Source organism: Mycobacterium xenopi (genome assembly GCF_009936235.1).
Classification (GTDB): domain Bacteria; phylum Actinomycetota; class Actinomycetes; order Mycobacteriales; family Mycobacteriaceae; genus Mycobacterium; species Mycobacterium xenopi.
In genome coordinates, this window is sequence record NZ_AP022314.1 from 747,929 (window position 1) to 804,083 (window position 56,155).

The following is a 56,155-nucleotide window of genomic DNA, read 5'->3' on the forward strand; positions in this document are numbered from 1 at the left end:
AGCGCGACCGCCTCGCCACCCTGCGCGTGGATCGTGCCGGCGATCTCTTCGCATTTCTCGACACGCCGGGCGCCCAGCGCGACAGGGAACCCGCGAGCCGCAAGCTCGACGGCTGTGGCCGCCCCGATGCCTGACGAAGCGCCAGCCACAATGGCCGGGCGCCGCGCCGGATGTGGTTGGAAGCGAGGCATTTAGGCGACCTCCACGCTGATTGGCAGGCAGGCGAACCCGCGCACGTTGCTGGAATGCACCCGTACTGCGTTGTCTTCGTCCACCGCGTACCCGCGGATACGGTTCAGCAGCTCGCTCAGGGCCACGCGGCCTTCCATCCGCGCCAAATGTGCTCCCAAACAGAAATGCGCGCCGCTGCCGAAACTGACCAATTTTGACCCGATCTCGCGTCCGATGCAGTAGTCGTCGGCGTCGGGAAAAACCCGGTCGTCGCGGTTAGCCGAGCCCGGCAGCAACAACAGCACGTCGCCTTCGGGCACCGTGGTGCCGTACATCGTAAGGTCGTGTGCGACAGTGCGGGCCAGAATCTGGCTGGAGGTGTCGTACCGCAGCGTTTCCTCCACCCACGCCGGTATCAAGGAGTGGTCGGCGACAACCCGGGCCAACTGGTCGGGATTGCGCGCCGCCCAGTAAACAGCGTTGCCGAGCAGCTTGGTGGTGGTCTCGTTGCCGGCGATCACCATCAGGAACAAAAACGCCAGGATCTCCTCGTCGGTAAGCCGGTCGCCGTCGATCTCGGCCTGCAGCAGCGCTGAAGTCAGGTTGTCAGCAGGGGTCTTCTTGAATTCGCCGATGAGCTCGGTGTAGTAGGCCATCAAATCGATCGACGCCTGCACGGCGGTCTGGGGCACGTCGGCCAGGCCGTCCTCGCGGTGCAGCACCCCGTCGGCCAGCGCACGGATCCGCGGCCGGTCCGGCTCAGGTACGCCCATCAGTTCGGAGATCACGTCCATCGGGAGCTTGCCGGCGAATTCGGCGATGAAGTCGAAACTTTCCGACTGCAAGGCCGCGTCGAGATGGATTCGGGCCAGTTGCTGAACCCGCGGCTCGAGCTCACGAATCCGGCGGGGGGTAAATCCCTTCGACACCAAGGTGCGCAGCCGCAGATGGCCCGGGTCGTCCATGGCCAGAAACGACATCACCTTGTGGGCGTCGGGGCTGCGGGAAACCGGATCCAGCGAGACGCCGTAGGCGTTGGACAGCGCGGTGCTGTTGCGGAAGCCTTGCAGCACGTCGTGATGACGCGACAACGCCCAAAACTTCAGCTCGTCGTTGCGGTACAGCGGAGCCTCGTCACGCAGCCGCCGGTAGTAGGGGTACGGATCTTCGTGAAAGTCGTAGTCGTAGGGGTCGAGCACCAGTCCCGGCGTCTCTACGGTCATGAGCGGTCTTCTCCAGTCGGGGCCCCGGGCAAGATCAGGCCGACTACGTAGGCGAGCCGGTCGGCGATCTGGTGGTAGGTGAAAGCGCCGCTGCCGGCCTGCACCAGCGCGCCGAAGAAAGCCATCTCGAGTGCGGCCACGGTACGCGGGTCGGCGTCGGGTCCGATTGCCGATGTGATCCGGCGGTGAATCTCCGCGCCGATCCGGTCGCGCACCTTGCGGACCGCCGGGTCAGCGCCACCGCCGAGCAGCGCCGTCGTGCACGCCGCGGCGACCTCGGGCTCGTCGGCAACGACCAGTGCCAGGTGCCGCAGCGCCTTGTCGACCCGGATCGCCATCGGCTCGTTGACGTCGGTGAAGTACGGCACCTGCCGGACCAAGTCCAGATACACCTCTGCGATCAGATGGTTCTTCGAGGAGAAGTAGGTGTACGCGGTCGCCGGGGCCACCTTGGCCCGGGCGGCCACGGCGCGCACCGTCAGATCCGCGTAGGACTTTTCCCGCAGCGTCTCCATGCCGGCGGCCAGCACCTTGCGGAAGGTCTCTTCCTGGCGGCGGTTGCGCGGCACCTCGCCGGGTTGGCCATCGGGCTGCGAAGTGAGCGTGACCACTGCATCGCTGGACACATGTCCAAGCTATCTGATAGGCATCGACGGAATCAAGTATTTGAGCCATAAACCCTGGAAGACAGGGATAGCCACGGGACTGACCCCTAGCGGGCCTTGCACCGTCACCGCCTGTGCAGCTATGGTTCGACTGGATGATTTCGGACAACTGTCCATTACTTGGCGGGGAGCGCGCGATGGCGTTGTTGGCGGACGGTGTAAGTGCCCTACTCATCGACGGCAAATTGGGTGCCGGCAGCGCGGGCACGTTCCCCACGCTCAATCCGGCGACCGAGGAAGTGCTGGGCGCCGCCGCCGACGCCAACGCCGAGGACATGAGCCGCGCCATCGACGCCGCGCGGCGGGCCTTCGACGACACCGACTGGTCTCGAGACACCGAACTTCGGGTGCGCTGCCTGCGTCAGCTGCGCGACGCGATGCGCGCGCATGTCGAGGAGTTGCGCGAGATCACCATCGCCGAGGTCGGCGCGCCGCGGATGCTCACAGCCAGCGCCCAGCTGGAAGGGCCGATCGACGACCTGGCGTTCTCCGCAGATACCGCCGAGTCATACCAATGGAATCAGGACCTCGGCGAGGCTGCTCCGCTGGGCATCCCGACCCGGCGCACGATCGCGCGCGAAGCCGTCGGGGTGGTCGGCGCGATCACTCCGTGGAACTTTCCGCACCAGATCAACCTGGCCAAGCTGGGCCCGGCGCTGGCGGCGGGCAACACGGTCGTGTTGAAACCCGCGCCGGACACGCCGTGGTGCGCAGGCGCGCTCGCCGAAATCATTGTCGAGCACACCGACTTTCCGCCCGGCGTGGTCAACATCGTCACCTCCAGCGATCACAGTCTGGGTGCGCTGTTGGCCAAAGACCCTCGGGTGGACATGATTTCGTTCACTGGCTCGACCGCCACCGGCCGCAGCGTGATGACCGACGCGGCCGCCAACATCAAGAAGGTGTTCTTAGAGCTCGGTGGCAAGTCGGCGTTCGTAGTGCTCGACGACGCCGATTTGGCGGGCGCGTGCTCGGTGTCTGCGTTCGCGGCGTCCATGCATGCCGGGCAGGGCTGCGCGATCACCACCCGGCTGGTGGTGCCGCGGGCCCGGTACGACGAGGCGGTGGGTATTGCGGCCGCCACCATGGGGTCGATCAAACCCGGCGACCCCAACGATCCTGCCACCGTGTGCGGGCCGCTGATCTCGGCGCGGCAGCGTGATCGCGTGCAGGGGTATCTGGATTTGGCCGTGGCCGAAGGCGGTTCGTTCGCCTGCGGCGGTGGTCGACCAGCGGACAAGACGAGCGGATTTTTCATCGAGCCGACCGTGATCGCCGGACTCACCAACGACGCGCGGACCGCGCGCGAGGAGATCTTCGGCCCGGTGCTTACGGTGATCGCCCACGACGGCGACGACGATGCGGTACGTATCGCCAACGACTCGCCATATGGCTTGTCCGGCACCGTCTATAGCGCCGATCCGGGACGCGCGGCGGAGGTGGCGGCGCGGCTGCGGGTCGGCACCGTCAACGTCAACGGCGGCGTGTGGTACTCCGCGGACGCGCCGTTCGGCGGCTACAAGCAATCCGGCATCGGCCGCGAGATGGGGCTGGCCGGTTTCGAGGAGTACCTGGAGACGAAACTTATTGCGACAGCGGTTTGAGTCGCGAGTGGCCAGAAGCGTGCGACAAGTCGCCACCCGGCGGAGAGGAAGAAGTATGGAAGGCAAAGTGGCGATTGTCACCGGCGCGGCGCAGGGCATCGGGCAGGCCTATGCCCAGGCCCTGGCCCGCGAAGGGGCCTCGGTGGTGGTCGCCGACATCAACGCCGACGCCGCCGAGGCCGCGGCCAAACAGATCGTCGCCGACGGCGGCAAGGCGATCCACGTGCCGGTCGACGTCTCGGATCCGGATTCGGCCAAGGCGATGGCCGACGCCACGGTCACCGAGTTCGGCGGCATCGACTACCTGGTCAACAACGCCGCCATCTACGGCGGCATGAAACTCGACCTGCTGCTTACCGTTCCGCTCGACTACTACAAGAAGTTCATGAGCGTCAACCTCGACGGGGCGCTGATCTGCACCCGGGCGGTGTACAAGCAGATGGCCAAACGCGGCGGCGGCGCGATCGTCAACCAATCGTCGACCGCGGCGTGGCTGTACTCCAACTTCTACGGCTTGGCCAAAGTCGGCATCAACGGGTTGACCCAGCAACTGTCCCGCGAGCTCGGCGGTATGAACATCCGTATCAACGCGATCGCGCCCGGGCCGATCGACACGGAGGCCACGAAAACGGTCACGCCCGGCGAGATCGTCAAAGACATGGTTAAGCAGATTCCGTTGTCGCGCATGGGGACACCCGACGATCTGGTCGGCATGTGCCTGTTCCTGTTGTCGGATGCGGCGTCGTGGATCACCGGTCAGATCTTCAACGTCGACGGCGGGCAGATCATCCGGTCATGACTCAACAGGTGAAGCTCGGCTACATCGGGTTGGGGAACATGGGGGCCCCGATGGCCAGACGTCTGGTCGACTGGCCCGGCGGCTTGATCGTGTTCGACATCCGTACCGAGGCGATGACCCCCTTGGCCGAAGCCGGTGCCACGCTGGCCGACAGCATCGCCGACGTTGCCGCGGCCGACATCGTCAGCGTCACTGTGCTCGACGACGAGCAGGTGCGCGAGGTGGTCGACGAGCTGGCCCAGCGGGTCAAACCCGGTACAGTCATTGCGATCCACTCGACGATTAGCGACACCACGGCGGTCGAACTGGCGCAGCAGCTCGAACCACAAGGCATTCACGTCGTCGACGCGCCCGTCAGCGGTGGCGGCGGTGCTGCCGAGAAAGGCGAGTTGGCCACCATGGTGGGCGCCGAGCGCGACGTCTACGAGCGGGTCAAGCCCGCGTTCAAACAGTGGGCGTCGTTGGTCATCCACGCTGGCCCACCCGGGGCGGGAACCCGGATGAAGCTGGCCCGCAACATGTTGACGTTCACCTCCTATGCTGCGGCGTGTGAGGCTATGAAGCTCGCTGAGGCAGCCGGACTTGACCTTCAAGCCCTGGGTCGAGTAGTGCGTCACACCGACGCGCTCACCGGCGGGCCGGGTGCCATCATGGTCCGTGAAAACATGAAACCCCTAGAGCCAGGCCACTTCTTGTATGAACCGTTCCTGCACACGCGCGCTCTGGGCGAGAAGGACCTGAGCCTGGCGCTGGCGTTGGGTGAGGTGTTATCGATTGAGCTGCCGCTTGCCGAAGTGGCGTTGCAGCGGTTAGCGGACGGCCTTGGCCTGCCGCACACGGCCCCGTCGAAGTGATTGGAGACGCGATGGACGAACTGCGTCGCAAAGGCCTCGAGAAGATGAACGAGGTCTACGCCTGGGAGATGCCGGATATGCCGGGTGAGTACTTCGCGTTGACCGTCGATCACCTCTTCGGGCGGATTTGGACGCGTCCCGGGTTGTCCATGCGTGACAAGCGACTGATGACGTTGTCGGTTGTCACCGCGCTGGGACAGCAAGACCTTGCCGAGGTTCAGGTCAACGCCGCGTTGCAGAACGGGGAGTTGACCGAGGACGAACTGCGCGAGGTGGCGATCTTCCTGACCCACTACGTCGGGTTCCCGCTCGGCTCGGGACTGAACGGCGTGATCGAACGGGTCACGGCCAGGCGCAAGGAGGCCGCCGCCGAAGGAACCGCCGACGACAAGAAGGCCAATGTCAACGCGGCGGTCAAGATGCACACGGGTAAGACGCTCGACTAACCGGGGCGGCCCGCTAGGGTGACGTGTTGTGCGCGTCTTGGTAATCGGCTCCGGTGCCCGTGAACATGCCCTGCTGCTGGCGCTACGCGACGACCCTGAAGTCGACGCGCTGGCCATCGCGCCGGGCAACGCCGGGACCGCGCTGATCGCCGAGCAGCACCCGGTCGACGTCACCTCGGCGGAAGAAGTTGTTGCGCTGGCCCGCCGGGTGCGGCCGGATCTGGTGGTGATCGGCCCCGAGATACCGCTGGTGCTCGGGGTTGCCGACGCGCTGCGCGACGCCGGCGTCGCCTGCTTCGGGCCCTCCAAAGACGCCGCGCGAATCGAAGGGTCGAAGGCGTTCGCCAAAAAGGTGATGGCCGCGGCCGGGGTACGCACCGCTGCCAGCGAGATCATCGACAACCCCGCGCATTTGGATGCGGCGCTGGCGCGGTTCGGGGTGGCCGCGGGTGATCCCGCCTGGGTGGTGAAAGACGACCGGCTGGCGGCGGGCAAGGGCGTGGTGGTGACACCCGACCGCGAGGTCGCCCGCGCGCACGCCGCGGGGTTGCTCGAAGCCGGGCACCCGGTGGTGTTGGAGTCCTACCTTGACGGCCCCGAGGTGTCGCTGTTCAGCCTGGTCGACGGCCGCACGGTAGTCCCAATGCTGGCCGCGCAGGATTTCAAGCGGGTCGGCGACGGCGACACCGGACCCAACACCGGTGGCATGGGCGCCTACGCACCGTTGCCCTGGCTGCCCAGGGAAACCTACCAGCAAATCGTCAGCGAGATCGTCGAACCCGTTGCCGCCGAACTGGTCCGGCGCGGCAACCCGTTTAGCGGACTGCTCTACACCGGTCTGGCGATCACCGCCAAAGGGCCGGCGGTGGTCGAATTCAACTGCCGCTTCGGTGATCCCGAAACCCAGTCGGTGCTAGCACTGCTGGAATCGCCGCTGGGCCAACTGCTTTACGCGACAGCCACCGGCGGGTTGGCGAACTTCGGAGATTTGCGCTGGCGCGAGGGTGCGGCGGTGGTGGTGGTGCTTGCGGCCGAAAACTATCCGGGGCGGCCACGGCTCGGCGACGTAGTCATCGGCGCGGAGGCCGAGGGCGTATTGCACGCCGGGACGGCCCGGCGCGACGACGGCGCGATCGTGTCCTCCGGTGGTCGAGTGCTCTCGGTGGTGGGCACCGGCCCCGACCTAGCCGCGGCGCGCTCGGCGGCATATCACATCCTCGATTCAATCAAGTTGCCCGGCGGGCACTTTCGCAGCGACATCGGATTGCTCGCTGCGGAGGGCAAGATCCACGTCTAGTCCAGACGACGCGCGCCGCTGGCGCCCCGGAGACTGACGAGACCAATGTGACGACGCCCAGACGTCGCATCAGTACCCCACGGCTTGACCGTCTCGGCGCGGATCGCTCACGGCGAGGTAGCCGTCGTCGAGCCGCCAGATCGCCTGGCAGCTACCGAACTGGTCGTAGTCGTCTGCGATAACCAGTTCGTGGCCACGCCGCTGCAGCTCGTCGAGCGTGGCCGGCGGAAAGCCGCGCTCGCAGCAGACCTGCATGCCCTGCACCCAGCGGAACCGGGGACCGTCGCAGGCCGCCTGCGGATTCTGGTCGTGGTCGACGATGCGGACCACCACCTGCACGTGGCCCTGCGGCTGCATGGGCCCGCCCATTACCCCAAAGCTCATCACCGGTGTGCCGTCTTTGGTGACGAAGCCGGGAATAATCGTGTGGTACGGTCGTTTACCCGGGCCCACCTGATTCGGATGCCCTGGTGTCGCAACGAAATTCGCGCCGCGGTTGTGCAATGCGATTCCCGTTCCCGGCACCACCACACCGGAGCCGAAGCCCAGGTAGTTCGACTGAATCATCGACACCATGACACCGGAGGCGTCGGCAGCGGTGAGATACACCGTGCCACCGCTCGGAGTACCCGCGAACGCCGGCTTGGCCCGGTTCGGGTCGATCAGTGTTGCCCGCTGTTTGAGGTATTCCGGGTCGAGGAGGTGCCGTGGACGCAGCGGCATGTGGTCGATGTCGGCGACATAGGCCTGCGCGTCGGCGAAGGCCAGCTTGAGTGCTTCGATCTGAAGATGCAGACTGTCAGCGGAATCCGCTGGAGCAGAATCTATTTCGAACTGTTCGAGAATGCCGAGGGCGATCAAGGCGACGATTCCCTGACCGTTGGGTGGGATTTCGTGGATGGTGTAGCCGCGGTAGGAACCGCTGATTGTGCCGACCCAGTCGGCGCGATGAGCGGCGAGGTCGCTGGCCCGTAGGACGGCACCATTGGCCGCCGCATGCGCATCCAGTTGCGCCGCCAGCTCTCCGCAATAAAACGCCGCGCCGTTGGTGGCGGCGATCTTCGCAAGCGTGGCGGCGTGATCGGGAAAGGCCACGAGCTCACCGGGTCGTGGTGCACGGCCGCCGGGCATATACACGTCGGCGAACCCCGGCTGATCCTTGAACAGCGGCACCTGAGCCGCCCACTGCTCCGCCACCGTTGGCGACACCAGAAAACCGTTGCGGGCGTATGAGATTGCCGGCTCGAAGAGCCGGGCGAAGGGCAGCCGCCCGAATCTAGAATGCAGCTCCACCCAACCCGAAACCGCGCCGGGCACGGTGACCGAGTTCCAGCCGAGCAGCGGAACGCCCTTGTCGCCGAAGTACTCCGGCGTCCACGCCGCAGGGGATCGGCCTGATGCATTCAGCCCGTGCAACCGGTGGCCATCCCAGACGATGGCGAAGGCATCCGAGCCAATGCCGTTGGAGACCGGCTCGACCACCGTGAGGGTGATGGCGGCGGCGACGGCCGCATCGACTGCGCTGCCGCCGTCGGCGAGCATCTGCAGACCGGCTTGGGCGGCAAGCGGTTGCGATGTGCACACCACGTTGCGGGCCAGGATCGGCTTTCGCGGCCAACCGTAAGGAAAGGCCCAGTCAAATGGTGCGGTCATCGTCGGAACCGTTCGGCCACGGCCCGGCGGTCCACCGAACCTTTCGCCGTGTGCGGCAGTTCATCGGCCACGTGGATGCTCGCGGGAACCTCGAAGGGCGCCAGTCGTTCCCGGCAGAACTGGGCCAACTCTGCGACGCTTGGCGCGGCGGAGGACGCCGGCACCACCGCCGCGGCGACCGTCTCCCCGTAGAGCGGGTCCGCGACGCCGTACACGGCCGCTTCGGTGACATTCGGATGGCTGGACAGCACCGCCTCAACGCGCTCGGGCGAGATCTTCTCCCCGGCCCGGTTGATGAGCTCTTTGATCCGGCCGCGAAGCGTCAGCTCGCCCGCTTCCGACAGCGACCCCAGATCACCGGTGTGCAGCCAGCCGTCGGTGAAGGTCTGGGCCGTTGCACCCGGGTTGGCGAGGTAGCCGCGCACTACCGTGCGGCCGCGCAGCCAGACCTCGCCCACCGTCTCCGGCGGGCGGGGCCAGCCATCCTCGCCGACGATCCGGATCTCGACCCCGCTCGAGCGGCCGACCAGGCCGGTGGTTACGGCCCGGTCGTCTCTGGTGCTGGCCACTTGGTGGGTGGCCTCGGTCATCCCGTAGGCGCTGAACACCGGCGCGCCGAACTCCGCGCGCATTGCCTGCGCCGTTTCGGCGCTGAGCGCAGCGCTGCAGCTGCGGACAAACCGCAACGTAACACCGTCTCGTGGACGGTCAATCCCACTGCGTTCCAACAGGATACGGTGGATGGTCGGCACCGCGGTGAACCAGGTGGCCCCGGCGGCTCGCACGTCGTCCCAGAACGTGTGCGCAGAAAACCGCCCGCCGGCCGGCAGCAACACCGTTCCCCCCGACACCAGTGTCGACAGCAGCGCGGCCATTAACCCGTGACCGTGAAACAGCGGCATCACCGCGACGGTCGCGTCCTGCGGGCCGAGCCCATAGGTGGCGATGATGCCGCGCAGCGAGCCGGCGATGTTGTCATGGGTCCAGGGCACCATCTTCGGCGAGCCGGTCGTGCCGCCGGTGAACATGATCATCGCGTCATCTGGCCGCAATCCGCCAGGTGGCGGGCTCGGCGGAAACGGCGCGGCAGTGGTGTGCAGGCTGACCCCGCCGTGGCAGAGCGCGATGGACCAACACGGGAACGGAGCGTGTTCGCGTTCGCCGGCATCGGTCAACACGACCCGCGCTCCCGCCGCGGCGATCCTGGCGTGCTGCTCGGCGACCGGCAGCGCAGGATCTAACGGCACCACCACGAGGCCCACCCGCGAACCCGCCAATAACCCGACGACGAACTCGGCGCTGCTGGGGGCGCGCAGCGCCACCCGGTCGCCGGGCCGCAGCCCCCGCGCGCCCAGCTGTGCGGCCAGGTCGTCGACCAGTCCGAGCAGGCCGCGATAGGTGATCGGCATCCGGTCGGCGCTGACGACGAGCGCACGAGCCTGCGGACGGCGGTGCGCTGCGTCCTGGAACAGATCCGCGACGCGCGGGCTCGAAGAATCTGCGGCGGAGGTCATCGTCTACACGCTAGTTGGAGCTTGTGACCAGACTGGACCACAGTGGACGCATGGCCAGCCAACCCGCACCCGACCTCACCGACGGTTTCCACTTGATGGTCGATGCCCTCAAGCTCAACCGGGTCAACACCATCTACGGGCTCGTCGGCATCCCGATCACCGATCTCGCCCGGCTCGCGCAGGCATCGGGCATTCGCTTCGTCGGTTTTCGGCACGAGACCTCCGCCGGCAACGCCGCGGCCGCCGCGGGGTTTCTCACCCGTCGACCCGGCATCTGCTTGACGGTATCGGCGCCCGGTTTCCTCAACGGCCTCGTCGCGCTGGCCAACGCCACCACCAACTGCTTCCCGATGATCCAGATCTCAGGGTCCAGCGAGCGGGCGCTTGTCGACATGCAGCGCGGCGACTACGAGGAACTCGACCAACTGGCCGCAGCCCGGCCATTCGCCAAGGCGGCGTATCGGATCGGGCGGGCGCAAGACATCGGCCTGGGTGTGGCCCGCGCGATCCGCACCGCGGTTTGCGGCCGCCGGGCGGTGTTTACCTCGACGTCCCGGGCGCCGTGCTCGGCCAGGCCGTCGACGCGGCCAGCGCCGCCGAAACGCTGTGGCGCGTCGTGGACCCCGCGCCGCGCCAGCTGCCAGCACCCGAGGCGGTCGATCGCGCGGTGCGGCTCCTGGCACAGGCACAGCGGCCGCTGATCGTTCTGGGAAAAGGTGCGGCATACGCCCAGGCCGACAACGAGATTCGACAATTCGTGGAGTCCACCGGGATTCCGTTCTTGCCGATGTCGATGGCCAAGGGGCTGCTGCCCGATTCGCATCCGCAGTCGGTGGGGGCTGCGCGTTCGCTGGCGCTGGCCCGCGCCGACGTGATCATGCTGGTCGGTGCCCGGTTGAACTGGCTGCTGGGCCACGGCGAGCCGCCCCAATGGTCGGCCGACGCGACGTTCATCCAGATCGACATCGAGGCGTCCGAATTCGACAGCAATCGGCCGATCGCGGCACCGCTGGCCGGTGACATCGGCTCGGTGATCACCGCGCTGCTCGACCGCGTGCAAGAGCTCCCGGTCATCGCACCGACGGCGTGGACGGATGAGCTGGCCGAGCGTCGGGCCCGCAACGACGCCGCGATGCGCCAGCGCCTAGCCGACGACCCACACCCGATGCAATTCCACAACGCGCTGCGGGCCGTGCGCGACGTGCTGGTGCAGCATCCCGACGTCTACGTGGTCAACGAGGGCGCCAACGCGTTGGACACCGCCCGCAATGTCATCGACATGCACGCGCCGCGGCGTCGGCTCGACAGCGGCACGTGGGGAGTCATGGGCATCGGCATGGGCTATGCGATCGCCGCCGCGGTCGAGACCGGACAGCCCGTGGTCGCCATCGAGGGTGACAGCGCGTTTGGCTTCAGCGCCATGGAGTTTGAGACGGTCTGCCGCTACCGACTGCCGATTACCGTCGTCGTCCTCAACAACGGCGGGGTCTACCGCGGCGACGAGGCCTCGCCAAACGGGGCGGACCCAGCGCCGACCGTCCTGAGCGCGCAGGCGCGCCACGACCTCATCGCGCAGGCATTCGGGGGCAGGGGTTATCACGTCACCACCCCGACCGAGTTGAAGGCGGCGTTGAACGAGGCGCTAACATCCCGTGACCCCGCGATCGTCGACTGCCAACTGGACCCAGCGGCGGGCAGGGAGAGCGGACACTTAACCAGCCTCAACCCGAAGAGCGCAGCCGCGCCGCCCGCCTGAGCAGCCGACCCGCTTATCGTCGTGGTTACGGTAGCTGTTACTATTACTGGCCATGCCCAAGCCTGTGATCGTGAACGCCGTGCGGACAGCAATCGGAACATCGTTCAAGGGCTCGTTGGTCAACACACCCGCCGAGGTGTTAGCGACCACCGTGCTTGAAGAAACGGTGCGGCGATCCGGTGTCGACCCGGCAGCGATCGACGACATCATCTTTGCCGAATCTCATTACGGCGGTGGTGATCTGGCCCGTTATGCCGCTGCGGCGTCGGGACTGGTGTCGGTGCCGGGGCAGGCGGTCAACAGGCATTGCGCGGGCAGCCTGACCGCCGTCGCCGACGCGGCGGCCCAGATCGGCTGCGGCGTCGAGGAAGTGGTCGTGGCCGGTGGTGTGCAGTCGCTGTCGACCGGGCCGCTGATGAACTGGCGCATCCCGGGACCGAACCTGGAGTTCGAGGAGCGATGGATGCCGCCCTCGCACCCGGAAACACAAGATGCCCCCACTCGCGACATGTCGATCACCGTGGGCTGGAATACCGCGAAAGCCGTCGGCATCACCCGCGAGGAAATGGACGCCTGGGCGTTGCGGTCGCATCAACGCGCCGTCGCGGCGATCGATGCTGGCAAGTTCGTCGACGAGATCGTCCCGCTGAAGATCCAGGGTCGCGACGGCGCGCTGACCGAGTTCAGCGTGGACGAACATCCACGCCGCGACACCAGCATGGAGAAGCTGGCGGCACTGAAGGTGTTGCACCCCGAAATCGAGGGGTTTTCGATCACCGCGGGCAACAGCAGCGGCACCAACGACGCCGCCGCCGCCCTGACCTTGGCCGACGAGGGCGTTGCCCGCGCAGCGGGACTCACCGTGCTGGGCAGCGTCAAAACGTGGGCGGCTGTCGGCGTCGAACCGCGCGACACCGGGCTGGGAGCGGTTCGGGTGATCGGCAAGGTACTGGACCGCGCCGGTTTGTCCGCCAACGACGTCACGCTGTGGGAGATCAACGAAGCGTTCGCATCGGTGCCCATCGCCGCGTGCCGCGAGTACGGGCTCGACGAGGACCGGGTGAACATCTACGGCAGCGGGTGCAGCCTGGGCCATCCCATCGCGGCCACCGGGGCGCGCATGCTCACCACGCTGGTACACGAGTTGGGCCGCCGCGGCGGCGGGATCGGGGTGGCTGCGATGTGCGCTGGCGGCGGCCAGGGCGGAGCCGTCGTCATCGAGGTCTAGCGCTTCGAATTCGCCTTGTCTGCAGTTGATTTCGCGTTCTGCTCGATGAGGCGACTGGCGTGGTCGAGAATGCAGTTGAGCCCGTACTCGAAATTGATGTCGTCGGCCACGCCGATACGGTGGCCTTTGCTGGTCAATTCCGCGATCAGCGGCATCGTGGCCGGGTCGATGATGCGCACCGCACGATCGGCGTACGGTCTGGCGCCGCCGGATTTGGCTTGCAGGCGCTCGAGGACGACCGAGCCGCGGGTGTGCACCGAGAGCGATGCATAGGTGTCGAACGCGTCCTCCGGTGACAACCCGGCCTCGACCAGGGTAGCGACGGCTTTCTCCAGCTTCTGGAAGGCCGCCTGGGTGGCTTCTTTGCCGAACGTGCCCCGGATCAGGATCAGATCACACAGGACCGGGTTGGCGCGAAACGTCTGACGCATCTTATGTGCATGGTCGTGCAGCGACTCACGCCAGTTCCGGCCTTCGACGAACGGCGTGGCGAAGTCGTACTGACCGAGCGCTCGGTCGGTCATCGCATCCAACAGGTCTTCCTTCTTGCGGAAGTACCAGTAGATGCTTGTGACGCCGACGTCAAGGTGCTTGGCCAGCAGCGGCATGCTGAGGTTGTCGATTGACACCTGCTCGGCCACTTCGAAAGCGCCGTTGAGGATTTCGTCCACGCTGATGGATCCGCGTTCGCGCCGCTGTCGTTTCTCGGCGACTGCCTGCTTAGCCAATTCGGTAACCTTCGTGACGGACGTGCGTAGCAAAACGCTATAGTATCAGCTATAGTAAGCCTTGTGGTAATGGTTTGGCCGCGCGGCTCATCGCAGCGGTAAACCGGTGATCGCCCTGCTCATGACCAGGCGCTGGATCTCGCTGGTGCCCTCGAAGATCGTGAAGATCTTGGCGTCTCGGCGCATCCGCTCCACGGGATATTCCCGGGTATACCCGTTGCCGCCGAGGATTTGTACCGCCTCGTCGGTGACGTAGACGGCGGTTTCGCTGGCCACGAGCTTGGCCATCGAACCCTCGGCCGCGACAAACGGCTTGTTGTTGCGGGCCATCCACCCGGCTCGCCACACCAGCAGCCGCGAGGCGTCGATCCGGGCCTTCATATCCGCGAGCTTGAATGCGATCGCCTGGAAATCGCCGATCTTGCGGCCGAACTGCTCGCGCTGCTGTGCGTACTCCAGCGCGTATTCGTAGGCTGCTCGCGCCACGCCCAACGCCATCGCCCCGACGGCGGGCCGGGTGCGCTCAAACGTCGTCAAAGCCGCCTGGCCGCCCGCGCTCTTCCCTTCCCGCACGCGTGCGATTCGTTCCTCGAATTTGTCTCGCCCGCCGACGATTAACCGACCCGGGATCCGCACGTCGTCCAATATCACTTCGGCGGTGTGTGAGGCGCGGATGCCGTGCTTGCTGAACTTCTGCCCCTGCCGAAAACCCGGAGTGTTCGGCGGGATGATGAACGTGGCCTGCCCGCGCGTGCCCAGCTCGGGATAGACCGAGGCGACCACGATGTGCACGTTGGCGATACCGCCGTTGGTGGCCCAGGTTTTCGTGCCGTTGAGGACCCACTCGTCGGTCGCCTCGTCGTAGCGGGCTCGGGTCGCGATCGCGCCGACGTCGGATCCGGCGTCGGGTTCCGACGAGCAGAACGACGCCAGCTTAGGGTCGTCGACGGTGCCGAACATCTGCGGCAGCCACTCGGCGAGCTGCTCGCGAGTGCCGGTGGCGGCCAGCGACGCCGCAGCTAACCCGGTACCGAGGATCGACAACGCGATTCCCGCGTCACCCCAGAACATCTCCTCGAACACCGTCAACATGCCCAGCCCCGTCGGTTCGGCGGCCTGCGCCGCGAACAGGTCGATGGAGTACAAGCCAACCTTGGCCGCTTCCTGGATGATCGGCCACGGAGTCTCTTCGCGTTCGTCCCATTCGGCGGCTGCCGGGCGGACCACGTCAGCGGCGAACTCGTGAACCCAGTCCCGAACCTGGATCACATCATCGGAAAGCTCAAGTGAAAACGCCATCGCTGTGGTCCTATCTGTGGTGGTGCTTTTCCGCGGGAACGCTGGAACGCCCTGCACGTTCTTAGTGAACAGTTGTACACCCCGGCCGCGCGCGGCTGGACACCGGGCGGACGGCTAACCGACGAGCAGCGGTGCGATCCAGGTGAGCTCGGCGGGCAGTTGCGAACTCCAAAAACCGGCGTCATGTCCGCCGGGCGAGAAACCGCCCGCCGGCGGGTTGGGCAGCTGCGACACGAATTGCCGGGTTGCTGCGTAGAACGGGTCACTGTTGCCGCAGTCCACCCGGATCGGGATCGCCGCCAGCGCAGGCTGGCCGAACACCGAGTTCGCCGCCCAGTCGTCGGCGCCGTCGAACGCTCCCGGCGCAGCCGCCCCCGGCGAGAGCCACAGCGCCGGGCTCACCGCGCAGATCGCCGCGGTGCGGGTCGGACCCAGCCGGCTGCCCAGCAGCAGTGCCCCGTAGCCGCCCATCGACCAGCCCAAAAACGCAACCCGCGAAGTGTCCAGGCCCTGGCTGCTCAGCATCGGTATCAACTCGTTCAGCACCATGGCACCCGAATCCTCTCCGGAAGCCCTTTTGTGCCAATAGCTTCCGCCGCCGTCGACGGCGACCACCGCGAACGGCGGCAGACCGGCCCGGACCGCCTGGGCGAGCCCCTGCTCGACACCGCCGGCCATCACGGTAGCCGCATCAGAGCCTTTGCCGTGCAACGCGATCACCGGTCGCAAGGCTTTGGTCTGGCCAGGCGGGCGGGCAATCGCCCAATTGGTGGAGATCCCGCCACGCGCCGCCGACACAAACGAGCCGGTGGACATCGTCGGCGCCGCAGCGGGAGCCGGCTCGAGCGGTGGGGCCGGTGCCAACGGCACGCCGCTGGCCGCGATCGATACGCGCGCGGCAACCGCGCGCCGCGACTGCAGGGGCGCGCCCACCGCGTAAGCGCTTACCGCTCCGACCGCCGCACTGGCGCCCAAGCGCAGCACGGCCCGACGGCTCAACTCGGGCATGCGGGCCATCTTAAGTGCCGCCGCATGGGCGTTTATCCGAAAGGCCGATGCGGCTCCTACTGAGCTGGCAGCATGACGGGGGTGACCGCAGCTGTTACTCCCAAGGGAGAACGCCGGCGGTACGCGCTGGTCACCGCAGCCGCTGAGCTGTTGTGCGAGGGTGGTTTCGAGGCGGTGAGGCACCGGGCCGTCGCGCACCGGGCCGGGCTGCCGTTGGCGTCGACCACCTACTATTTTTCGTCCCTGGACGAGCTCATCGCCAGCGCCGTCGAACACATCGGGATGCTGGAGGTCGCGCAGCTGCGGGCCCGGGTCGCCGCGCTGTCCCGGCGCCGCCGCGGCCCCGAAACCACCGCCGATGTGCTGGTGGACCTGCTCGTCAGCGACGCGTCGGATCCCGGGCTCAAGGACCAGCTGACTTCTCGCTATGAACGCTACATCGCCTGTGCGCGCCTGCCCGCGTTGCGTGACATCCAGCGGCGGATCCTGCGGCAGCGTGCCGACGCGATTGCCGAAGCGGTTGCACGGTCTGGTCGCTCGGTGCGTATCGGCCTGGTCTCCACAATGATCTGCGCGGTCGACGGCGCGGTGATCTGTGCACTAGTCGACGACTGCCAGGACCCGCGCGCCGCCGCACGGGCGACGCTACTCGAAATCATCGACGTTTTCGCACCTTTCGAGCATCCCCCGATCGCCATTTGACGGCCCGCACGGCAGCGGAAACCGTCGGATCAGTGCCCGTCTGGTGGAGGCGAAAGCCGCCGCCGAAGAGCTTCTAACTTGCTGGGCGTCCTCGAGGAGCGCGGCGAGGCGGGCGAGCCGCCGCGCCACGTCGTCGGGTTCATGCGGTTTCGCGCTGGGTGTACCGACAGCGGAGGGAAGCGCCGGGGTGACGATGTAACCGGTCGCGACATCACCGTAAATCGTGACGTCTTCGGGACGGTGATACCAGTACAGCGCGATGTATGCGCACATCACGGCGTCGACGGGATCCTCGGCGCCGTCCAGCTGCGCCGTCCAGCTGCGCCGGGCGGGTCGCCGCGGTCACCCGGTTGCGCAACTCGACCCAGGCCACGTTGCGGTTCACCCGAAGTCGAGGCGTGGCCTCGTCCAGCCGCTCGATCAGCGTCATTAGCTGCAGCAATTCGCGCTGGCGTGTGCCGAGCGGGCCGCGCTTGTACTTCAGCGTCCGATCCAGGCCGAACAACACCACGGTGGCCGGATGTGGGTACACCTCGATCGCTCGCCGCTTGGCCTGGGAGTGCGGGTCGATGTCCAGGGCGAGCGCTCCGGCCAGTCTGGCCCCGCGGGGAACGCTCGAAAACTCGGGTCTGCCGGTGTAGGCCGGGCGCGCGCCGGCCTCGAACCTGCCGAAATCGCGGTTGAGCGCCCGGTCGCAGGGCCGATGCCCGGCTGGGTTGTTCACGACCAGCGGTGCGTCGAGCGCGACCAGGCAGTCGTCGCGGACGTAGGCCGACAGCGTGTTCTCGATGCTCGCGTCGTCGTGCGCCGTGCCGAGATGCACCAGCCGGCCGTCGGCGTCGACCACCGCGACACCGCTCTGGCTGATTTCACCCCATGCAAGATCGACGCCTACGAAGTACATTCGCCCAGCTTGCCGCATCACGACCGTAAGCTGTGTCGTTGTGAGCATCCCCGACGTGCTGGCCGACCGCTACGCCAGCGCCGACATGGTTGCGATCTGGTCGCCACAGGCCAGGGTCGTCGCGGAACGGCGACTGTGGCTGGCGGTGCTGCGGGCACAGGCGGAGCTCGGCGTCGACGTGCCTGACCAGGCGATCGCCGACTACGAACGGGTGCTCGAGGACGTCGACCTGGCCTCGATCGCGGCGCGCGAGCGGGTGCTGCGCCACGACGTCAAGGCCCGCATCGAAGAGTTCAACGCGCTGGCCGGTCACGAACACATCCACAAGGGCATGACCAGCCGCGACCTCACCGAGAACGTCGAGCAGCTGCAGATCCGCAGGTCGTTGGAGTTGGTGTTCGCCCACGGTGTGGCCGTCGCGGCGAGGCTGGCCGAGCGAGCCCTGACCTATCGGGACGTGGTGATGGCCGGGCGCAGCCACAATGTCGCTGCCCAGGCCACCACGTTGGGCAAGCGGTTCGCCTCGGCGGCGCAGGAGACGCTGATCGCGTTGACCCGGCTGCGTGAGCTCATCGACCGCTATCCGCTGCGCGGCATCAAGGGCCCGATGGGCACCGCGCAGGACATGCTCGACCTGCTGGGCAAAGACGCGGCGAAGCTGGCCGAACTCGAGCGGCGCATATCTGAATCTTTAGGGTTTTCAACGATTTTGACTAGCGTCGGGCAGGTGTATCCGCGCTCGCTGGATCACGACGTGGTGTCTGCGCTGGTGCAGTTGGGCGCCGGCCCCTCGTCGCTGGCGCACACCATCCGGCTGATGGCCGGGCACGAGCTGGTTACCGAGGGTTTTGCGCCCGGACAGGTCGGGTCCTCGGCGATGCCGCACAAAATGAACACCCGCAGCTGCGAACGGGTCAACGGCCTGCAAGTGGTGCTGCGCGGTTACGCGGCGATGACGGCCGAACTGGCCGGTGCGCAATGGAACGAAGGTGACGTGTCGTGCTCGGTGGTGCGCCGAGTGGCGTTGCCGGACAGCTTCTTTGCCATCGACGGGCAGATCGAGACTTTCTTGACCGTGCTCGACGAGTTCGGGGCCTACCCCGCGGTGATCCAGCGCGAGCTGGACCGCTATCTGCCGTTTTTGGCCACCACCAAGGTTTTGATCGCCGCGGTGCGCGCCGGCATGGGCCGCGAATCGGCGCACGAGGTGATTGGCGAGCACGCGGTGGCGGCCGCGCTGGCGATGCGGGACGGCGGTGAGCCTGAGCTGCTGGAGCGGCTGGCCGCCGACCCCCGGTTGCCGCTGGACCGCCGGGCGCTGGAGGCGGTGCTGGCCGACAGGCAGGCCTTCATCGGCGCTGCCGGCGACCAGGTCGACGCGGTGGTGGCGGAGGTGGACGCGCTGGTCAGCCATTACCCGGATGCCGCCAAGTACACCCCTGGTGCGATCCTGTAGGCCATGACGGTCTCGGTTGCGCTGGCGCAGATCGACTTCACCGACCTGGACAACTTTGCCAACGGTTTTCCCCATCACCTATTCGCGATCCACCGCCGCGACGCGCCGGTGTTCTGGCATGAGCCGACCGAGCACACACCCGACGGGGAGGGATTCTGGTCAGTGGCCACGTACGCAGAAACCCTTGCGGTGCTGCGCGATCCGGTGACCTTTTCCTCCGTGACGGGGGGTGGGCGACCGTTCGGCGGAACAGTGCTGCAAGACCTGCCCATCGCGGGCCAGGTGCTCAACATGATGGACGACCCGCGGCACACGCACATTCGGCGCCTGGTCAGCTCCGGGTTGACGCCGCGGATGATCCGGCGCGTCGAAGACGACCTGCGCGCACGGGCGCGTCGGCTGCTCGACGGCGTTACTCCGGGTGTGGCGTTCGATTTCGTCGTCGATATCGCCGCCGAGTTGCCGATGCAGATGATCTGCATCCTGTTGGGCGTGCCGGAGGCCGACCGGCACTGGCTATTCGAGGCGGTCGAGCCCGGATTCGATTTCGGTGCTTCGCGTACCGCATCCATGCCGCGGCTGAATGTCGAAGACGCCGGGTCGCAGTTGTACGCCTACGGGCAGGAGCTGATTGCGCGCAAACGTGCCCAACCCGCCGACGACATGCTCTCCACGGTGGCGAACGCCACCATCGACGATCCCGACGCGCCCTCGCTGTCCGACGCCGAGCTGTACCTGTTCTTTCACTTGTTGTTCAGCGCGGGCGCGGAGACCACCCGCAACGCGATCGCCGGCGGGCTGCTCGCGTTGGCCGAACGCCCCGAACAGTGGCGCCGATTGCGCAGCGACGTCGAGTTGTTGCCGACGGCGATCGAAGAGATGGTGCGGTGGACGTCGCCGTCGCCGTCGAAGCGGCGCACCGCCACCCGGGCAGTCACCTTGGGTGGCCAGCCGATTGACGCCGGTCAAAAAGTGCTGGTGTGGGAAGGCTCGGCCAACCGCGACGCCGCTGTATTCGACCGACCCGACGAGTTTGATATCACCCGAAAACCTAACCCGCACTTGGGTTTTGGTCAGGGGGTACATTACTGCCTGGGCGCCAACCTGGCCCGGCTGGAACTGCGGGTGCTTTTCGAGGAGCTGCTGGCGCGCTTTGGGGCCGTGCGGGTCGCGGCACCGGTCGAATGGGCCCGCAGCAACCGGCACACCGGGATTAGGCATCTGGTCGTGGAACTGCTCGCCCCGTCGTGACGCTGCGGTTCAGCGACATCGAGCTGACACCAGACGCTTTCGCGGCGGTGATGGCGACCGGTATCTTGTCGATCGCCGCACGCAGTCATCAGTATCGGCTGCTCAGTGAGACTCTGGACGTGCTGGCTACGCTCGCCTTGCTGGCGCTGGTCGCCTTGGTGATCGTCACTGCCGCGGTCAAACGGCGGATCACATTTTGGGACGTTGCCGATCCTGATGTGACGCTGCGGCTGTTCAGCTTCGTCGCTGCTGTTGCGGTGCTGGGCAGCCGGGTGGCTGCCCATGTGCGGGTCGCCCTGATCCTTGGCGCAGTGGCGTCGTCGGCCTGGCTGGCGCTAATCCTGGTCACCGCGCGCAACATGTGGGGCACCCCGTGGGCGGCACTGCGGGACCGCGCGCACGGCGCTTGGGAACTGGCCAGCGTGGCGACCTCCGGCTTGGTGATCATGATGGCGCTGGTTGCCGATTACACCGGTCACCGCTGGTGGCTGGTGGTCGCCGTGCCGTTGTGGGTGGCGGCGATGTGCATCTACGGCTTGATGACGGTGCTGATCGTGTGGCGCGCTGTCGCGGAGCGACAACATCGCGACGGATTCGAGCCGGATACCTGGATCCTGATGGGCGCGTTGGCCATTGCGACGCTGGCCGGCGACTACATCCACCAGCTGGCCACCGGCTGGCTGGCGGGAAGTGTACGCGCAACCACCCAGGTGAGCTGGCTGGTGGCCACCTTGTGGATTCCTCCGCTGATCTACTTCGGGCTGCACCACATCAGCCGGCGGCCGGCGGCGTTGCAGTTTGCCGGTGTGTGGTGGGCGATGGTGTTTCCGCTCGGCATGTACTCAGCGGCCACCTATGCCATGGCGGTCGAGCTTGGTGTGCGCTCGCTGCACACGGTTTCGCTGGTGTTCTTCTGGAACGCCTTGGCGGCGTGGGTGATTGTGGTGGTTGCCGGGCTGTTGCAAGTGCCGCGCCTGCTGCGCTGACGGCCGTTGTTCGGCGAGGGGTTTACCGGCTTGTGGCGACTTGAGGTCGGATGCAATGCCGCAGCAGCATGAGCGGATCGCAGCGGCTTGCCAGGCGTCGGCCTAGCGGGTCTGAAGTCCTGCGGACCGCAGCTCGAGGGCCGCCAGGCCGGCGATCGTGACCGGATCCTCGCGGCGCCACCCGCCGACCGGGTCGGCGTCGACCGCGGTCAGCCTGCGCAGCGGCCGGTTGGCCAAGGCCCGCAGCGCGAGCAGCTGTTCGCCGGCCGGCGTGGCGGCCAGGGAGGTCACGGTCCATTTGCGCCGGAAGAACCGCAGCCGCAGGACTAGCCACGGCATCATCACCGCCAGGATCGGCGGGGCGGCTACCGCGAGCGCCAGCAGCACGGCCAACCAGCTGGCAGTGGTGTCCAAGTTGTGGCCGGCGCCGGCGATGTCGAGGGCCGCGTCGCTCGCTGCGGTGAGCGGCTTGCTGACCGCGCCGCCCACCAGCGGGATACGCTCGGCGCTATGGCCCGCCGACTGCAGATTGGTGGCGATGCCGTGCGCGCCGCTGTTGACCTGTCGGCCAACTCCCGCGATGGTCGACACGGCGCTGTGCACCGCCATGCCGACGAGCACCCATGCGGCCGTCCACAGGGCGACGAAGATATCGCTGCACAGTTGGGCCAGCAGCCGGCCGGGTCTGGTGGCGTAGGGCAGGTAGCGCAATCTCATAGCCTCGATCCCAGCACAGTGTTGGTTCCCTGGGCTGCCGGATAGGCTGGCGCGATGCGCCCCGCTTTGTCCGACTACCAGCACGTGGCCAGCGGCAAGGTCCGCGAGTTGTACCGCGTCGACGACAAGCACCTGTTGTTGGTCGCAACCGACCGGATCTCGGCGTTCGACTACGTCTTGGCCAGCACGATCCCGGACAAAGGCCGGGTTCTGACCGCGATGAGTGTGTTTTTCTTCAATCTGGTTGAAGCCCCCAATCATCTGGCCGCGCCGCCGGACGACCCGCGGATTCCCCACGAAGTGCTGGGACGAGCGCTGGTGGTGCGGGAGCTGGAGATGCTCCCGGTGGAGTGCGTGGCCCGCGGCTACCTGACCGGCTCGGGGTTGTTGGACTACCAAAAGACCGGCAAACTCTGCGGCATCCCGTTGCCGCCAGGCTTGGTTGAGGCCAGCAGGTTTCCCACCCCATTGTTTACTCCCGCGACCAAAGCCGAACTGGGACAGCACGATGAAAACATTCCGTTCGCACGGGTAATCGAGCTGGTCGGAGCGGTGCGCGCCAACCAGCTGCGTGATCGTACGCTGCAAACCTATGTTCAGGCCGCCGACCATGCTCTGAAGAAGGGAATCATCATCGCGGACACCAAGTTCGAGTTCGGCGTCGACGACCACGGCAACCTCGTGCTGGCCGACGAAGTGTTCACACCCGATTCGTCGCGGTACTGGCTGGCCGAAAACTACCGAGAAGGCGTGGTACAGCACAGCTTCGACAAGCAGTTCGTCCGCAATTGGCTCACCAGCCCGGAATCGGGCTGGGACCGGACCGGTTCGAAGCCGCCGCCTCCGTTGCCACAGCACATCATCGACGCGACGCGTTCCCGCTACATCGAAGCCTACGAACGAATTTCGGGCCTGCGCTTCGACGACTGGATTGGTCCCGGTGCATGAATGACACGCCTGCTCTGCCGCCGCTGGCCAAACGGGCGGAGACTCGCCGGGTTTATCACGGTGACGTCTTCATCGACCCCTACGAATGGCTGCGCGACAAATCCAACCCCGACGTGATCACGCACCTCGAAGCGGAGAATGCCTACACCGACGCGATGACAGCCCACCTCGAGCCGCTGCGCCAACAGATTTTCGACGAGATCAAGGCACGCACCAAAGAGACCGACCTGTCGGTGCCGACCCGTCGTGGCGACTGGTGGTATTACGTCCGCAGCTTCGAAGGCAAGCAGTACGGCGTCCAATGCCGTTGCCCTGTGCGCAATCCGGATGACTGGGATCCGCCGATCTTTGACGAACACACCGAGATCCCCGGCGAGCAGGTGCTGCTGGACGAGAATGTGGAAGCCGAAGGCCACGACTTCTTTGCGCTCGGCGCCGCCAGTGTCAGTCCGGACGGCAACGTGCTCGCATACTCGGTCGACCACGTCGGTGACGAGCGCTACACCCTGCGGTTCAAGGACCTACGCACCGGCGAGCGGTACCCCGACGAGATCACCGGTATCGGCGCAGGGGTGACGTGGGCCACCGACAACCGCACGGTCTACTACGTCACGGTGGACGCGGCGTGGCGACCCGACACCGTGTGGCGGCATCGGCTCGGCTCGGGGTTGCCGAGCGAGAAGGTGTATCACGAAGCCGACGAACGGTTCTGGCTGGCGGTGGGGCGCACGCGCAGCGACGCCTATGTGCTGATCGTGTCCGGCTCTGCCATCACCTCCGAGGTCCGTTATGCCAATGCCGCGGACCCGCATGCGCAGTTCACCACGGTGCTGCCGAGGCGTGACGGCGTCGAGTATTCGGTGGAGCATGCGGTGGTCGGTGGCCAGGACCGGTTTTTGATCCTGCACAACGACGGCGCGGTCAACTTCACCCTCGTCGAGGCTCCGGTCAGCGATCCCGCCGCGCAGCGCACGTTGATCGCGCACCGTGACGATGTGCGCCTCGACGCGGTAGACGCCTTCGCGGGCCATCTGGTGGTCAGTTACCGGCGCGAGGCCCTACCGCGCATCCAGCTGTGGCCCTTGCGGACCGCCGGAGGCTACGGGCCCCCGGAAGAGATTACGTTCGACTCTGAGCTGATGTCGGCTGGGCTGGGGCCCAACCCGAGCTGGGATTCACCAAAACTGCGGATTGGAGCGGGATCGTTTCTGACCCCGGCACAGATCTACGATGTCGACTTCGTCACTGGTGAGCGCACGTTGCTGCGTGAGCAGCCGGTGCTCGGGGACTACCGCCGCGAGGACTACGTGGAACGCCGGGACTGGGCTTATGCCGCCGACGGAGCCCGGATTCCGATATCGGTCGTCTATCGCCAGGGCATCGAAATGCCGGCTCCCACACTGCTATACGGCTACGGCGCCTACGAGATCTGTGAGGACCCGCGCTTTTCTATCGCGCGGCTGTCCCTGCTGGACCGGGGGATGGTGTTCGTCATCGCCCATGTCCGCGGTGGCGGCGAAATGGGCCGGCTGTGGTACGAGCACGGCAAGCTACTGCGAAAGAAGAACACCTTCACCGACTTCGTCGCGGTGGCGCGGCATCTGGTGGACTCGGGCATGACCCGGCCGCAGAACTTAGTGGCGTTGGGCGGCAGCGCCGGCGGATTGCTGGTGGGCGCGGTGGCCAATATGGCACCCGAGCTCTTCGCGGGCATCCTGGCGCAGGTACCCTTCGTCGATCCGCTGACCACGCTGCTCGACCCGTCACTGCCGTTGACGGTCACCGAGTGGGACGAGTGGGGAAACCCCTTGCGCGACAGCGAAGTCTACTTCTACATCAAATCGTATTCGCCGTACGAAAACATCGCTGCCCGGGACTATCCGCCGATTCTGGCGATGACGTCGCTCAACGACACCAGGGTGTACTACGTCGAGCCCGCGAAATGGGTAGCGTCGTTGCGGCATACCAAGACCGACACCAACCCGGTGCTGTTGAAGACCCAGATGAGCGCCGGCCACGGCGGTATCAGCGGACGCTACGAGCGGTGGAAAGAGGTCGCGTTCCAGTACTCATGGCTGCTAGCTGCTGCCGATCGCGACCACTACGGCAGCGCCCAGGTAGACGATCTCGTGAGCGATGCGCAGGGATAGCCGCGTCGTCATCGACCTGGGTGGGTTGGGCATCCGGGCTGCGTAGACGTTGGCCGGGAACATCGCCAACATCAGCACCAGCAGGCACACCGCGGCCACCGCCCTGGTGGCGGGCGCCAGCAGCCCGGCGGCGCCGACAAACTCCAGCACCCCGGTCACCGTCACCAGCAATTGAGGCGCCGGCAGGCGCGGCGGCACGATCGCGATGAGGTCGCGGCGCAGCGGTGGCGCGAAGTGAGCCGCGCCCGTCAACAGGAACATCGCGGCCAGGCCGACCGCGAGCGCCTTGGGCCAGCTGTCGACATAGTCGACACCGAGCCACCCGACGATGCGGGCCGCGATGCTGGCCATCAGCAGCGTGATCAACGGGGCCATCTCTCCTCCAATCTAGACACTGACAAGTTCGAGGGTTGGCGCTGAGCATACGGTTGCCATCTAGCCACTGTCAAGATGATCCGATAGGGTGGTCGCTGTGAGCCGGCCGACATATCACCACGGCGACTTGAGGGCCGTGATCTTGACGCAGGCGGCCCGTCTGGTGGCCGAGCGAGGCGCGGACCGGGTGTCGCTGCGCGAGCTGGCCCGTGAAGCGGGGGTCTCGCACGCCGCGCCCGCGCACCATTTCGCCGATCGGCGTGGCCTGTTTACCGCGCTGGCCGCCGAGGGGTTTGACATGTTGGCCGCAGCACTAACCGAGGCTCAGCCCAACTTCGTCGATGCGGCTTTGGCCTATGTGCGCTTTGCCTTGGAGCATCCGGGCCACTACCGGGTGATGTTCGACAAGTCGTTGGTCGACCCTTCCGATCCAAGTCTGGCCGCCGCGGAAGCCGCAGCGGCAGAAGAACTTTCGCGCGGCGTTGCGACCTTGCGCGATCCGAAGGCGCACGCCGATCCGAGCGGCGCCGAACTGGCCGCGTGGTCACTGGTGCACGGGTTTTCGATGCTGTGGCTCAACGATGCAGTAAGTGCTCGGGTGAAGGCCGTCGACCCGATGACGACCGTTGAGCGGATCGCGCGGATGCTCTTCGAGGGTTAATTCGGGTCAAGGGGTCACCACTGGCGTCAGGCCTGGCGCGGCGGCTACCGGTTTCCTTGGCAGAAACGCCGCGGGGATGTAGGCCAGCACCGCCAAGACAGCAGCCACCACGAACACGGTGGTGTAGGCATGCTCTTTGCTGTGGTGGAGTTGGCTGGTCAAGACCACCGACATCAACGCGGTGCTGATCGACGCCGCGACTTGCAAGTTGACATGGACCAGTGCCGAGCCGCGAGCGATTTGATGTGGCGCGAGCGACTGCACCGCCGCGGCTATCAGCGGCATTGTCGTGCAACCCAGTCCCATACCCATCAGCAGCAGCGCCGCCAAAAGCACCGGCAAATATCCCGCATGGGTTGCGACGCCGTAGGCAAAGGTGGCCATGCCGGCGGCGATCAGCGTAATACCGGCCAGGACCACCTTGCTCGGGCCGCGCTTGTCCAGTAGCACGCCGGCGATCGGCATCGTCAGCAGCGCCCCGAGCCGTTCGGGCATCATGTGCAACCCGGACTGCAGCGCGGTCTGCTGCAGCAGGTGCTGAAAGCAGCTCGGGATGAGCAGCACGGCACCGAAAAACGCTGCCGCGAACAGCAATAGCGTCGAGTTAGCGGTGGTGACCTCCCCATTCGTGAACAGCCGCAGGTCGATCAGCGGGTCATCCTTACCCAGGGCGTGCAGGACGAATCCGCCGATCAGCGTCAGCCCGGCGGCCGCGGGCACCCACACGTGCGGCTCGGCGATCGTTCCGTACGCCGGCAGCGATGACACCCCGTAGAGGAACGCGGCCACGCCGGGCGACAGCAGCAGCAAGCCGACGAAGTCGAACGTCTCAGACGGCGTTGGGCGGTCCTTGGGAAAGGTCAGGGCCGCAAGGACAACCGCGCTCAGCCCGATTGGCAGGTTGATCCGGAAGATCCACTCCCAGCCGTAGGCGTCGATCAGCCAGCCGCCCAGGATCGGCCCCGCGATCGGGCCGAGCATCATCGGGATGCCCAGCAGTGCCATCAGCCGGCCGATGCGCTTGGGCCCCGCCTCGCGCGTCAAGATGGTGACCGTCAGCGGCATGAGCATGCCGCCGCCGAGGCCCTGTATCACCCGAAAGGTGATGAGCATCGCGACGTTTGGTGCCATCGCGCACAGCAACGAGCCGACCGTGAACGCCAGCACCGAGCCTATGAACAGTCGCTTGGTGCCGAACCGATCGGCGGCCCAACCCGCCAGCGGGATCACGGTGGCCAGCGCGAGCGTGTAGCCGGTCATCGTCCACGCCACGACGGCCTGGGTGGAGTGGAATTCGATGATGAAGGTGCGTTGCGCGACACCGACGACCGTGGTGTCCAGGATCGCCATGACCACGGCGATCGCGCACACGCCGGCGATCCGCAGCAGCCCGGCGTCGAGCTTGTCGGGATAGATCCGTTCGCCGGTGGTCGGCTGGCGGCTGGGCGCGACGGCGCGATGCACGTCATGAGCGTAACGGCACTTAGCTGACCAAGCTAGTTTGCGTTGCCGTAGCCCGCTGCTGGCCGGGCAATCGGGGCCGTGCTGACGAACTGGCGCGCGGCGTGGCCGCTTTGACGTCGGCTGTCTGCGTGTTCGTCACCATCTAGAAACCTGGAATCGTCAGACTGGTGGCGTGTCTGGCAAATTAATCGTCTCGGTTTCCGGGATCGGCGAACACACCCTGGCCGACGTCGACGCGTTCTGCACGCAGATGGATGCCCGGGGTGTGCCGGTGTCGTTGCTGGTGGCGCCGCGGCTCAAGGGCGGCTACCGCCTCGACCGCGATCCGGGCACGGTGGAGTGGCTGGTCGCCCGCCGCGCCGGTGGTGCCGCGATCCTGTTGCACGGCTATGACCAGGCGGCCACTAAAAAGCGTCGCGGCGAGTTCGCCACGTTGCCGGCCCACGAAGCGAACCTGCGGTTGATGGCGGCTGACCGGGTGCTCGAGCACCTTGGGCTGCGCACCAGATTATTCGCACCACCGCGCTGGTTGGCTTCGGAGGGCACCGTCAAGGCATTGCCGCGCAACGGCTTTCGGCTGCTAGCCGAACTTCACGGCATCACCGACTTGGTCCGCCACACCACGGTGCGCGCCCGCGTGCTCGGCATCGGGGAGGGCTTCTTGACCGAGCCGTGGTGGTGTCGGATGTTGGTGCTGTCGGCGGAGCGCGTTGCTCGCCGCGGCGGCATCGTCCGGGCCGCGGTGGCCGCGCGCCATCTGCGCAAGCCCGGGCCGTTGCAGGCGATGCTCGACGCCGTGGACCTGGCATTGCTGCACCGCTGCACGCCCACCGTGTACGAGTGGCGGCCCGATCAGGCGGTTCCCCACGCCGCCTGACCGTTTCGGTCACTACCCTGTAGCGGCATGAGCGAAACCGCGGCCGGGTCGGCGGGGCAAGCCGCTGATGTCGTCATCGTCGGGGCGGGGCTGGCCGGGCTGGTCGCCGCCTGCGAAGTCGCAGACCGGGGCCTGCGGGTGTTGATCCTCGACCAGGAAAACGCCGCCAACCTGGGTGGGCAGGCGTTCTGGTCATTCGGCGGGCTGTTTTTCGTCGACAGCCCCGAGCAACGCCGCCTCGGCGTGCACGACAGTCACGAGCTGGCGCTGCAGGATTGGCTGGGCACGGCGGGGTTCGACCGGCCCGAGGACTATTGGCCGCGTCAATGGGCCTATGCCTACGTCGATTTCGCGGCGGGGGAGAAGCGCAGTTGGCTGCGCGCCCGCGGCTTGCAGATTTTTCCGCTGGTGGGTTGGGCCGAACGCGGCGGCTACGACGCCCGCGGGCACGGCAACTCGGTGCCCCGCTTCCACATCACCTGGGGCACCGGGCCCGCACTGGTGGAGATCTTTGCGCGCCAGCTGCGGGACCGGTCGACGGTGCGCTTCGCGCATCGTCACCGGGTCGACGAGCTTATCGTCGAAGGTGGCGCGGTGACCGGGGTGCGCGGCAGCGTGCTGGAGCCCTCGGATCAACCGCGGGGGGTGCCGTCATCCCGAAAAGTAGTACGCGACTTCGAGTTTCGTGCATCTGCGGTCATCGTCGCCAGCGGCGGCATCGGCGGCAATCACGACCTGGTCCGGCAGAACTGGCCGCAGCGGATGGGCCGGGTGCCCGAGCAACTGCTCAGCGGGGTGCCCGCCCACGTCGACGGCAGGATGATCGGGATCGCCGAGAAGGCCGGCGCCCGGGTGATCAACCGCGACCGGATGTGGCACTACACCGAGGGCATCACCAACTACGACCCGATCTGGCCGCGTCACGGCATCCGGATCATCCCGGGCCCGTCGTCGTTGTGGCTGGATGCCACCGGCAAGCGGCTGCCGGCACCGCTGTATCCGGGATTTGACACCCTCGGCACCCTGGAGTACATCGCCCGGTCCGGCCACGACTACACCTGGTTCGTGCTCAACGCCAAGATCATCGAGAAGGAATTCGCGCTGTCGGGCCAAGAGCAAAATCCCGACCTCACCGGACGTAGTGTGCGCCAGCTGCTGCGCTCGCGCGCCGGATCCGGGCCACCGGGTCCGGTGCAGGCGTTCGTCGACCGCGGTGTGGACTTCGTCACCGCTCATTCGTTGCGCGAGTTGGTAACCGCGATGAACAAGGTTCCCGACGTGGTGCCGTTGGATTATGCGAAGGTGGCCGCGGAGGTCACCGCCCGCGACCGCGAGGTGGCCAACCGGTTCAGCAAGGACAGCCAGATCACCGCGATCCGCGCCGCCCGCGGCTATTGGGGTGACCGGCTGGGACGGGTGGTGGCGCCGCACCGTCTCACCGATCCGAAGGCGGGCCCGTTGATAGCGGTCAAGCTCCACATCTTGACTCGGAAGACGTTGGGCGGGTTGGAAACCGACTTGGATTCGCGGGTGCTCAAAGCCGACGGCACGCCGCTCGACGGGTTGTATGCGGCCGGCGAGGTGGCGGGCTTCGGCGGCGGGGGTGTGCACGGCTACCGGGCGCTGGAGGGCACCTTCCTCGGCGGCTGCATCTTTTCCGGTCGTGCCGCCGGCCGCGGCGCGGCCGCTGACATCGCCTAGGTTCGGTTGCGCGAGCAGACGCTAAATCCCGCTTTTGCCCGGCAATTTGGGCGATTTAGCGTCTGCTCGCGCTAGAAGGTGACCGCGCTCTCTTCGGGCAGTACCTGGAAGTCGGTGGTGGTCATCTCGCTGAGCCGGCCAAAGTAGATGCCGCGCGCTTCCGGCGCGATGATGCCGTGGTGGATCGGCACCGCCCGCTGCGGCGCCACCGCCCGCAGGTAGTCGACGGCCTCCGAGATCTTCATCCACGGCGCCGCCGCGGGGGTGGCCAGCACATCCACCGGCTCGTCCGGGACGAACAGGGCATCGCCGGGATGCATCAACCGGGCCGGATGCTCGCCATCGCCGACTAGGTAGGAGATGTTGTCTATCACTGGGATTTCGGGATGGATCACCGCGTGGCGTCCGCCGACTGCCCTGATGGTCAACGCGCCGACGGTTAGTTCGTCGCCTACCCGCACGGCCTGACACGGCGGGCCGAGCTGGGCGGCGGTCTGCGGATCGGCATACACGGCGGCGCCGGGGTTGGCGTCGATCAGCGCCGGCAGCCGTGCGGTGTCGACGTGGTCGGGGTGCTGGTGGGTGATGAGGATCGCCGCCAGGCCGCTGATCCCTTCGAAGCCGTGCGAGAAATTTCCCGGGTCGAACAGCACGGCGGTGTGGTCGAATGCAGCAAGCAGACAGGAATGACCGAAATGCGTCAGTTGCATGTCTACGATTGTGCGCTCATGGGGGTGGTGCGATGCGGGTAATCCTGGTGACGGTGCTGCTCGCCGGCGGCCTGGCGGCCGCCCACGTGCCCGCGCCGCCCGCACAGGCCGACCCGGAGACCTGCCCACCGGTGTGCGACCAGATCCCCGATACCGCGTGGATCGACCCGGGCGCCGTGCCGCTGAACGGGACATACCGCTGGCCCCCGCTGCCCCGAGTAGCCGCGCCCCTGACCGGTACCGGTTCGGGACCACGGTTTCGCTTCGAGGAGCTTTGTGCCACAACGTCTTCGCCACGCGATCCCCGCGAGTATGCCGTGGCGAGCCGCGCGGCCGTCGCCAATCCCCCGGGCCAGTGGCAGTTGCAGGCGCAGGTGCTGCACTGGCGCGGCGACACCGCGCGCGGCGGCCAGAACGCGGTTTCGGTGTTCAACACCGCGGCCGCGGACCTGCGCGGCTGCCAGCTAGGCGCACCCAACCAGTCACCGTCGATCACGGTCGACGAACTCAACCGGCTTGCGGCGGTGATCAGCGGGCCGGTGATCCTGCATACCTACCTGGTGGCCGAGCCGCAAAACAGCAGCCTCAGCGAACTGAGTCTGTGGTCGTCGTCGCCGCCGCAGACGCCGTGGCCAACGCTGTCCGACCCCCAGGTTCTCGACGCGATGAGCGGCCCGTTGTGCGCGGCCTACCTCGGCTCTTGTCCATGACCCGGCCCGGCGCCGGCTCGCAGGTAGAGTTGGCGCCGAATAGTGCAGGTGTCGACAGCGAGGAGCGCCGTGGCCCGGGTGGTTGTGCATGTGATGCCCAAGGCCGAAATTCTCGACCCGCAGGGCCAGGCGATCGTCGGCGCACTGGGACGGCTCGGCCACGCCGGCATCTCAGATGTGCGGCAGGGCAAGAGGTTTGAGCTGGAGGTCGACGACACCGTCGACGATTCGGAGCTTGCCGAGATCGCGGAGTCGCTGCTGGCGAACACGGTGATCGAAGACTGGACGATCAGCCGGGAACCGCAGTGACGGCACGCATCGGCGTCATCACCTTCCCCGGCACACTCGACGACGTCGACGCGGCCCGGGCGGTGCGTGCCGTCGGCGCCGAGCCGGTGAGTCTCTGGCACGCCGACGCTGATCTGCGGGGTGTCGATGCGGTCGTGGTGCCCGGCGGTTTCTCCTACGGCGACTACTTGCGGGCCGGCGCGATCGCCCGGTTCGCCCCAGTGATGAGCGAAGTGATCGCCGCCGCGACTCGCGGGCTGCCAATCCTCGGTATTTGCAACGGTTTTCAAGTGCTATGTGAAGCTGGTCTGCTGCCCGGGGCGCTCACCCGCAACGCTGGGCTGCACTTCATCTGCCGCGACGTGTGGCTACGGGTGGAGTCGACGGCGACGGCGTGGACCTCGCGGTTCCGGCCCAGCGCCGACTTGCTGGTGCCGCTAAAGTCCGGCGAAGGCCGCTACGTCGCCCCGCAGCAGGTGCTCGACGAACTAGAAGATGAAGGCCGGGTGGTGTTTCGCTACCACGACAACCCCAACGGCTCGCTGCGCGATATTGCGGGCATCTGTTCGGCCAATGGCCGTGTCGTCGGGTTGATGCCCCATCCGGAGCATGCCATTGAAGCCCTGACCGGTCCGTCCGATGACGGCCTGGGCGTGTTCTATTCGGCGCTGGATTCCGTTCTGGCAGCCTGAAATTTAGGGCAGCTGTGCTGCCCTTTAACAGGTCGACGCGAACCAACGTCAGCGCAAGGCTGGTTGGCGTATTGTGGAAACGCTTGCAGGCGAGACGCTTTTAGCCGACCAACACGGTGTTGCCAGTGAGCGTGCTTTCGGCACCTACAGCGCCGGCCTTGGTATCCACTCCGTTGGTTGCCGGCAAACCCCCGCCCGTTGAGCCAGCAGAGACCAGTGGCACTGGACGAGTCTGGTTGCAGACCTGTTCGAAAGTAGTAGCCGGATGTGGCAAGGGTGCGCCATGCTAGTACTCGAGGGGCCGTAATCTCCAGAACCGGGATTTGTGGGCGCCCGTAACGCACCTAGTGTGGCCGTGGTGACGACCGCTGGCGGCGTACCGGCCGGCCCAAGACAGGAACGACGGAAGGATGGCTGTGAACGAAGAGCAACGCAACGTGATGGCGTCGGGAAATGGCTTCATCGCGGCGCTGGACCAAAGCGGCGGAAGCACACCAAAGGCCCTCAAGCTTTACGGGATTCCCCAGGACGCGTACGACAGCGACGAGCAAATGTTCGATCTTATCCACCAGATGCGCGAACGCCTCATGTCGAGTCCCAGCTTTTCCGGCGACAAAATATTGGGAACCATCCTCTTCGAGCAGACGATGGACCGAACCATCAACGGCGAGGACACCGCGGCATTTCTGTGGAAGCAGAAGCACATCGTGCCGTTCGTCAAGGTCGACCAAGGACTCGCTGAGGCCGAAAACGGTGTGCAGCTCATGAAGCCGATGACCAAACTCGACTCGTTATTGGACCGGGCCGTCGACAAGGGAGTTTTCGGAACCAAAATGCGTTCGTTTATCCAAGAGCCGAACGACGAGGGCATCAAAGCCATCGTCGACCAGCAGTTCGCCTATGCGCACAAAATCGCTGAGCGTGGACTCATGCCGATTATCGAACCCGAGGTCAGCATCAAATGCCCCGACAAGCCCAAAGCCGACAGTGCGCTGGTGGCGGCGCTCACCGCGAAGCTCGACGAGCTCACCGAAGGCACGCAGGTCATGCTCAAGCTGACGTTGCCCGACGAAGACGACCTCTATGCACCGCTGATCGACCATCCCAGGGTGATGCGTGTGGTGGCCTTGTCTGGGGGCTACAGCCTCGCGGAAAGCTGCCAGATCCTGGCCCGCAACCACCGGCTGATCGCGAGCTTCTCACGCGCTTTGACGGAGGGGCTGACGGTTGACCAGACCGATGCGGAATTCAACGACAAGCTCCGCTCGAATATCGAGGCAATTTACAACGCTTCGGTGACGTAACTCGCGCTCTATAAGTTCCTCGGCATCTGGCGCAACCTGCTGACCAACCGCCTGAAGGGTCTGGTCGAGGCAAACATCGTGGAGCGCGTTCGCTACTCTGAACGCCCGCCCCGCGACCGTTACCGGCGTACCGCGGCCGGCCGCGACCTCATCCCGATCTTGATTGCGCTCACGGTGTGGGGCGACCGCTGGGCGGCCCCATCGGATGGACCGCCCATGCTGTTCAGTCACGAAGGACATCCCTGCACACCGACGGTGTGCTGCTCGACTTGCGGGCAACCGCTGTCCCGCGACACCCTCAAGGTTGCCCTCGGGCCGGGCGCCGCCCCCGGGCCGGGAACCCAGCTGATCGCCCGCCTTCTGCAGCCTGAGTCAAACGACTCACAGGCCTGACGCGCGTAGCCGCTTGCGGATCAGCGGGATACGCGATTGATCTCAAACGGTCCGATACGAAAGACTCGCTGCAGGGCCACCCCCCGTAGCCGCAGGGATTCAGGTAATCGACGGAAGTGAACACCGTGAGCCGTAATCGTGTACTCGCGTCTCCGATGGGGAGCCCTGTCGCGAGTGTCCGCTCGAAACGCCGCACCGCGCCGCTTGTCCTGGGCACGACCATGCTGGCACTGGCCAGCTGTACCCGGCCGCCAACGCCACCGGCCACTCCGGCGGCTGCCTCGACCGCAAGGACGGTGGCCGCCATGCCGCTGGCGTCAACAACGGTGGCTGCCAGGCCGAGCGCCCCAGAGGGCGTGCAGCCGCGGCTGGTCTCAGACCCCGGTCAGCTGGCCGATGACCTCGTCGCCGACGAACTCGCGCTGCGTGACCCGTCGATCGGCGAGGCAGCGCTGGTCGCGGCGGCGCGCCGCCAGCAGGCGGCCTACCGCGCCATCGGCCGACACCCCGAATGGGACGCGATCACGCGAGCGCGCATCCCGCCCGTGTTACTCGACGACTACGACCGCAACGTCGACGCCCGTCGGCAGCTCACCGCGATGGCACGGGTACAGGACACGCTGCCAGCGTGGCGCATCGAACCTCCACCTCCGGCCGACGAGCTGCTGGGCTACTACCACGAGGCGGAGTCGCAGTCCGGAGTCGGCTGGAATTACCTGGCCGCGATCAACCTGATCGAGACCCGCTTCGGCAGCATCAACGGCGTAAGCACAGCCGGCGCGCAAGGTCCCATGCAGTTCTTGCCCTCGACATTCGCCGCTTACGCCGAGGGCGGCGATATCCACTCGCCCCGCGACAGCATCATGGCAGCGGGCCGCTTCCTCGCCGCGAATGGCTTTGCCGACGACCATGATCGGGCCATCTACCGGTACAACCACGCGAACGAATACGTGCGGGCGGTCGACCAATACGCGGCGGTGCTTGCCGCCGATCCCATCACGTTCGCCGGCTACTACCGGTGGGACGTCTACTACGACACGAGCGCGGGCGACGTGCTGCTGCCCATCGGCTACGCCGCGACGTCACCGATACCGGTCGGAGACTACCTGGCAAGCCACCCGCAGTAACTCGCCGCGGCGTGGCGTGCCGTCTATTCTTAGGCGCCGCAATGACATTCGATGATTATTTAGCGTTCTCTCTGCGCGCACGCTGCTCGCTGCAGCGCGACTGACATCAGCAATCGAATAATCAGCGCGATAGCCCCGACATCGCGTGCTGAACACTTAGCCTGAATCCGTGGATGGGTGATTTCGTGTTGCCGTCGACGCGGTTGTTTTGGGATGCGGCCGAGTGTGGCGCGGTGGGGCGTGGGTGATCCGCTGGCCTGTACCAGCTTTCCTTTGGGTTCCTTGGGTCGGGCCTGGGATGGCGGGGCGGACAGGGCTTGGAAGGTGGGGTCAGGCGGCGCGGGGTTGCGCGATCGGGTAACCGATGACGTTGTGCCACAGGGCCTTCCATCTGGCTCGCCAATGCCAGTGGGCGGGTAGGTGCAGCATTGGTTTGCGGGCCGGGGCGGCGAAGCGGGCCGGGATGTTGATCAGGTCGCGGCGCAGGGTAGCCCCGCGGGCCACGGCATGGTGGCCACCGGCGAGGGTGCCGACGGCGCGCAGCAGGTTATGGGCGATCACCGCGCAGGCCAGCCAGGCGCAGTTGGCCGCGAACAGCCCCGACGGGATGTGTGCCAGTGGGCCGTCGATTAAATCGGCGAAGGTGGTTTCGATGATGGCGTGGCGTCGGTGGGTGATATCGGCCTGGTCGACCGGCAGCGCGGAGTTGGTGACAAACGGGTGATAGCGCCACACCGGAAACAACGCATCCAGGTGGCGGGCGTCTTTGACCCGGCGCACTACCAGCCGCACGGTCAGTGTTCGGCCGCGGGCCAGGCGCAGGGTGTAGGGGGTTTCGGCGACCTGGGCATCGGAGATCAACGCCCCGGTGTCGGGGTCTTCGACCGCGCCCGGGTAGTGCACCGGGGTCCAGGCGGCCTCGTCGATGGCGGCGATCGCGGCGTTGATGCGCTTGTTGCGGCTGATCGACAGGGAGAATTCGGCGCCTCGCTGAATGCAGGTGGTGATCACTTTCTTGGTGCCAAACATTGAGTCGCCGCGCACCAGGATCGGCGCGTCGGGGTTGATCGCTTTCGCGGTGGTGATCGCCTGCTTGAGCTGGTATGCGGCACCGCGCCCGGAGGCGGCTTTGCCGCTCCGTAGCTGCGCCTCGGCGATCACCGGCGCGGCGGTCGCCGTGGAGATGGTGGTGATCTGTGGGGACAGGCCCAGCCGCAGCAGCGCGCGGCTGGCGATCTTGGCATGACCGAAGGAGGCGCCCTGCTTGGCGTGGCCGTAGACCGGGCGCAGCAGCGAGTCGATGTCCAAAAACATCCGCTCGTCGGCGCCAGCCAGCAGCGGGGTGCGCGCCGCCAGTGCGATCAGATGCTCGCGGGCCACTGCGGCGAGTTGTTTGGTATGCCCGAAGGTGAACTCGCGCAAAAAGATCCCCAACGTCGATGGGGCATATACCTCGTTGAACACCCGGGGTGTGCCGCCGGCGCGCAGCACATTGGCATCATCGATGCTGTCCGCGCCGCACATCATCCCGGCGACGATCGAGGTCAGCTTGCCAGCCGGGTTGACCGCGCCGGACTTCACCCGAGTCGACGGCAGATCCACGCGCTCGTTGATCAATTCCGAAAGACCGGTCTGCTCAGCCAGTTCCAGCACTGGCACCAACCCGGCCGCCGACAGCAGATTCTGCTCGTCAAACACCGCCGATCCGGTGGTGAACGTATACGATGAGTGCATCGAAAGTGCCTTCCCGGACTATGGACAAATGCGGCCTCAGCACTCGTATTGTCCCAGTTCAGAAGGCATTTTCGCTGTTCACACGCCGATCAAATCACCGGAACCATCCACGGATTTAGGCTTAGGATTCGCGCATGGAACATCCGGTTACCCCCGACGACGCGATCGAGGCGATCCGAGGCGCCGGCGGAGCGCGGCCGGGTTATCGGGCGCTGCACGCGAAAGGCACGCTGTATCGCGGCACGTTCACCGCCACTCCCGAGGCGCCCCGACTGTCCCGCGCAAAGCACCTCGACGGATCGGCCGTCCCGGCACTGATTCGATTCTCCAACGGGTCAGGCAACCCGACGCAGCATGACGGCCTGCCCCAGGTGCGCGGGATGGCGGTGAAGTTCACCCTGCCCGACGGATCGACCACCGACGTGTCGACGCAGACGGCGCGGTTGTTCACGTCGAGCACGCCCGCCGGGTTCGTCGATCTGCTACACGCGTTACGGCCCGGCCTTGGCATGCCTGCGCGCATTGCCAAATACATCGCAACTCACCCTCGACTGCTCGGCGCGTTGCCGGTATTGCTGTCCGCCAACAAAGTCCCGGCAAGCTACGCCACCGTCGAGTATCACGGGTTACACGCCTACCGCTGGATCGACGCCGACGGCGGCGCGAGATTCGTTCGCTACCACCTGTCTCCAGCGGCCGGCGAACAGTTCCTGTCTTTGCGGGCTGCCCGGGCGAAGCACCCCGACTTCCTCACCGAGGAACTGAATACCCGCCTCGCGAACAGGCCCGCGCAATTTGACTTCCGCGTCCAGATCGCGGGACCGAACGACTCGACCGTCGATCCCTCCGCGGCATGGCACAGCACCGACTTCGTCACCGCGGGCACGCTCGAAATCGTCGGCCTCGACCACGAGCGCGAAAAGGGTAACGACATAGTGGTATTCGACCCAATGCGCGTTACCGACGGGATCGAACTTTCGGACGACCCCGTGCTTCGCTTCCGCACCCACGCCTATTCGGCGTCGGTCAAGCTTCGCACCGGCGTCGATCGTGGCCCCGAGGCACCTCCCACCTGACGGTGAGGTGCCGTTCGGAAGGTCGTGTTAGGCAACGATTCCTGCACGCTCCGACGAAAGCAGCTACGCGCTCAACGCGACCGACGCCTCAGCGGTATAGCACAGGAACGTCATCGTCTCCTGCAGATAAAGTTGCACCGTCTCGGCGTCGTGGGACAGATATCCGATCGCCACGTCGGTGCCCAGCTGCAGGTCGAAGTCGCCGCCGCGCGTGGTCAGCACGAAGGCGCCGTCGATGGCGGGCGCCCAGATGATGTCGTTGTCGACCAGCCGGCGCAGATGCTCGCGGATCGGATACCCGTGTTCGGTGGTCTCGCTGACCTTGGTGTAGGCGTCGGCCGACAGCAGCACCGCATAGGGCCCGTCCACCCCGGCCAACCGCAACTCGGACAGCGCCTGGCTGATAACGTCGGGGAAGTCGCGGACGTCGGCGGGCAGCTGCAGTGCGGGGTTGGAGCTTGCGCTGCGGATGCCTTCGATCGACGCCGCGCCGTAGCCCTCGAAGATGGCCCGGTCTTCGACGAACGCCAGCTTCTTGGCGGCATCCTTGACCGGATCCCAGTCGGAGTCCTTCGACCCGCGTTCCACGTCGTCGATCTCCGAACGCGACAGCGTAAACGGAACGCGCAGCCGCACAAGCGGTTTGCTCGCCCGCAGATGCGCGATCACCCCGTCACCGGGGGGTGTCACATCAGTCAGCCGGCCGACGCCAACCGCCGCCATGGTAGGTCCGCCGGGTCCGCTGACGTCGACCACTCGACGCCCCGCGATGTGCCGTTTGAATGTCCGAGTCGCCTCCAATTCGATTTCGGCCCAAGCAGCCTCGGTGATCGGTGCCAGTTCGCGGTAGAGGTTGTTCATCGAGCGTTTCCTTTCAAACTGCCGATCGCCAGCGAGCCGTCGGAGTCGGAATCTTCTGTCGCAGCGGGTAATCCAGGCAGCGGCGGTGGGTCGTCGAGGAAGTCGACGGTGGGAGAGAAGAATAATCCACCGGTGAGAGCGGTGGAGAAGTCCAAGATGCGATCGGTGTTGCCGGGCGGATCGCCGAGAAACATGTTGCGCAGAATCTGTTCGGTGACGGCGGGGCTGCGGGAATAGCCGATGTAGTACGTCCCGTACTCGCCCTTGCCTACCTCGCCGAACGGCATGTTGTGCCGCACGATCTTGAGCTCGTTGCCTTCGTCATCTTCGACCTTGTTCAGCGCGAGGTGCGAGTTGGCCGGTTTCTCGTCGTCGTCGAACTCGATGTCTTCCAGCTTGGTTCGGCCGAACGCACGTTCCTGCTCGGTGACCGAAAGCGAATTCCAGCCCGCCATGTCGTGCACGTACTTCTGCACATGCACATAGCACCCGCCGGCGAAGTCGGGATCCTCGTCGCCGATCTGCGTCGCGCTGACGGCCAGCGGGCCATCGGGATTCTCGGTGCCGTCGACGAACCCGAGCAGATCGCGGTTGTCGAAGAACCGAAACCCGTGCACCTCGTCGACCACCGTCACAGCGCCGGCCATCGCGTCGATCAGCCGGGTGGCCAGCTCGAAGCACACGTCCATCGTCTCGGCCCGGATGTGAAACAACAGATCGCCGGGGGTGGCGGGCGCGTGGTGCCGCGGACCCGTCAGCGGTATGAACGGGTGCAGCTCGGCGGGCCGTGGACCGGAGAACAATCGATCCCAGGCATCGGAGCCGATCGAGGCCACCACCGACAGGCGCTTGGCCGGGTCGCGAAACCCGATCGCGCGCACCAGCCCGGAGATGTCGGGCAGCGCGTCATGCACGGTTGCCTCGCCGCCCTCGTTGATTGTGGCCACCAGGAAAATGGCGGCCGGCGTCAACGGTTGCAGGATCGGTTGCGGCTGCACGGCAGGCACGGATTCGACCCTAACGTCCCCGCCGGTGCTTCGATGACAGGATGAGGACATGACGGCTACGCCGGCGGGTCTGTGTGAGTTCATCGACGCATCCCCGTCGCCGTTCCACGTGTGTGCCACGGTGGCGCGTGCGCTGCGCGCCGCCGGGTATGTCGAGTTGGCCGAGACCGAGGCCTGGCCCGGCGCCGGCAAATTCTTCACGGTGCGCGCGGGCTCGGTGGTGGCGTGGCACAGCGCGGGCGCGTCGGCCGCGCCGTTTCGGGTGATCGGCGCCCATACCGACAGCCCCAATCTGCGGGTCAAGCAGCGGCCCGACCGCGTGGTTGCGGGTTGGCAGGTGGTCGCGCTGCAGCCTTACGGGGGCGCCTGGCTGAACTCGTGGCTGGACCGCGACCTGGGGATCAGCGGCCGACTGTCGGTGCGCGACGGTGCCGGCGTCAGCCACCGGTTGGTGCGCATCGACGATCCGATTCTGCGGGTGCCGCAGCTGGCCATCCACCTGGCCGAAGACCGCAAGTCACTCACGTTGGACCCGCAGCACCACGTCAATGCGGTGTGGGCCGCCGGCGACTCCACCCGCTCGTTTGTCGGCTACGTCGCCGAGCGCGCCGGCGTCGGCGCCGACGACGTGCTCGGGTTCGACCTGATGACCCATGATCTGGCTCCCTCCACGCTGGCTGGAGTCGACGACCAGTTCCTCAGCGCGCCGCGGCTGGACAACCAGGCCAGCTGCTATGCCGGCCTGGAAGCGCTGCTGGCCGCCGAACCGGACCGTTACCTGCCGGTGCTGGTGTTGTTCGACCACGAAGAGGTCGGTTCAAGCTCCGACCACGGCGCCCAGTCCGAGCTGCTGCTGACCACACTGGAGCGCGTCGTGCTGGCCGCCGGCGGCGACCGCGAGGATTTCCTGCGCCGGATGGCCGGATCGATGATGGCCTCGGCGGACATGGCGCACGCCACCCACCCCAACTACCCGGACCGGCACGAGCCCGGGCACCCGGTCACCATCAACGGGGGCCCGGTGCTCAAGGTGCAACCCAACCTGCGGTATGCCACCGACGGGCGCACCGCTGCGGCCTTCGCACTCGCCTGCCGACAGGCCGGCGTGGCGTTGCAGCGATACGAACACCGCGCCGACCTACCATGCGGTTCGACGATCGGCCCGATCGCCTCGGCACGCACCGGCATCCCGACCGTGGACGTCGGCGCTCCCCAACTGGCGATGCACTCCGCCCGCGAACTGATGGGCGCCGCCGACGTCACCGCGTATTCGGCTGCGCTGCAGGCGTTTTTGGCGCCACAGTGACATGGGGGTTCAGCGCGAGGCGAGGACAGCCGGTTCGTAGCGGATGACGTTTTCCACCACCATGCCGTTGCGGCTGCGGACCCGGTCGAGCCCGCGGATCGTGAAGGGGCCGTCCGGGCCGGTGCCTTGGCCCACGTAGTGCAAGAACACCAGCTGCTCGCCCACGGCCGCGCTGGGCACGGTTGCACTGTCGACCAGTTCGAGCTTCAAATCCGGCGCGGCGATAAGCAATTCGGCGATCTCGGCCGTGTGCGCCTCTTTGCCTGGCACCGGTTCGGCGTCGTCCGACCAATAGCCGACGATGTCGTCGGCCAAAAATCAAACCCGCGGGTCAGGGTCGGGGCGGCCCAATACGCCGCCCACATCTCAGCGCTGAACGTCGGGGTCGCTGAGTCGGAGCTCGTGCGGAGTGGGGCGGACTGAATGTCGGTCATGGCTTCCTCCAGGAGTCGGGGCGCCGCCCGGTTGCGGCCGCACAATTACCTCGCAGGACATCGCCGCCACGCATCGTTGCGATTACGGTTTCTTTCCGTGACCGACTCGACGGTTGGCGGATTACTGCGTGGCTGGCGAGAGCGTCGCCGGGTAAGCCAGCTCGAGCTTTCGCTTCAGGTGGGCGTGTCAGCGAGGCATCTGAGCTTCATCGAAACCGGGCGCTCGCGGCCCAGCGCTGAAACGGTGCTTGCCCTGGCCGGACCCGGCCGGTACCGGGCGGCGTCGCGCCAGATGCGGCCCTCGTCGTCGCCCGACGGTGAGCGGCCACCCATTAGTCACGGATGCAAACGTCAACCGCGGTATCGATGCGGCGGGAACCTAGACTGGCTCCGTGACGTTCGGGCTCACTCACGCGGTCGATACCGTCGAGCGGGCCGCCGCCACCCCTGATCAGCCGCAACCCTTCCGCGAGCTCGGTCTCAAAGACGACGAGTACCAGCGCATCCGCGACATTCTGGGCCGCCGCCCTACCGACGTCGAGCTGGCGATGTATTCGGTGATGTGGAGCGAGCACTGCTCATACAAATCGTCGAAGGTTCACCTGCGCTACTTCGGGGAGACCACCACCGACGAGATGCGGGCCGGCCTGCTGGCCGGTATCGGGGAGAACGCAGGCGTCGTCGACATCGGCGACGGCTGGGCTGTCACCTTCAAGGTCGAGTCGCACAACCACCCCTCCTACGTCGAGCCCTACCAGGGCGCGGCTACCGGGGTCGGCGGCATCGTGCGCGACATCATGGCGATGGGGGCGCGACCGGTCGCGGTGATGGACCAGCTGCGCTTCGGCCCGGCCGACGCCCCGGACACCCGCCGGGTGGTCGACGGCGTGGTGCGCGGGATCGGGGGATACGGCAACTCGCTGGGCCTGCCCAACATCGGTGGCGAGACCGTCTTCGACGCCTGCTACGCCGGCAACCCGTTGGTCAACGCGTTGTGCGTCGGCGTGTTGCGCAAAGAAGACCTACACTTCGCCTTCGCCTCGGGCGCCGGTAACAAGATCATCCTGTTCGGTGCCCGCACCGGACTCGACGGCATCGGCGGGGTGTCGGTGCTGGCGTCGGACACCTTCGGCGGTGACGAGGCCGGACCGGGCCGCAAGAAGCTGCCGTCGGTTCAGGTCGGTGACCCGTTCATGGAAAAGGTGCTCATCGAATGCTGCCTGGAGCTCTACGCCAGCGGTCTGGTGATCGGCATCCAGGATTTAGGTGGTGCCGGATTAGCTTGTGCCACTTCGGAACTGGCCTCCGCCGGGGACGGGGGCATGGACATCGAACTGGGCACCGTACCGCTGCGCACCACCGGGATGACGCCCGCCGAGGTGCTGTGCAGCGAGTCGCAGGAGCGGATGTGCGCGGTGGTCGCGCCGGACAACGTGGACGCTTTCCTAGCGGTGTGCCGCAAATGGGAGGTGCTGGCCACGGTGATCGGTGACGTCACCGACGGCAACCGGTTGCGCATCACCTGGCACGGCGAGACCGTCGCCGACGTGCCGCCGCGCACCGTGGCCCATGACGGGCCGGTATACCAGCGTCCGCTAGCCCGACCAGCCTCGCAGGACGCGTTGAATGCCGACCGGTCGAGCAGCCTGCCGCGGCCAACCACTGGCGCCGAGTTGCGCGCCACTTTGCTTGCGCTGCTGGGCAGTCCGCATTTGTGCAGCCGCAGATTCATCACCGAACAGTACGACCGCTACGTGCGCGGCAACACCGTGCTGGCCGCGCACGCCGACGCCGGCATGCTGCGCGTGGACGAGTCCACCGGACGCGGCATCGCGGTGTCCACCGACGCGTCCGGCCGCTACACGGTGCTGGACCCCTATGCGGGCGCCCAGCTCGCGCTGGCCGAGGCGTACCGCAACGTCGCGGTGACGGGAGCGACCCCGGTCGCGGTCACCAACTGCCTCAACTTCGGCTCACCCGAAGACCCGGCGGTTATGTGGCAGTTCGCCGAGGCGGTGCGCGGATTGGCCGACGGCTGCGCGGCCCTTGGCATTCCGGTGACCGGCGGCAACGTCAGCTTCTACAACCAGACCGGATCGACCCCGATCCTGCCTACCCCGGTGGTCGGTGTGCTCGGCGTCATCGACGACGTGCACCACCGTATTCCGATCGGTCTGGGCGACGGGCCGGGGCAGACGCTGATGCTGCTCGGTGATACCCATGACGAGTTCGACGGCTCGGTGTGGGCCCAGGTGACCGCCGACCATCTCGGCGGGCTGCCGCCGAAAGTCGACCTGGCCCGCGAGAAGCTGTTGGCCGACGTGCTCAGCACGGCCGCCCGCGACGGACTGGTGTCTGCGGCGCACGACCTGTCCGAAGGTGGCCTGGCCATCGCGGTGGTGGAGGCCGCGCTGGCGGGTGAAACCGGTTGCTGCGTCGTGCTTCCCGACGACATCGACCCCTTCGTGATGTTGTTTTCCGAGTCGACGGGCCGGGTGTTGGTGGCGGTGCCGCGCGCCGAGGAGCGTCGGTTCCGGTCGCTGTGCGAGGTGCGTGGGCTGCCCGCCGTGGGCATCGGAGTCGTCGACCCAGAGTCAGATGCCGTCGAATTTCGGGGGCGGTTCACTGTATCGCTGGCAGAACTGCGCGGCACCTCCGAGGCGGTGCTGCCCGCACTGTTCGGATGAGTGTGCGGGCATGAGGATCCCGGTACACGACGCTGCCGCCGAACCGCTCAGCGATGCCGCCCAGCCCCACGGCCGGCACCCGCTGCTGGTGTGGGCGTGGGGCTTGCTGCGACTGCGTTTTGGCGGGGTCGGGTTCGGCGCGCTGTTTTTCTGCTTGTCGTTGACGCCGTCACTGCTGCCCAGGGATTGGCTGTTCCAAGGACTGATCGGCGGCATCAACGCCGCTTTCGGCTATGGCCTGGGCGTGCTGCTGGAAAAGGCTGCGCAGCGTTTCGTGCTGCGCAACGCCCGCTGGTGGCCGCCGCCGGCCCGGGTGCTGTTCGGGATCAAGGCGGCTGTCGTCGTGATCGCGCCGAGTGCGGCGGTGCTGATGCTCGTCCCGGCCGCGGGATGGCAGCGGCAAGTGTCGGCGTTGATGGGCATCCCCGGTCCGACCACGCTGAGCTATCTGCGCACGTTGGTCGTTGCGAGCGTGGTGAGTGCTGTCCTGGTGGCGACGTGCCGGACGCTGATCGACGCTATCAAGCTGCTGGCCCGGATGCTGATCAGGCGCTGGCATCTGCACGACGAGGTGGCGCTGTTCATCGGCACCACGATCGTCGTGGCGTTGCTGATCACCCTGATCAATGGGGTCTTGGTGCGGGGGTTCTTCATGGGGGCCAACGCCCTCTCCGAGCCGCGGAACAACGCCACCGGCGCGCGCATACATCAGCCGTTGATGCCCGAAAAGTCCGGTAGCCCAGCGTCATTGGCGCCCTGGGACACGCTGGGCTTCCAGGGCCGCAACTTCGTCGCCACCGGCCCGCATGCCGCCGAGCTGACCCGGCTCAACGGTCGGCCCGCCAAGGAGCCCATCCGGGTCTATGCCGGGCTGCAGACCGCCGCCGACGACCGGGCACGCGCGCAGATCATCGTCGACGAGCTCGAGCGCACCCACGCATTCGATCGCAAGCTGCTGGTAATCATCCCGACCACCGGCACCGGCTGGATCGATCCGGTGGCAGCGCGTTCACTGGAGATGATGTACAACGGTGACACCGCGATGGCCGGGCTGCAGTACTCGTATCTGCCCAGCTGGATTTCATTCTTGGCCGACCGGCAAAAGTCGATGGATTCCGGGAAGGTGCTCATCGACACCGTCCACAACCGTTGGCGGCAGCTGCCGGCGGATCACCGACCGAAATTGGTGCTTTACGGCGAAAGCCTGGGTTCGATGGCCGGGCAGGCGGCGTTCGGGTTCTTGCCCGACATCGCCCAGATGGGCTTCGACGCGGTGCTGTGGGTGGGGCCGCCGCACGAAAGCCCGTTGTGGCATGCGCTGATCGTGCGACGCGATCCCGGGACCACCGAGGTGCAGCCACGCTACGACAATGGGCGAACGGTGCGCTTTTCCGAGGCCGTCGACCCCGCCGACGTCGCCCGCGTCGCAGCGGGGCCATGGGAGGGCACCCGGGTGCTGTTCCTGCAACATCCATCCGATCCGGTCGTCTGGTGGTCGCCCGGTTTGCTGTTCAGCCGACCGGATTGGCTGGTCGAACCACCGGGGCAAGACCGCACCGCGTCGATGCGCTGGTATCCGGTGGTGACGTTCTGGCAAGTCAGCGCGGACCTCACCGAAGCCGAGCGCATGCCCCGCGGACATGGCCACAACTATGGCAACACCATCCTCGACGGCTGGGCCGCGGTGATACCCCCGGATGGCTGGACGGGCGCGGACACCGAGCGGATACGTGCCGCGGTCAAACAGTCAGAAAGTGCTGACGGACCCGAAAACTGATGCACGACAGCAGCTTTGAGCGGTTACGGGCGCTCCTACTGGCCACCGCGCTGGTCGGCTCGAGCTTCGTCGTGCCGCGGATACCGATGCGGTGGCGAGTACCCGCGCAAGCTGGCGGAGGCGCGCTGCTAGCACTGCTGACCGGTTCGCGCATCGGGTTGTCTCCGCCGCGGTTGTGGGCCGGGTTGCGCTGGGGGGTGGTGGCGGGGGCCGCCGCGGCGACCGCGGTCGCGGTGACGGCCCCGGTGCCGGTGGTGCGGCTGTCGATGTCCGCGCGGCCGTTGCCGCGCTCGGCGCCGGCCTGGCTGGGGGTACAGATACCCGTGGGTACGGTGTGGGCCGAGGAAGCCGCATTCCGGGCCGCGTTGGCGACCGCCGCCACGAGGGGCTTCGGTAACACCGGGGGACGGTTGGTGCAGGCCGTCGCGTTCGGGCTCTCCCACATCGCCGACGCACGCGCCGCAGGCCAGCCGGTGGGCCCGACCATCCTGGTCACCGGGGTGGCGGGGTGGCTATTCGGCTGGCTGGCAGACCGGTCCGGCAGCCTGGCCGCGCCGATACTGACACACCTGGCGATCAACGAGACCGCGGCCGCGGCAGCGCTCACCATCCAGCGGCGGTCACGCTCCTAACAGATGGCCGCCCGTCAAAGCGCCGACCCGGCCAAGACCCGCCAAGCCGTCTTGGCCGTCGCCGACTGGCTGCGTGACGAAAACCGCCCCACCCCGGAGCGAGCAGAGCTGGCCGCCGCGGTCCGGCTGACCGCGCGCACCCTGGCCGCGCAGGCGCCCGGCGCCAGTGTCGAAGTCCGGATCCCGCCGTTCGTCGCGGTGCAGTGCATTGCCGGTCCCCGGCATACCCGCGGAACCCCACCGAACGTCGTCGAGACCGATCCGCGAACGTGGCTGCTGCTGGCCACCGGGTTGCTGCAGGTGCCGGCGGCCGAAGCGGCGGCGCGCTGCACCTGTCGGGTGCGCGGGCCGGCCAGATCGAACGATGGCTGCCGCTGGTGAACCTGCCGACTTGACGAGCCGCCAGCGCAACACGCACGCCGGATTCTGCGACCCGGCCGTCGTCCCCGTAGACTCCGTTACGTCACCAACGTTCGGGAGCCGTCAGACCGTGACCGTCCTGCAGCCCCAGCCTGAGGACAATCCGCCCCGCGAAGAATGCGGTGTCTTCGGGGTATGGGCCCCCGGCGAGGAAGTCGCCAAGCTCACTTACTACGGCTTGTATGCGCTGCAGCACCGCGGGCAGGAAGCCGCCGGCATCGCTGTGGCCGACGGGTCGCAGGTGCTGGTATTCAAAGATCTCGGGCTGGTCAGCCAGGTGTTTGACGAGCAGACGCTGGCGGCCATGCCAGGGCACGTCGCCATCGGGCACTGCCGCTACTCCACTACCGGGCAGACCACCTGGGAGAACGCCCAGCCGGTGTTCCGGACCACGACGGCCGGCACCGGGGTGGCACTGGGACACAACGGCAACATCGTCAACAGCACCGCTTTGGTCACCCGGGCCCGCGAAGCCGGGTTGATCAACCCGCGGCTGCCTGGCTCGGCCACCACCGACTCGGATGTCCTGGGCGCGCTGCTGGCGCACGCAGCGGCCGACTCGACGCTAGAACAAGCGGCATTGGAGCTGCTGCCGACCGTGCGGGGCGCGTTCTGCCTGATCTTCATGGACGAGAACACGCTGTACGCGGCGCGCGACCCGTACGGGGTGCGGCCGCTGTGCCTGGGACGCCTGGACCGCGGCTGGGTGGTGGCCTCCGAAACCGCCGCGCTGGACATCGTCGGCGCGTCCTTCGTGCGCGACATCGAGCCGGGCGAGCTGCTGGCGATCGACGCCGACGGGGTGCGGTCCAGCCGTTTTGCGGAGCCCACACCCAAGGGCTGCGTCTTCGAATACGTCTATCTGGCCCGCCCGGACAGCACGATCGCCAATCGCTCGGTGCACGCCGCCCGCGTTGAGATCGGTCGCCGGCTGGCCCGAGAGTGCGGGATCGACGCCGACCTGGTGATCGGGGTGCCGGAATCCGGCACGCCCGCCGCGGTCGGCTACGCGCAGGAGTCCGGCACCCCCTATGGGCAGGGCCTGATGAAAAACGCCTACGTCGGGCGCACTTTTATCCAGCCGTCGCAGACCATCCGCCAGCTTGGCATCCGGCTCAAGCTCAACCCGCTCAAAGAGGTCATCCGGGGCAAGCGGCTGATCGTCGTCGACGATTCGATCGTGCGGGGAAACACCCAGCGCGCCCTGGTGCGGATGCTGCGTGAGGCCGGCGCCGCCGAAGTGCATGTGCGCATCGCCTCGCCGCCGGTGAAGTGGCCCTGCTTCTACGGAATCGACTTCCCGTCGGCGGCGGAGTTGATCGCGAACGCCGTCGACGACGAGGACGAGATGCTCGAAGCGGTGCGGCACGCGATCGGTGCCGACACGCTTGGCTACATCTCCCAAGAGGGACTGATCGCGGCCACCGAGCAGTCCGCGTCCCGGCTGTGCACCGCCTGCTTCGACGGCGCGTACCCGATCGAGCTGTCCAGCGAGTCCGTCCTGGGCAAGAACGTCATCGAGCACATGCTGGCCACCGCGGCCCGCGAGGCCGTGCAGGCCGGCCCCGAGATCGACGAGGCCGCTCTGGCTGAAGACGCGCTACGGCGCCCCTAGCACGGCGCTGAACGGTAGCCTTTATCGGCGATGACGGACCGTCGGAAGGATTCCGGAAAACACTCCGGCAATCAGGGCATCACCTATGCAGCGGCCGGGGTGGACATCGCAGCCGGTGACCGCGCCGTCGAATTGTTCAAACCACTCGCGTCCAAGGCCACCAGACCCGAAGTCCGCAGCAAGCTAGGGGGATTCGCCGGACTGTTCGCCCTGCGCGGCGGTTATCGTGAACCGCTGCTGGCCGCCTCCAGCGACGGCGTGGGCACCAAGCTGGCGATCGCCCAGGCGATGGACAAACACGACACGGTCGGCCTGGATCTGGTCGCGATGGTGGTCGACGACCTGGTGGTGTGCGGTGCCGAGCCGCTGTTTTTGTTGGACTACATCGCATTGGGGCGGATCGTGCCCGAGCGGCTCAATGCCATCGTCGCCGGCATCGCCGAAGGGTGCATGCGCGCCGGCTGCGCGCTGCTGGGCGGCGAGACCGCCGAGCATCCCGGCTTGATCGAGCCCGACCACTACGACTTATCGGCCACCGCCGTCGGGGTGATCGAGGCCGACGACGTCTTGGGCGCCGAGCGTGTCAAACCCGGTGACGTCATCATCGCGATGGGGTCGTCCGGCCTGCATTCCAACGGCTACTCGCTGGTGCGCGCCGTCCTGCTAGAAATCGACCGGATGAACCTGGCCGGCTACGTCGAGGAGTTCGGCCGCACGCTGGGCGAAGAACTACTGGAGCCCACCCGCATCTACGCCAAGGACTGTCTGGCGTTGGCCGCCGAAACCCAAGTCCGCACCTTCTGCCACATCACCGGGGGCGGGCTGGCCGGCAACCTGGAGCGCGTCATCCCACACGGACTGGTCGCCGAAGTCGACCGCGGCACGTGGACGCCGGCACCGGTTTTCGCGATGATCGCGCAGCGAGGCCGGGTCAGCCGCGCGGAGATGGAAAAAACATTCAACATGGGCGTCGGCATGGTCGCCGTCGTCGCACCCGAGGACACCGATCGGGCGCTAGCCATCTTGACCGCCCGGCACGTGGATTGCTGGGTGCTGGGCACCGTCAACAAGGGCGGCAAGGAAGGCCCGCGAGCCAGGCTCGTCGGGCAGCACCCGCGGTTCTAACGGGTGACGGACGGCTCTAACGGCGCCAGTCGTCCTCGTCGTTCCATGGGTCGTCGGTAAACCGGTCGTCGCCGTCTAGCCGGTTGGAGTCGTCAGCACCCGAACCGGAGAGCTCGCGCTGAAGCCGCTCGAAATCGGTCTGCGGGGAGCTGTATTTCAGTTCTCGAGCAACCTTGGTCTGCTTCGCCTTTGCCCGGCCGCGGCCCATGGGGGAACCCCCTCGCGCAATAACGGAGCGGCCCAACGAGTAGGCGGCTCCGATCTGTCGGTCTCGTTTATTGTCCTGCCGAGTAGTTTACCGTGCCCCGCGACGACGCGCTGGCGGCCCTGCCCGCTCTAGCAGCCGTCATCGGTTGGTGCCGCGGAGCCGTTCAACGGCGATCCGCCCTGCGCCGGCCCCGTCGGCGGGCGGCAGGGAATCGGGATCGATCACCGCGGCGACGTCCCCACCCGCGCCGGTCACCAAGGCGGTGTCGGCGGGCAGTCCGCGCTTGAGCAGCGCCAGCGCGATCGGTCCCAGATCGACGTGATCGACGACAGTACCCAGCCGGCCCACCGCGCGGCTGTCAGCGAGGACCGGGTCTCCGGTCGACGGTCGATCGGCCGAGCCGTCCAAGTGCAGCAACACCAACATCCGCGGCGGCCTGCCCAGGTTGTGCACCCGCGCGACCGTTTCCTGCCCGCGATAGCAGCCTTTGTTCAGATGGACGGCACCCACGCCGGGACCGCCGATCCAGCCGACCTCGTGGGGGATGGTGCGCTCGTCGGTGTCGACGCCAAGTCGCGGACGACGCGCGGCCACCCGATGGGCTTCGTAGGCCCATACCCCGGCGGTGCGCACCCCGGCCTGGGTCAACCGGTGTACCCAGTCGGCCGATTCCCGCCGCGGCACCAGCACGTCCAGCTCGATTTGGCCGGTGCGCGCACTGGTCATCCTGCGCACGAACCCGCCTGTGGGTAGCGGCACGGCCGTCATCTCGGCGGGCAATTCGCCCACGCCCAGCGCGTCGAGCACCGGCTGTTCACTTAGCCGCGGCCCGAGCAGCGACAGCACCGCGATGTCGGCGGCATCCGCTGTGACATCCGACCAGAAGACCATCTTGCGCAGATAGGCCAGCAGCGGCTCGCCGCGCCACGCCTCGGTGTCCAGATAGGTGACGCCACCCAGCTCGGTCTGAATCCAGTGGTCCTCGACCCGGCCCTGCCCGTCCAGGCTGAGGTTTTCGGTGCTGGCACCCTCGGGCAGCTCGCTGACGTGTTGCGTCGAAATGCTGTGGAGCCAGCTCTGCCGGTCGGCGCCGGTCAACGTGAGCACAGCCCGGTGGGAGCGATCCACCACCACAGCGTCGGTTTCGGCCGCGCGCTGCTCACCGAGCGGGTCGCCGTAATGCCACACGGCGCCCGCGTCGGGCCCAGGGTCGGGGGCGGCAACTGCGGTCACATACCAACTCTACGGAGCGCTGGTTAGGCTGAACGTCCATGGCTAGCCAGACGGGCGTGGTCGTCACGCTCGACGGCGAGATCCTGGCACCCGACACGCCGCTGATATGCGCCGACGACCTCGCCGTCGTGCGAGGCGACGGCATTTTCGAAACGCTGTTGGTCCGCGGCGGGGGCGCCTGCCTGGTGGAGGCGCACCTGGCGCGGCTGAGCCACTCGGCCAAATTGATGGATTTGCCCGAGCCCGATCTGCCAGCCTGGCGGCGTGCGATCGACGTGGCGGCACGCCGGTGGGCCGCTACCACGACCGACGAGGGCGCGATGCGACTGGTCTACAGCCGCGGCCGGGAGAGCGGGTCAGCGCCGACCGCCTATGTCACCGTCACTGCACTCGCCCCGCGCATCGCCGCCGCGCGCCGCGACGGCGTCGCGGCGGTGACGCTGCCGCGCGGGCTGCCCGCCAGCGGCGCCGATGCCACGCCGTGGCTGCTGGCCGGCGCCAAGACACTGTCCTATGCGGTCAACATGGCGGCCCTGCGCCACGCCGCTCGGCTGGGCGCCGGTGACGTCATCTTCGTCAGCTCCGACGGTTACGTCCTGGAAGGCCCGCGCTCGACGGTCGTGATCGCCGCCGGTGAAGGCGGTGCCGGCACCACCGCCCTGCTCACGCCGCCGCCGTGGTATCCGATCCTGCGCGGCACCACCCAGCAGGCGCTCTTCGAAGTGGCCCGCGCCAAAGGCTACGATTGCGATTACCGAGCGTTGCGTGTATCGGATCTCTTTGCGGCCCAAGGGATTTGGCTGGTGTCGAGCATGACGTTGGCCGCGCGGGTGCACACGCTCGATGGCCAACCGCTGCCGCGGGCCCCGATGGCCGCGGAATTCGCTGAACTCGTCGACGCCGCCGTCGTCAGCGACCGCTGAGTTGGCGTTGTCCGGCTGGCGCAGAGCGCGTACGGTCAGCCCTACACAGGAAAGGAGGTGGTCCGACAAATTGCTAGCTGCGTGGACATGTGAGGTGGCTGCGCGTTAAGCCGCGCGAAGCGAGGATTCAGCAGCGCGCGCTGGCGAATTCCCCGCAGTCACCCGGCCCCCGAGCCTCCCGGTCCGTCCAACCTGGAACATCGGCTCGGGGGCTGTCCATGTCGGGCGCCGTTATCCCGCGTACCGCGACAGCCGCGCCGACAGATGCGGCACCAACCCGCCGTCGGCGTCCACCCGTTCCTCGACATACGCCAGGTCGCCGCCCTCGACGATCCCGTAGAGCCGTTTGGCACCGCCGACAAGCATGCCCGACTTGCTGCGAGCAAGGACGTCGGTGACCAATTCCCATGACGACTGGGTGCGCGGCCGGCCGTAGAACAACTCCACGTAACCGGCCGAGTGCGCCAACAGCAGTTCGATGGCCTGCGACTCGGTCGGATCGGTGGGGTCATGCACGAAACGCCAATAACCTGTCTCGCGTAGCGCGGGCCCGTCGTAGTCGCCCGACTCGCTCAGCCGCCACGACCGGGCCTCCCAATTCAGATAGTCGCCGCCGTCGTGCGACACCACGATCTGCTGGCCGAACCGGTAGTCGCCGTGGGCGCCGCGGCCCTCTCCTTCACCGCGCCACACGCCCACCAGCGGCAACAGCGCCAGCAGCGCGTCGTGCAGGTTCGCGCCTTGCCGCAGGTTCGCGGTGTCGGCGGGGATAGGAAGGTCGTCGAATACCGGGATGTTGCGGCTCGCAGTCACTTTGGCGCGCTCGGCCGCCTGGGCCACCGCACGTTGACCGGAAGCGATCCGCTCGGCCCGCCGGGCGGGGTGCTCCGAAGAGCTCACGAGTCGTCGGTGATCAGGCGGTAGAGCGTATACAGCGCGAACCACGCGATGACCACGACGGCCGCGACCAGCATGATCTCGAATAGCAGGATCACGGCCACGAGTCTAGTTGGCGTAGCGTGACCCCGGCTGCCGCGACGCTTCCGGTCAGGCGACCTTGATGTCCACCTCGTGGATACCCGCGCCCGACGGGTTTACCACGGCGTCGCCGTTACCGGCGGGCGATAACGCGCGCACCGTCCAGGACCCCGGCGCTGCGAAGAACCGGAAATCGCCGGTGGCCGAGGCGACGACCTCGGCGGTGAACTCGTCGGAGGAATCCAGCAGCCGGACGAACGCCCCGCCCACCGCTTGGCCGGAGCTGTCTACGACACGGCCGGTGATCACCGTCTCCTTCTCCAGGTCGACGCTGGCCGGCAACGTCTGTCCTTGCTTGGGTGGTGTGCACATATTCAGCTTCCCAACTCGATCGGGACTCCCACCAGGGAGCCGTATTCGGTCCAACTTCCGTCGTAGTTCTTGACGTTTCGGTGTCCGAGCAGCTCGCGCAGCACAAACCAGGTGTGCGACGAGCGTTCGCCGATCCGGCAATAGGCGATGGTCTCCTTCGACCCGTCCAAGCCGGCGTCGGCGTAGATCTTGGCCAACTCCTCGTCGGACTTGAAGGTGCCGTCTTCGTTGGCGGCCTTGCTCCACGGCACGTTGATGGCGCCGGGAATGTGACCCGGCCGCTGGCTTTGTTCCTGCGGCAGATGCGCCGGTGCCAGGATCTTGCCGGAAAACTCCTCGGGGGAGCGGACGTCGACCAAGTTCTTGACGCCGATGGCCTCGATGACCTCGTCGCGGAACGCGCGGATGGAGTTATCGGGCTGTTTGGCAGTGTAGGACGTGGTCGGGCGGGTGACCGGGTCGGTCGACAGCGGACGGCCGTCCAGCTCCCACTTCTTGCGGCCCCCGTCGAGCAGCTTCACCTTCTCGTGGCCGTAGAGCTTGAAATACCAGTAGGCGTAGGCGGCGAACCAGTTGTTGTTGCCGCCGTAGAGGATCACAGTGTCGTCGTTGGAGATGCCGCGGTCGGACAGCAGTTTTGAAAACTGTTCGGCGTCAACGAAATCGCGCCGGACAGGGTCCTGCAAATCCTTGCGCCAGTCCAGTTTGACGGCGCCGCGGATGTGGCCCTTGTCGTAGGCGCTGGTGTCCTCGTCGACTTCGACGAAGACGACGCCGGGTGTGTCGAGATTGTTCTCGGCCCAGTCGGCCGAGACCAGGACGTCGGAACGTGCCATCGCGGGTTCCTTTCGGTTGCTCAGGTGAAAACGTTGGTGGTCATGCGGACCTCGCTGTTTGCCTAAGCCGTGCGGCCAGCGGGTAGAGCTGACAGCCCAGACAGATACCGAAGGCCGCGTTGAGGAAGGACGCCGCCAGGGCGAAAGCCGTCGCAGCGAGGCCCAGCAACAGTGCACCGCCGGCGAACCCGACCACGCCGACGACGGCAAAGACCAATCCGACCAGCTGCGCGAACTTCAGCGGCGGCACCGGTTCGCGTGCGGTCACCGGTCCCAGCCGCGGCGCCACGACTTTGGCGTACACAATCCCGTACGGATGCTGCCGCGGCCCGCGGAGAGCACCGACGGCGAAGACGACGGCCTGCAGCGCCAAGACGGCAGCGGCCGCCAGCGTGCTGTACCCGGACACGACCAGCGTCACCACGAGGACCGCGGTGGTGACCCACGCAACGAACCGCGGCCCGCGGACGTCGACGCCGTCGACCTGGGCGGTGGTGGTGGTTCTCGACACAGAGCTGCTCCTGTTGACAACGGGAAGGGTTGGGGCACGCCAGAATGGCTGCTCCGAGAGCGGCACGGAAGGCGCGCTACTCAGCAGCTACAACAACAGCAGCAGCCCGCGACGCGGCACAGGTCGACTGCGCGGCGCTTGGTGAGCATCGGCTCAAGGCGGGCGAACACGTCGGACAGCTTACCTAATGGCACGAGGGTCAAGCCAACAGTGGGGTCAGCGCCGAGCGCAGGTCGGCGGCAGAAGGCACACCGGCTGCCCGGTAGCGCTGGCGCCCCTCGTCGTCGAAGATCAGCGTCGTCGGCAGCGATAACACCGAAAAATGCTGTGCCAGCGCGGCATTGGACTCGAGATCGACCTCGACGTGGGCCACGTTACCGAGGCCGTCGCACACTTCGCTGACCACTTGGCGCACCCGTGCACACGGTCCGCACCAGGGGGCACTGAAGTGCACGACGGTCGGTCCGGTGCCGGAGAAGTCGAGCCCTGTGGCTTGTAAGTCGAACGGTTCCCCCGACCGCGGCGAGGTTGCGCGGAGGGCTCCGGACCGCCGACTCAAAAGCCAGCCAGCCAGGACCGCCAGTCCGCAGGCAGAGGCGATCGCGGCGACCGCGGCAGTCACTGGTCCGCCGCCCGTGCCGTGGTGGGTCGCGCTTTGGTCATGACTGTCTGAACGCGTCGAGCGTGATCGTTACTCCCTCGGTAATGCCCTCGATGATTACATCCGAGCCGCGGGCCCCCTGGCTGGTCGGGGCCACG

Annotated in this window: 55 protein-coding genes and 3 pseudogenes (2 of these 58 cut by a window edge); 32 read left to right on the forward strand and 26 right to left on the reverse strand. The window is 66.9% G+C overall.

Annotated features, from left to right (window positions below):
- The 3 genes in view from MYXE_RS03290 to MYXE_RS03300 are tightly spaced (each overlapping or abutting the next) and all read right to left on the reverse strand, a layout consistent with a single transcriptional unit that may run on beyond the window.
- Positions 1-191: the start of an SDR family oxidoreductase gene (locus MYXE_RS03290; protein WP_085194757.1), read on the reverse strand. The gene continues 628 nt to the left of window position 1, outside the view; 191 of the gene's 819 nt are visible here — the first part of the coding sequence; the start codon lies at positions 189-191; the stop codon falls past the left edge of the window.
- Complete coding sequence (locus tag MYXE_RS03295; protein ID WP_085194755.1) at positions 192-1,394, reverse strand: cytochrome P450; 1,203 nt, start codon at positions 1,392-1,394, stop codon at positions 192-194. It lies immediately after the preceding gene.
- Positions 1,391-2,020 carry a TetR/AcrR family transcriptional regulator gene (locus MYXE_RS03300; protein WP_085194753.1) on the reverse strand — a complete coding sequence of 210 codons (630 nt, stop codon included), beginning with the start codon at positions 2,018-2,020 and terminating at the stop codon, positions 1,391-1,393. The genes MYXE_RS03295 and MYXE_RS03300 overlap by 4 nt, the downstream gene beginning before the upstream one ends.
- A 176-nt stretch (positions 2,021-2,196) precedes the next feature.
- On the opposite strand from MYXE_RS03300, the gene MYXE_RS03305 reads away from it, so the two are divergent.
- Genes MYXE_RS03305 through purD form a run of 5 tightly spaced genes read left to right on the forward strand, consistent with a single transcriptional unit; the run spans position 2,197 to position 7,059 of the window.
- Complete coding sequence (locus MYXE_RS03305; protein ID WP_085194879.1) at positions 2,197-3,663, forward strand: aldehyde dehydrogenase; 1,467 nt, start codon at positions 2,197-2,199, stop codon at positions 3,661-3,663.
- A gap of 55 nt (positions 3,664-3,718) precedes the next feature.
- Positions 3,719-4,462 carry an SDR family oxidoreductase gene (locus MYXE_RS03310; protein WP_085194751.1) on the forward strand — a complete coding sequence of 248 codons (744 nt, stop codon included), beginning with the start codon at positions 3,719-3,721 and terminating at the stop codon, positions 4,460-4,462.
- Entirely contained in the window at positions 4,459-5,316 is an 858-nt protein-coding gene (locus MYXE_RS03315) for an NAD(P)-dependent oxidoreductase (RefSeq protein ID WP_085194749.1), read from the forward strand. The genes MYXE_RS03310 and MYXE_RS03315 overlap by 4 nt, the downstream gene beginning before the upstream one ends.
- Positions 5,317-5,327: 11 nt before the next feature.
- Positions 5,328-5,762 (forward strand): carboxymuconolactone decarboxylase family protein, encoded by a 435-nt coding sequence (locus MYXE_RS03320; protein ID WP_085194747.1) that lies wholly within the window; start codon positions 5,328-5,330, stop codon positions 5,760-5,762.
- Positions 5,763-5,790: 28 nt separating this feature from the next.
- The gene (gene purD / locus MYXE_RS03325) at positions 5,791-7,059 is read left to right on the forward strand and encodes a phosphoribosylamine--glycine ligase (RefSeq protein WP_085194745.1); all 1,269 of its coding nucleotides are present in this window, start codon (positions 5,791-5,793) and stop codon (positions 7,057-7,059) included.
- A 69-nt stretch (positions 7,060-7,128) separates the two neighbouring features.
- On the opposite strand, the gene MYXE_RS03330 is transcribed toward purD, so the two are convergent.
- Both MYXE_RS03330 and MYXE_RS03335 read right to left on the reverse strand, forming a co-directional pair.
- Positions 7,129-8,712: a gamma-glutamyltransferase family protein gene (locus MYXE_RS03330; RefSeq protein WP_085194743.1), complete on the reverse strand. Its 1,584-nt coding sequence runs from the start codon at positions 8,710-8,712 to the stop codon at positions 7,129-7,131.
- Entirely contained in the window at positions 8,709-10,226 is a 1,518-nt protein-coding gene (locus MYXE_RS03335; RefSeq protein WP_161552038.1) for a FadD7 family fatty acid--CoA ligase, read from the reverse strand. The genes MYXE_RS03330 and MYXE_RS03335 overlap by 4 nt, the downstream gene beginning before the upstream one ends.
- A gap of 50 nt (positions 10,227-10,276) precedes the next feature.
- Here MYXE_RS03335 and oxc point away from each other — a divergent pair.
- Positions 10,277-11,982 (forward strand): annotated as a pseudogene (gene oxc, locus MYXE_RS03340) (oxalyl-CoA decarboxylase).
- 52 nt (positions 11,983-12,034) lie between these two features.
- Positions 12,035-13,210, forward strand: coding sequence for a thiolase family protein (locus tag MYXE_RS03345; protein WP_085194737.1), 1,176 nt, complete (start codon positions 12,035-12,037; stop codon positions 13,208-13,210).
- Here the strand turns inward: MYXE_RS03345 and MYXE_RS03350 are convergent.
- From MYXE_RS03350 to MYXE_RS03360, 3 genes are all read right to left on the reverse strand, one after another.
- Positions 13,207-13,938 carry a TetR/AcrR family transcriptional regulator gene (locus MYXE_RS03350; protein WP_169714194.1) on the reverse strand — a complete coding sequence of 244 codons (732 nt, stop codon included), beginning with the start codon at positions 13,936-13,938 and terminating at the stop codon, positions 13,207-13,209. The two genes, MYXE_RS03345 and MYXE_RS03350, sit on opposite strands and share 4 nt — an antisense overlap.
- Positions 13,939-14,025: 87 nt before the next feature.
- Entirely contained in the window at positions 14,026-15,237 is a 1,212-nt protein-coding gene (locus MYXE_RS03355) for an acyl-CoA dehydrogenase family protein (RefSeq protein ID WP_003923220.1), read from the reverse strand.
- A 114-nt stretch (positions 15,238-15,351) separates the two neighbouring features.
- Positions 15,352-16,254, reverse strand: a complete 903-nt coding sequence (locus MYXE_RS03360) for an alpha/beta hydrolase (protein WP_085194733.1) — start codon at positions 16,252-16,254, stop codon at positions 15,352-15,354.
- A 63-nt stretch (positions 16,255-16,317) separates the two neighbouring features.
- Between MYXE_RS03360 and MYXE_RS03365 the strand changes: the two genes are divergently transcribed.
- Positions 16,318-16,947: a TetR/AcrR family transcriptional regulator gene (locus tag MYXE_RS03365; RefSeq protein ID WP_085194731.1), complete on the forward strand. Its 630-nt coding sequence runs from the start codon at positions 16,318-16,320 to the stop codon at positions 16,945-16,947.
- Positions 16,948-17,158: 211 nt separating this feature from the next.
- Here the strand turns inward: MYXE_RS03365 and MYXE_RS03370 are convergent, their stop codons facing one another.
- The gene (locus MYXE_RS03370; RefSeq protein ID WP_269474418.1) at positions 17,159-17,851 is read right to left on the reverse strand and encodes a DUF429 domain-containing protein; all 693 of its coding nucleotides are present in this window, start codon (positions 17,849-17,851) and stop codon (positions 17,159-17,161) included.
- Positions 17,852-17,891: 40 nt separating this feature from the next.
- Between MYXE_RS03370 and purB the strand changes: the two genes are divergently transcribed.
- From purB to MYXE_RS03385, 3 genes are read left to right on the forward strand one after another with little or no spacing between them, the layout of a single operon-like run.
- Entirely contained in the window at positions 17,892-19,307 is a 1,416-nt protein-coding gene (gene purB, locus MYXE_RS03375) for an adenylosuccinate lyase (protein ID WP_085194729.1), read from the forward strand.
- Positions 19,308-19,310: 3 nt separating this feature from the next.
- Positions 19,311-20,558 carry a cytochrome P450 gene (locus MYXE_RS03380; protein WP_085194727.1) on the forward strand — a complete coding sequence of 416 codons (1,248 nt, stop codon included), beginning with the start codon at positions 19,311-19,313 and terminating at the stop codon, positions 20,556-20,558.
- Entirely contained in the window at positions 20,555-21,544 is a 990-nt protein-coding gene (locus MYXE_RS03385) for a tellurite resistance/C4-dicarboxylate transporter family protein (protein ID WP_085194725.1), read from the forward strand. Before MYXE_RS03380 ends, MYXE_RS03385 begins: the two co-directional genes overlap by 4 nt.
- Positions 21,545-21,646: 102 nt before the next feature.
- On the opposite strand, the gene MYXE_RS03390 is transcribed toward MYXE_RS03385, so the two are convergent.
- Complete coding sequence (locus MYXE_RS03390; RefSeq protein ID WP_085194723.1) at positions 21,647-22,261, reverse strand: hypothetical protein; 615 nt, start codon at positions 22,259-22,261, stop codon at positions 21,647-21,649.
- A 54-nt stretch (positions 22,262-22,315) separates the two neighbouring features.
- On the opposite strand from MYXE_RS03390, the gene MYXE_RS03395 reads away from it, so the two are divergent.
- Together MYXE_RS03395 and MYXE_RS03400 are read left to right on the forward strand one after the other, a co-directional pair.
- Positions 22,316-23,209 carry a phosphoribosylaminoimidazolesuccinocarboxamide synthase gene (locus MYXE_RS03395; protein ID WP_085194722.1) on the forward strand — a complete coding sequence of 298 codons (894 nt, stop codon included), beginning with the start codon at positions 22,316-22,318 and terminating at the stop codon, positions 23,207-23,209.
- Positions 23,206-25,359: a S9 family peptidase gene (locus MYXE_RS03400; RefSeq protein WP_085194720.1), complete on the forward strand. Its 2,154-nt coding sequence runs from the start codon at positions 23,206-23,208 to the stop codon at positions 25,357-25,359. The genes MYXE_RS03395 and MYXE_RS03400 overlap by 4 nt, the downstream gene beginning before the upstream one ends.
- Here MYXE_RS03400 and MYXE_RS03405 read toward each other — a convergent pair.
- The gene (locus MYXE_RS03405) at positions 25,288-25,734 is read right to left on the reverse strand and encodes a DoxX family protein (protein ID WP_003923230.1); all 447 of its coding nucleotides are present in this window, start codon (positions 25,732-25,734) and stop codon (positions 25,288-25,290) included. The two genes, MYXE_RS03400 and MYXE_RS03405, sit on opposite strands and share 72 nt — an antisense overlap.
- A 97-nt stretch (positions 25,735-25,831) precedes the next feature.
- Here MYXE_RS03405 and MYXE_RS03410 point away from each other — a divergent pair, with 97 nt between their 5' ends.
- Positions 25,832-26,395: a TetR/AcrR family transcriptional regulator gene (locus MYXE_RS03410; RefSeq protein WP_085194877.1), complete on the forward strand. Its 564-nt coding sequence runs from the start codon at positions 25,832-25,834 to the stop codon at positions 26,393-26,395.
- 6 nt (positions 26,396-26,401) lie between these two features.
- Here MYXE_RS03410 and MYXE_RS03415 read toward each other — a convergent pair whose 3' ends face one another.
- Positions 26,402-27,859 (reverse strand): DHA2 family efflux MFS transporter permease subunit, encoded by a 1,458-nt coding sequence (locus tag MYXE_RS03415; RefSeq protein WP_085194718.1) that lies wholly within the window; start codon positions 27,857-27,859, stop codon positions 26,402-26,404.
- Between the two features lie 172 nt (positions 27,860-28,031).
- Between MYXE_RS03415 and MYXE_RS03420 the strand changes: the two genes are divergently transcribed.
- The gene (locus MYXE_RS03420) at positions 28,032-28,736 is read left to right on the forward strand and encodes a DUF2334 domain-containing protein (RefSeq protein WP_085194716.1); all 705 of its coding nucleotides are present in this window, start codon (positions 28,032-28,034) and stop codon (positions 28,734-28,736) included.
- 27 nt (positions 28,737-28,763) lie between these two features.
- Positions 28,764-30,437 (forward strand): FAD-binding dehydrogenase, encoded by a 1,674-nt coding sequence (locus MYXE_RS03425; RefSeq protein WP_085194714.1) that lies wholly within the window; start codon positions 28,764-28,766, stop codon positions 30,435-30,437.
- A gap of 71 nt (positions 30,438-30,508) precedes the next feature.
- On the opposite strand, the gene MYXE_RS03430 is transcribed toward MYXE_RS03425, so the two are convergent.
- Positions 30,509-31,147 (reverse strand): MBL fold metallo-hydrolase, encoded by a 639-nt coding sequence (locus tag MYXE_RS03430; RefSeq protein ID WP_085194712.1) that lies wholly within the window; start codon positions 31,145-31,147, stop codon positions 30,509-30,511.
- A 32-nt stretch (positions 31,148-31,179) separates the two neighbouring features.
- Between MYXE_RS03430 and MYXE_RS03435 the strand changes: the two genes are divergently transcribed.
- From MYXE_RS03435 to MYXE_RS03460, 6 genes are all read left to right on the forward strand, one after another.
- Positions 31,180-31,857, forward strand: coding sequence for an ATPase (locus MYXE_RS03435; RefSeq protein WP_085194710.1), 678 nt, complete (start codon positions 31,180-31,182; stop codon positions 31,855-31,857).
- Between the two features lie 69 nt (positions 31,858-31,926).
- Complete coding sequence (purS, locus tag MYXE_RS03440) at positions 31,927-32,166, forward strand: phosphoribosylformylglycinamidine synthase subunit PurS (RefSeq protein WP_003923237.1); 240 nt, start codon at positions 31,927-31,929, stop codon at positions 32,164-32,166.
- Positions 32,163-32,837 (forward strand): phosphoribosylformylglycinamidine synthase subunit PurQ, encoded by a 675-nt coding sequence (purQ, locus tag MYXE_RS03445; RefSeq protein ID WP_003923238.1) that lies wholly within the window; start codon positions 32,163-32,165, stop codon positions 32,835-32,837. The genes purS and purQ overlap by 4 nt, the downstream gene beginning before the upstream one ends.
- Before the next feature lie 410 nt (positions 32,838-33,247).
- On the forward strand, positions 33,248-34,141 hold the full coding sequence (locus MYXE_RS03450) for a fructose bisphosphate aldolase (protein WP_169714193.1): 894 nt from the start codon (positions 33,248-33,250) through the stop codon (positions 34,139-34,141).
- Between the two features lie 78 nt (positions 34,142-34,219).
- Positions 34,220-34,534, forward strand: coding sequence for a winged helix-turn-helix transcriptional regulator (locus tag MYXE_RS03455; protein ID WP_232061715.1), 315 nt, complete (start codon positions 34,220-34,222; stop codon positions 34,532-34,534).
- A 155-nt stretch (positions 34,535-34,689) separates the two neighbouring features.
- On the forward strand, positions 34,690-35,661 hold the full coding sequence (locus tag MYXE_RS03460) for a lytic transglycosylase domain-containing protein (RefSeq protein WP_085194706.1): 972 nt from the start codon (positions 34,690-34,692) through the stop codon (positions 35,659-35,661).
- A 330-nt stretch (positions 35,662-35,991) separates the two neighbouring features.
- On the opposite strand, the gene MYXE_RS03465 is transcribed toward MYXE_RS03460, so the two are convergent.
- Complete coding sequence (locus tag MYXE_RS03465) at positions 35,992-37,395, reverse strand: IS1380 family transposase (protein ID WP_085193969.1); 1,404 nt, start codon at positions 37,393-37,395, stop codon at positions 35,992-35,994.
- A gap of 134 nt (positions 37,396-37,529) precedes the next feature.
- Here MYXE_RS03465 and MYXE_RS03470 point away from each other — a divergent pair, with 134 nt between their 5' ends.
- Entirely contained in the window at positions 37,530-38,471 is a 942-nt protein-coding gene (locus MYXE_RS03470; protein ID WP_085197766.1) for a catalase family peroxidase, read from the forward strand.
- 63 nt (positions 38,472-38,534) lie between these two features.
- Here MYXE_RS03470 and MYXE_RS03475 read toward each other — a convergent pair whose 3' ends face one another.
- Together MYXE_RS03475 and MYXE_RS03480 are read right to left on the reverse strand one after the other, a co-directional pair.
- A complete protein-coding gene (locus MYXE_RS03475; protein ID WP_003923243.1) occupies positions 38,535-39,332 on the reverse strand; it encodes a family 1 encapsulin nanocompartment shell protein in 798 nt (265 codons plus the stop codon).
- Positions 39,329-40,390 carry a Dyp-type peroxidase gene (locus tag MYXE_RS03480; RefSeq protein ID WP_161552039.1) on the reverse strand — a complete coding sequence of 354 codons (1,062 nt, stop codon included), beginning with the start codon at positions 40,388-40,390 and terminating at the stop codon, positions 39,329-39,331. Before MYXE_RS03480 ends, MYXE_RS03475 begins: the two co-directional genes overlap by 4 nt.
- Here MYXE_RS03480 and MYXE_RS03485 point away from each other — a divergent pair.
- Entirely contained in the window at positions 40,389-41,645 is a 1,257-nt protein-coding gene (locus MYXE_RS03485) for a M18 family aminopeptidase (RefSeq protein ID WP_085197762.1), read from the forward strand. The two genes, MYXE_RS03480 and MYXE_RS03485, sit on opposite strands and share 2 nt — an antisense overlap.
- Before the next feature lie 9 nt (positions 41,646-41,654).
- Here MYXE_RS03485 and MYXE_RS03490 read toward each other — a convergent pair whose 3' ends face one another.
- Positions 41,655-41,960, reverse strand: a complete 306-nt coding sequence (locus MYXE_RS03490; protein ID WP_232061716.1) for a nuclear transport factor 2 family protein — start codon at positions 41,958-41,960, stop codon at positions 41,655-41,657.
- Between the two features lie 216 nt (positions 41,961-42,176).
- Here MYXE_RS03490 and MYXE_RS24185 point away from each other — a divergent pair.
- The 7 genes and pseudogenes from MYXE_RS24185 to purM form a co-directional block, all read left to right on the forward strand.
- Positions 42,177-42,338 (forward strand): annotated as a pseudogene (locus MYXE_RS24185) (helix-turn-helix domain-containing protein); the annotation flags it as partial.
- Positions 42,339-42,471: 133 nt separating this feature from the next.
- The gene (gene purL / locus MYXE_RS03500; protein WP_085197756.1) at positions 42,472-44,766 is read left to right on the forward strand and encodes a phosphoribosylformylglycinamidine synthase subunit PurL; all 2,295 of its coding nucleotides are present in this window, start codon (positions 42,472-42,474) and stop codon (positions 44,764-44,766) included.
- A gap of 10 nt (positions 44,767-44,776) precedes the next feature.
- Entirely contained in the window at positions 44,777-46,543 is a 1,767-nt protein-coding gene (locus MYXE_RS03505; protein WP_112649987.1) for an alpha/beta hydrolase, read from the forward strand.
- Positions 46,543-47,175, forward strand: coding sequence for an Rv0804 family intramembrane glutamic endopeptidase (locus MYXE_RS03510; protein ID WP_003923252.1), 633 nt, complete (start codon positions 46,543-46,545; stop codon positions 47,173-47,175). The genes MYXE_RS03505 and MYXE_RS03510 overlap by 1 nt, the downstream gene beginning before the upstream one ends.
- 3 nt (positions 47,176-47,178) lie before the next feature.
- Positions 47,179-47,570 (forward strand): annotated as a pseudogene (locus MYXE_RS03515) (sterol carrier family protein).
- The gene (gene purF, locus MYXE_RS03520) at positions 47,540-49,210 is read left to right on the forward strand and encodes an amidophosphoribosyltransferase (RefSeq protein WP_415624456.1); all 1,671 of its coding nucleotides are present in this window, start codon (positions 47,540-47,542) and stop codon (positions 49,208-49,210) included. Before MYXE_RS03515 ends, purF begins: the two are co-directional and overlap by 31 nt.
- 30 nt (positions 49,211-49,240) lie before the next feature.
- Positions 49,241-50,335: a phosphoribosylformylglycinamidine cyclo-ligase gene (gene purM, locus MYXE_RS03525; RefSeq protein ID WP_003923255.1), complete on the forward strand. Its 1,095-nt coding sequence runs from the start codon at positions 49,241-49,243 to the stop codon at positions 50,333-50,335.
- A 16-nt stretch (positions 50,336-50,351) separates the two neighbouring features.
- On the opposite strand, the gene MYXE_RS03530 is transcribed toward purM, so the two are convergent.
- Entirely contained in the window at positions 50,352-50,543 is a 192-nt protein-coding gene (locus MYXE_RS03530; RefSeq protein ID WP_003923256.1) for a DUF3073 domain-containing protein, read from the reverse strand.
- A gap of 138 nt (positions 50,544-50,681) precedes the next feature.
- A complete protein-coding gene (gene ygfZ / locus MYXE_RS03535) occupies positions 50,682-51,776 on the reverse strand; it encodes a CAF17-like 4Fe-4S cluster assembly/insertion protein YgfZ (RefSeq protein ID WP_085197753.1) in 1,095 nt (364 codons plus the stop codon).
- A 56-nt stretch (positions 51,777-51,832) separates the two neighbouring features.
- On the opposite strand from ygfZ, the gene MYXE_RS03540 reads away from it, so the two are divergent.
- Positions 51,833-52,699 (forward strand): aminodeoxychorismate lyase, encoded by an 867-nt coding sequence (locus MYXE_RS03540; protein ID WP_003923258.1) that lies wholly within the window; start codon positions 51,833-51,835, stop codon positions 52,697-52,699.
- A gap of 231 nt (positions 52,700-52,930) precedes the next feature.
- On the opposite strand, the gene MYXE_RS03545 is transcribed toward MYXE_RS03540, so the two are convergent.
- The 7 genes from MYXE_RS03545 to lmeA all read right to left on the reverse strand — a co-directional run.
- Positions 52,931-53,599: a heme-binding beta-barrel domain-containing protein gene (locus MYXE_RS03545; protein ID WP_003923259.1), complete on the reverse strand. Its 669-nt coding sequence runs from the start codon at positions 53,597-53,599 to the stop codon at positions 52,931-52,933.
- Between the two features lie 147 nt (positions 53,600-53,746).
- A complete protein-coding gene (locus MYXE_RS03550; RefSeq protein WP_003923261.1) occupies positions 53,747-54,049 on the reverse strand; it encodes a DUF1416 domain-containing protein in 303 nt (100 codons plus the stop codon).
- Between the two features lie 2 nt (positions 54,050-54,051).
- Positions 54,052-54,885 (reverse strand): sulfurtransferase, encoded by an 834-nt coding sequence (locus MYXE_RS03555; RefSeq protein ID WP_003923262.1) that lies wholly within the window; start codon positions 54,883-54,885, stop codon positions 54,052-54,054.
- A 40-nt stretch (positions 54,886-54,925) separates the two neighbouring features.
- Positions 54,926-55,396 carry a DUF4395 domain-containing protein gene (locus MYXE_RS03560; protein WP_085197751.1) on the reverse strand — a complete coding sequence of 157 codons (471 nt, stop codon included), beginning with the start codon at positions 55,394-55,396 and terminating at the stop codon, positions 54,926-54,928.
- 80 nt (positions 55,397-55,476) lie between these two features.
- Positions 55,477-55,545, reverse strand: a complete 69-nt coding sequence (locus tag MYXE_RS25210) for an Ms5788A family Cys-rich leader peptide (protein WP_415624472.1) — start codon at positions 55,543-55,545, stop codon at positions 55,477-55,479.
- A gap of 50 nt (positions 55,546-55,595) precedes the next feature.
- On the reverse strand, positions 55,596-56,018 hold the full coding sequence (locus MYXE_RS03565) for a thioredoxin family protein (RefSeq protein ID WP_003923264.1): 423 nt from the start codon (positions 56,016-56,018) through the stop codon (positions 55,596-55,598).
- A gap of 37 nt (positions 56,019-56,055) precedes the next feature.
- On the reverse strand, positions 56,056-56,155 hold the 3' end of the coding sequence (lmeA, locus tag MYXE_RS03570; RefSeq protein WP_415624457.1) for a mannan chain length control protein LmeA. Its footprint extends 707 nt past the window's final position; only the last 100 of its 807 coding nucleotides appear in the window; the start codon falls outside the window, past its right edge — the gene reads right to left on this strand; its stop codon occupies positions 56,056-56,058.

What these genes read in the sequence shown, in the direction of transcription:
- MYXE_RS03295 (WP_085194755.1), bottom strand. Translation starts at nt 1,394, where the DNA reads ATGACCGTAGAGACGCCGGGACTGGTGCTCGACCCCTACGACTACGAC.
- MYXE_RS03370 (WP_269474418.1), bottom strand. Translation starts at nt 17,851, where the DNA reads ATGTACTTCGTAGGCGTCGATCTTGCATGGGGTGAAATCAGCCAGAGC.
- MYXE_RS03485 (WP_085197762.1), top strand. Translation starts at nt 40,389, where the DNA reads ATGACGGCTACGCCGGCGGGTCTGTGTGAGTTCATCGACGCATCCCCG.
- MYXE_RS03530 (WP_003923256.1), bottom strand. Translation starts at nt 50,543, where the DNA reads ATGGGCCGCGGCCGGGCAAAGGCGAAGCAGACCAAGGTTGCTCGAGAA.
- MYXE_RS03405 (WP_003923230.1), bottom strand. Translation starts at nt 25,734, where the DNA reads ATGGCCCCGTTGATCACGCTGCTGATGGCCAGCATCGCGGCCCGCATC.
- MYXE_RS03320 (WP_085194747.1), top strand. Translation starts at nt 5,328, where the DNA reads ATGGACGAACTGCGTCGCAAAGGCCTCGAGAAGATGAACGAGGTCTAC.
- MYXE_RS03550 (WP_003923261.1), bottom strand. Translation starts at nt 54,049, where the DNA reads ATGTGCACACCACCCAAGCAAGGACAGACGTTGCCGGCCAGCGTCGAC.
- MYXE_RS03430 (WP_085194712.1), bottom strand. Translation starts at nt 31,147, where the DNA reads ATGCAACTGACGCATTTCGGTCATTCCTGTCTGCTTGCTGCATTCGAC.
- MYXE_RS03305 (WP_085194879.1), top strand. Translation starts at nt 2,197, where the DNA reads ATGGCGTTGTTGGCGGACGGTGTAAGTGCCCTACTCATCGACGGCAAA.
- MYXE_RS03465 (WP_085193969.1), bottom strand. Translation starts at nt 37,395, where the DNA reads ATGCACTCATCGTATACGTTCACCACCGGATCGGCGGTGTTTGACGAG.
- MYXE_RS03555 (WP_003923262.1), bottom strand. Translation starts at nt 54,885, where the DNA reads ATGGCACGTTCCGACGTCCTGGTCTCGGCCGACTGGGCCGAGAACAAT.
- MYXE_RS03395 (WP_085194722.1), top strand. Translation starts at nt 22,316, where the DNA reads ATGCGCCCCGCTTTGTCCGACTACCAGCACGTGGCCAGCGGCAAGGTC.
- MYXE_RS03510 (WP_003923252.1), top strand. Translation starts at nt 46,543, where the DNA reads ATGCACGACAGCAGCTTTGAGCGGTTACGGGCGCTCCTACTGGCCACC.
- MYXE_RS03400 (WP_085194720.1), top strand. Translation starts at nt 23,206, where the DNA reads ATGAATGACACGCCTGCTCTGCCGCCGCTGGCCAAACGGGCGGAGACT.
- MYXE_RS03435 (WP_085194710.1), top strand. Translation starts at nt 31,180, where the DNA reads ATGCGGGTAATCCTGGTGACGGTGCTGCTCGCCGGCGGCCTGGCGGCC.
- MYXE_RS03360 (WP_085194733.1), bottom strand. Translation starts at nt 16,254, where the DNA reads ATGGCCCGCATGCCCGAGTTGAGCCGTCGGGCCGTGCTGCGCTTGGGC.
- MYXE_RS03380 (WP_085194727.1), top strand. Translation starts at nt 19,311, where the DNA reads ATGACGGTCTCGGTTGCGCTGGCGCAGATCGACTTCACCGACCTGGAC.
- MYXE_RS03470 (WP_085197766.1), top strand. Translation starts at nt 37,530, where the DNA reads ATGGAACATCCGGTTACCCCCGACGACGCGATCGAGGCGATCCGAGGC.
- MYXE_RS03335 (WP_161552038.1), bottom strand. Translation starts at nt 10,226, where the DNA reads ATGACCTCCGCCGCAGATTCTTCGAGCCCGCGCGTCGCGGATCTGTTC.
- MYXE_RS03480 (WP_161552039.1), bottom strand. Translation starts at nt 40,390, where the DNA reads ATGTCCTCATCCTGTCATCGAAGCACCGGCGGGGACGTTAGGGTCGAA.
- MYXE_RS03365 (WP_085194731.1), top strand. Translation starts at nt 16,318, where the DNA reads ATGACGGGGGTGACCGCAGCTGTTACTCCCAAGGGAGAACGCCGGCGG.
- MYXE_RS03425 (WP_085194714.1), top strand. Translation starts at nt 28,764, where the DNA reads ATGAGCGAAACCGCGGCCGGGTCGGCGGGGCAAGCCGCTGATGTCGTC.
- purF (WP_415624456.1), top strand. Translation starts at nt 47,540, where the DNA reads ATGGCTGCCGCTGGTGAACCTGCCGACTTGACGAGCCGCCAGCGCAAC.
- MYXE_RS03475 (WP_003923243.1), bottom strand. Translation starts at nt 39,332, where the DNA reads ATGAACAACCTCTACCGCGAACTGGCACCGATCACCGAGGCTGCTTGG.
- MYXE_RS03505 (WP_112649987.1), top strand. Translation starts at nt 44,777, where the DNA reads ATGAGGATCCCGGTACACGACGCTGCCGCCGAACCGCTCAGCGATGCC.
- MYXE_RS03450 (WP_169714193.1), top strand. Translation starts at nt 33,248, where the DNA reads ATGGCTGTGAACGAAGAGCAACGCAACGTGATGGCGTCGGGAAATGGC.
- MYXE_RS03315 (WP_085194749.1), top strand. Translation starts at nt 4,459, where the DNA reads ATGACTCAACAGGTGAAGCTCGGCTACATCGGGTTGGGGAACATGGGG.
- MYXE_RS03330 (WP_085194743.1), bottom strand. Translation starts at nt 8,712, where the DNA reads ATGACCGCACCATTTGACTGGGCCTTTCCTTACGGTTGGCCGCGAAAG.
- MYXE_RS03460 (WP_085194706.1), top strand. Translation starts at nt 34,690, where the DNA reads ATGGGGAGCCCTGTCGCGAGTGTCCGCTCGAAACGCCGCACCGCGCCG.
- MYXE_RS03390 (WP_085194723.1), bottom strand. Translation starts at nt 22,261, where the DNA reads ATGAGATTGCGCTACCTGCCCTACGCCACCAGACCCGGCCGGCTGCTG.
- purM (WP_003923255.1), top strand. Translation starts at nt 49,241, where the DNA reads ATGACGGACCGTCGGAAGGATTCCGGAAAACACTCCGGCAATCAGGGC.
- MYXE_RS03355 (WP_003923220.1), bottom strand. Translation starts at nt 15,237, where the DNA reads ATGGCGTTTTCACTTGAGCTTTCCGATGATGTGATCCAGGTTCGGGAC.
- MYXE_RS03310 (WP_085194751.1), top strand. Translation starts at nt 3,719, where the DNA reads ATGGAAGGCAAAGTGGCGATTGTCACCGGCGCGGCGCAGGGCATCGGG.
- MYXE_RS03345 (WP_085194737.1), top strand. Translation starts at nt 12,035, where the DNA reads ATGCCCAAGCCTGTGATCGTGAACGCCGTGCGGACAGCAATCGGAACA.